53 protein-coding genes, 1 tRNA gene and 2 pseudogenes (1 of these 56 only partly in view) are annotated in these 56,265 nt (G+C 70.9%); 29 read left to right on the top strand and 27 right to left on the bottom strand.

From position 1 onward, the window contains the following. Positions 1-181: 181 nt before the first annotated feature. From ACFW6B_RS00980 to ACFW6B_RS00955, 6 genes are all read left to right on the top strand, one after another. Positions 182-2,869, top strand: coding sequence for an alpha/beta fold hydrolase (locus ACFW6B_RS00980; protein ID WP_386591138.1), 2,688 nt, complete (start codon positions 182-184; stop codon positions 2,867-2,869). Then, positions 2,866-3,729: an ABC transporter permease gene (locus ACFW6B_RS00975; RefSeq protein WP_386591137.1), complete on the top strand. Its 864-nt coding sequence runs from the start codon at positions 2,866-2,868 to the stop codon at positions 3,727-3,729. The genes ACFW6B_RS00980 and ACFW6B_RS00975 overlap by 4 nt, the downstream gene beginning before the upstream one ends. A gap of 206 nt (positions 3,730-3,935) precedes the next feature. Then, a complete protein-coding gene (locus tag ACFW6B_RS00970) occupies positions 3,936-5,573 on the top strand; it encodes a von Willebrand factor type A domain-containing protein (RefSeq protein ID WP_386591136.1) in 1,638 nt (545 codons plus the stop codon). Positions 5,574-6,179: 606 nt separating this feature from the next. Then, positions 6,180-6,437 (top strand): chaplin, encoded by a 258-nt coding sequence (locus ACFW6B_RS00965; RefSeq protein WP_386591135.1) that lies wholly within the window; start codon positions 6,180-6,182, stop codon positions 6,435-6,437. A gap of 106 nt (positions 6,438-6,543) precedes the next feature. Next, positions 6,544-7,560, top strand: a complete 1,017-nt coding sequence (locus ACFW6B_RS00960) for a chaplin (RefSeq protein WP_386591134.1) — start codon at positions 6,544-6,546, stop codon at positions 7,558-7,560. 339 nt (positions 7,561-7,899) lie between these two features. Then, positions 7,900-9,597, top strand: a complete 1,698-nt coding sequence (locus ACFW6B_RS00955; RefSeq protein ID WP_386591133.1) for a glycoside hydrolase family 26 protein — start codon at positions 7,900-7,902, stop codon at positions 9,595-9,597. 23 nt (positions 9,598-9,620) lie between these two features. Here the strand turns inward: ACFW6B_RS00955 and ACFW6B_RS00950 are convergent, their stop codons facing one another. From ACFW6B_RS00950 to ACFW6B_RS00910, 9 genes are read right to left on the bottom strand one after another with little or no spacing between them, the layout of a single operon-like run. Then, a complete protein-coding gene (locus ACFW6B_RS00950; RefSeq protein ID WP_386591132.1) occupies positions 9,621-10,745 on the bottom strand; it encodes a GNAT family N-acetyltransferase in 1,125 nt (374 codons plus the stop codon). Then, positions 10,742-11,398, bottom strand: a complete 657-nt coding sequence (locus ACFW6B_RS00945) for a lipopolysaccharide biosynthesis protein (RefSeq protein ID WP_386591131.1) — start codon at positions 11,396-11,398, stop codon at positions 10,742-10,744. Before ACFW6B_RS00945 ends, ACFW6B_RS00950 begins: the two co-directional genes overlap by 4 nt. Before the next feature lie 16 nt (positions 11,399-11,414). Further along, the gene (locus tag ACFW6B_RS00940) at positions 11,415-12,527 is read right to left on the bottom strand and encodes a glycosyltransferase (protein WP_386591130.1); all 1,113 of its coding nucleotides are present in this window, start codon (positions 12,525-12,527) and stop codon (positions 11,415-11,417) included. Then, positions 12,524-13,219, bottom strand: a complete 696-nt coding sequence (locus ACFW6B_RS00935; protein ID WP_386591374.1) for a polysaccharide deacetylase family protein — start codon at positions 13,217-13,219, stop codon at positions 12,524-12,526. Before ACFW6B_RS00935 ends, ACFW6B_RS00940 begins: the two co-directional genes overlap by 4 nt. A 52-nt stretch (positions 13,220-13,271) precedes the next feature. Then, positions 13,272-15,137 carry a murein biosynthesis integral membrane protein MurJ gene (gene murJ, locus ACFW6B_RS00930; RefSeq protein WP_386591129.1) on the bottom strand — a complete coding sequence of 622 codons (1,866 nt, stop codon included), beginning with the start codon at positions 15,135-15,137 and terminating at the stop codon, positions 13,272-13,274. Continuing rightward, the gene (locus ACFW6B_RS00925) at positions 15,134-16,564 is read right to left on the bottom strand and encodes an O-antigen ligase family protein (RefSeq protein ID WP_386591128.1); all 1,431 of its coding nucleotides are present in this window, start codon (positions 16,562-16,564) and stop codon (positions 15,134-15,136) included. The genes murJ and ACFW6B_RS00925 overlap by 4 nt, the downstream gene beginning before the upstream one ends. Positions 16,565-16,568: 4 nt before the next feature. Continuing rightward, on the bottom strand, positions 16,569-18,005 hold the full coding sequence (locus ACFW6B_RS00920; protein ID WP_386591127.1) for an exopolysaccharide biosynthesis polyprenyl glycosylphosphotransferase: 1,437 nt from the start codon (positions 18,003-18,005) through the stop codon (positions 16,569-16,571). Continuing rightward, a complete protein-coding gene (locus ACFW6B_RS00915) occupies positions 18,002-19,201 on the bottom strand; it encodes a glycosyltransferase family 4 protein (RefSeq protein ID WP_386591126.1) in 1,200 nt (399 codons plus the stop codon). The genes ACFW6B_RS00920 and ACFW6B_RS00915 overlap by 4 nt, the downstream gene beginning before the upstream one ends. 40 nt (positions 19,202-19,241) lie before the next feature. Continuing rightward, on the bottom strand, positions 19,242-19,478 hold the full coding sequence (locus tag ACFW6B_RS00910) for a hypothetical protein (protein WP_386591125.1): 237 nt from the start codon (positions 19,476-19,478) through the stop codon (positions 19,242-19,244). Positions 19,479-19,810: 332 nt separating this feature from the next. On the opposite strand from ACFW6B_RS00910, the gene chpG reads away from it, so the two are divergent. The 7 genes from chpG (at position 19,811) to ACFW6B_RS00875 (ending at position 23,533) form a co-directional block, all read left to right on the top strand. After that, positions 19,811-20,050: a chaplin ChpG gene (gene chpG, locus ACFW6B_RS00905; protein WP_386591124.1), complete on the top strand. Its 240-nt coding sequence runs from the start codon at positions 19,811-19,813 to the stop codon at positions 20,048-20,050. 195 nt (positions 20,051-20,245) lie between these two features. Continuing rightward, a complete protein-coding gene (locus ACFW6B_RS00900) occupies positions 20,246-20,548 on the top strand; it encodes a hypothetical protein (RefSeq protein WP_386591123.1) in 303 nt (100 codons plus the stop codon). A 31-nt stretch (positions 20,549-20,579) separates the two neighbouring features. Then, positions 20,580-20,891, top strand: coding sequence for a chaplin (locus ACFW6B_RS00895; RefSeq protein ID WP_386591122.1), 312 nt, complete (start codon positions 20,580-20,582; stop codon positions 20,889-20,891). Next, positions 20,888-21,385 carry a DUF5949 family protein gene (locus ACFW6B_RS00890; protein WP_386591121.1) on the top strand — a complete coding sequence of 166 codons (498 nt, stop codon included), beginning with the start codon at positions 20,888-20,890 and terminating at the stop codon, positions 21,383-21,385. Before ACFW6B_RS00895 ends, ACFW6B_RS00890 begins: the two co-directional genes overlap by 4 nt. Next, positions 21,385-22,014: a vitamin K epoxide reductase family protein gene (locus tag ACFW6B_RS00885; protein ID WP_386591120.1), complete on the top strand. Its 630-nt coding sequence runs from the start codon at positions 21,385-21,387 to the stop codon at positions 22,012-22,014. The genes ACFW6B_RS00890 and ACFW6B_RS00885 overlap by 1 nt, the downstream gene beginning before the upstream one ends. 117 nt (positions 22,015-22,131) lie before the next feature. After that, a complete protein-coding gene (locus ACFW6B_RS00880; protein WP_386591119.1) occupies positions 22,132-22,683 on the top strand; it encodes a tyrosinase family oxidase copper chaperone in 552 nt (183 codons plus the stop codon). Further along, positions 22,667-23,533, top strand: coding sequence for a tyrosinase family protein (locus ACFW6B_RS00875; RefSeq protein WP_386591118.1), 867 nt, complete (start codon positions 22,667-22,669; stop codon positions 23,531-23,533). Before ACFW6B_RS00880 ends, ACFW6B_RS00875 begins: the two co-directional genes overlap by 17 nt. A gap of 80 nt (positions 23,534-23,613) precedes the next feature. Here ACFW6B_RS00875 and ACFW6B_RS00870 read toward each other — a convergent pair whose 3' ends face one another. Continuing rightward, a complete protein-coding gene (locus tag ACFW6B_RS00870) occupies positions 23,614-23,943 on the bottom strand; it encodes a chaplin (RefSeq protein ID WP_386591117.1) in 330 nt (109 codons plus the stop codon). Positions 23,944-24,116: 173 nt separating this feature from the next. Continuing rightward, a pseudogene (locus ACFW6B_RS00865) lies at positions 24,117-24,227 on the bottom strand (D-2-hydroxyacid dehydrogenase family protein); the annotation flags it as partial. A gap of 258 nt (positions 24,228-24,485) precedes the next feature. On the opposite strand from ACFW6B_RS00865, the gene ACFW6B_RS00860 reads away from it, so the two are divergent. Together ACFW6B_RS00860 and ACFW6B_RS00855 are read left to right on the top strand one after the other, a co-directional pair. Then, positions 24,486-25,088, top strand: a complete 603-nt coding sequence (locus tag ACFW6B_RS00860; protein WP_386591116.1) for a hypothetical protein — start codon at positions 24,486-24,488, stop codon at positions 25,086-25,088. Positions 25,089-25,119: 31 nt separating this feature from the next. Next, the gene (locus ACFW6B_RS00855) at positions 25,120-25,878 is read left to right on the top strand and encodes a YcnI family protein (protein WP_386591115.1); all 759 of its coding nucleotides are present in this window, start codon (positions 25,120-25,122) and stop codon (positions 25,876-25,878) included. Positions 25,879-25,998: 120 nt separating this feature from the next. Here ACFW6B_RS00855 and ACFW6B_RS00850 read toward each other — a convergent pair whose 3' ends face one another. From ACFW6B_RS00850 to ACFW6B_RS00835, 4 genes are all read right to left on the bottom strand, one after another. Beyond that, complete coding sequence (locus ACFW6B_RS00850) at positions 25,999-27,405, bottom strand: TQXA domain-containing protein (RefSeq protein ID WP_386591114.1); 1,407 nt, start codon at positions 27,403-27,405, stop codon at positions 25,999-26,001. Between the two features lie 258 nt (positions 27,406-27,663). Beyond that, the gene (locus tag ACFW6B_RS00845) at positions 27,664-28,131 is read right to left on the bottom strand and encodes a single-stranded DNA-binding protein (protein ID WP_386591113.1); all 468 of its coding nucleotides are present in this window, start codon (positions 28,129-28,131) and stop codon (positions 27,664-27,666) included. Between the two features lie 207 nt (positions 28,132-28,338). After that, positions 28,339-30,483, bottom strand: a complete 2,145-nt coding sequence (locus tag ACFW6B_RS00840) for a YfjP family GTPase (protein WP_386591112.1) — start codon at positions 30,481-30,483, stop codon at positions 28,339-28,341. Between the two features lie 5 nt (positions 30,484-30,488). Continuing rightward, on the bottom strand, positions 30,489-32,096 hold the full coding sequence (locus ACFW6B_RS00835) for a dynamin family protein (protein ID WP_386591111.1): 1,608 nt from the start codon (positions 32,094-32,096) through the stop codon (positions 30,489-30,491). A gap of 310 nt (positions 32,097-32,406) precedes the next feature. Between ACFW6B_RS00835 and ACFW6B_RS00830 the strand changes: the two genes are divergently transcribed. Then, positions 32,407-32,482: transfer RNA gene (locus ACFW6B_RS00830), tRNA-Arg, on the top strand. A 387-nt stretch (positions 32,483-32,869) separates the two neighbouring features. Then, positions 32,870-33,130: a cold-shock protein gene (locus ACFW6B_RS00825; RefSeq protein WP_386591110.1), complete on the top strand. Its 261-nt coding sequence runs from the start codon at positions 32,870-32,872 to the stop codon at positions 33,128-33,130. A gap of 291 nt (positions 33,131-33,421) precedes the next feature. On the opposite strand, the gene ACFW6B_RS00820 is transcribed toward ACFW6B_RS00825, so the two are convergent. Together ACFW6B_RS00820 and ACFW6B_RS00815 are read right to left on the bottom strand one after the other, a co-directional pair. Further along, complete coding sequence (locus tag ACFW6B_RS00820) at positions 33,422-35,476, bottom strand: TerD family protein (protein ID WP_386591109.1); 2,055 nt, start codon at positions 35,474-35,476, stop codon at positions 33,422-33,424. Between the two features lie 272 nt (positions 35,477-35,748). Next, positions 35,749-36,042, bottom strand: a complete 294-nt coding sequence (locus ACFW6B_RS00815; protein ID WP_386591108.1) for a DUF1876 domain-containing protein — start codon at positions 36,040-36,042, stop codon at positions 35,749-35,751. 346 nt (positions 36,043-36,388) lie between these two features. Between ACFW6B_RS00815 and ACFW6B_RS00810 the strand changes: the two genes are divergently transcribed. After that, on the top strand, positions 36,389-36,751 hold the full coding sequence (locus ACFW6B_RS00810) for a hypothetical protein (RefSeq protein WP_386591107.1): 363 nt from the start codon (positions 36,389-36,391) through the stop codon (positions 36,749-36,751). Between the two features lie 264 nt (positions 36,752-37,015). Here ACFW6B_RS00810 and ACFW6B_RS00805 read toward each other — a convergent pair whose 3' ends face one another. The 4 genes and pseudogenes from ACFW6B_RS00805 to ACFW6B_RS00790 form a co-directional block, all read right to left on the bottom strand. Further along, on the bottom strand, positions 37,016-37,642 hold the full coding sequence (locus ACFW6B_RS00805) for a hypothetical protein (protein ID WP_386591106.1): 627 nt from the start codon (positions 37,640-37,642) through the stop codon (positions 37,016-37,018). A gap of 343 nt (positions 37,643-37,985) precedes the next feature. Further along, complete coding sequence (locus ACFW6B_RS00800; protein WP_386591105.1) at positions 37,986-38,522, bottom strand: tyrosine-type recombinase/integrase; 537 nt, start codon at positions 38,520-38,522, stop codon at positions 37,986-37,988. Next, positions 38,523-38,690, bottom strand: coding sequence for a hypothetical protein (locus ACFW6B_RS00795; protein WP_386591104.1), 168 nt, complete (start codon positions 38,688-38,690; stop codon positions 38,523-38,525). A gap of 113 nt (positions 38,691-38,803) precedes the next feature. Then, a pseudogene (locus ACFW6B_RS00790) lies at positions 38,804-39,541 on the bottom strand (FtsK/SpoIIIE domain-containing protein); the annotation flags it as partial. Positions 39,542-39,650: 109 nt separating this feature from the next. Between ACFW6B_RS00790 and ACFW6B_RS00785 the strand changes: the two are divergent. Then, positions 39,651-40,103: a DUF5959 family protein gene (locus tag ACFW6B_RS00785; protein ID WP_386591103.1), complete on the top strand. Its 453-nt coding sequence runs from the start codon at positions 39,651-39,653 to the stop codon at positions 40,101-40,103. On the opposite strand, the gene ACFW6B_RS00780 is transcribed toward ACFW6B_RS00785, so the two are convergent. Continuing rightward, a protein-coding gene (locus ACFW6B_RS00780) for an IS5 family transposase (RefSeq protein WP_386591373.1) occupies positions 40,085-40,845 on the bottom strand; the annotation gives its coding sequence in 2 pieces (ribosomal slippage) (positions 40,085-40,566 and positions 40,566-40,845; 762 coding nt in all). The two genes, ACFW6B_RS00785 and ACFW6B_RS00780, sit on opposite strands and share 19 nt — an antisense overlap. A 173-nt stretch (positions 40,846-41,018) precedes the next feature. Between ACFW6B_RS00780 and ACFW6B_RS00775 the strand changes: the two genes are divergently transcribed. Together ACFW6B_RS00775 and ACFW6B_RS00770 are read left to right on the top strand one after the other, a co-directional pair. Beyond that, a complete protein-coding gene (locus tag ACFW6B_RS00775; RefSeq protein ID WP_386591102.1) occupies positions 41,019-41,714 on the top strand; it encodes an alpha/beta fold hydrolase in 696 nt (231 codons plus the stop codon). Positions 41,715-41,874: 160 nt separating this feature from the next. Continuing rightward, entirely contained in the window at positions 41,875-42,438 is a 564-nt protein-coding gene (locus tag ACFW6B_RS00770; protein WP_386591101.1) for a DinB family protein, read from the top strand. Positions 42,439-42,758: 320 nt separating this feature from the next. Here the strand turns inward: ACFW6B_RS00770 and ACFW6B_RS00765 are convergent, their stop codons facing one another. Next, the gene (locus ACFW6B_RS00765; protein ID WP_386591100.1) at positions 42,759-43,196 is read right to left on the bottom strand and encodes a DUF6228 family protein; all 438 of its coding nucleotides are present in this window, start codon (positions 43,194-43,196) and stop codon (positions 42,759-42,761) included. A 373-nt stretch (positions 43,197-43,569) separates the two neighbouring features. Here ACFW6B_RS00765 and ACFW6B_RS00760 point away from each other — a divergent pair, with 373 nt between their 5' ends. Then, positions 43,570-43,818: a hypothetical protein gene (locus ACFW6B_RS00760; RefSeq protein ID WP_386591099.1), complete on the top strand. Its 249-nt coding sequence runs from the start codon at positions 43,570-43,572 to the stop codon at positions 43,816-43,818. A 249-nt stretch (positions 43,819-44,067) separates the two neighbouring features. Here ACFW6B_RS00760 and ACFW6B_RS00755 read toward each other — a convergent pair whose 3' ends face one another. Further along, entirely contained in the window at positions 44,068-46,758 is a 2,691-nt protein-coding gene (locus ACFW6B_RS00755) for an ATP/GTP-binding protein (protein ID WP_386591098.1), read from the bottom strand. A gap of 443 nt (positions 46,759-47,201) precedes the next feature. On the opposite strand from ACFW6B_RS00755, the gene ACFW6B_RS00750 reads away from it, so the two are divergent. After that, complete coding sequence (locus ACFW6B_RS00750) at positions 47,202-47,486, top strand: hypothetical protein (RefSeq protein ID WP_386591097.1); 285 nt, start codon at positions 47,202-47,204, stop codon at positions 47,484-47,486. Positions 47,487-47,853: 367 nt separating this feature from the next. Continuing rightward, complete coding sequence (locus tag ACFW6B_RS00745) at positions 47,854-48,243, top strand: hypothetical protein (protein WP_386591096.1); 390 nt, start codon at positions 47,854-47,856, stop codon at positions 48,241-48,243. Positions 48,244-48,489: 246 nt separating this feature from the next. Here the strand turns inward: ACFW6B_RS00745 and ACFW6B_RS00740 are convergent, their stop codons facing one another. Next, entirely contained in the window at positions 48,490-50,193 is a 1,704-nt protein-coding gene (locus tag ACFW6B_RS00740; RefSeq protein ID WP_386591095.1) for a serine/threonine-protein kinase, read from the bottom strand. A 670-nt stretch (positions 50,194-50,863) separates the two neighbouring features. Here ACFW6B_RS00740 and ACFW6B_RS00735 point away from each other — a divergent pair. Continuing rightward, positions 50,864-51,154, top strand: coding sequence for a hypothetical protein (locus ACFW6B_RS00735; protein ID WP_386591094.1), 291 nt, complete (start codon positions 50,864-50,866; stop codon positions 51,152-51,154). A gap of 174 nt (positions 51,155-51,328) precedes the next feature. Here ACFW6B_RS00735 and ACFW6B_RS00730 read toward each other — a convergent pair whose 3' ends face one another. After that, positions 51,329-52,087, bottom strand: a complete 759-nt coding sequence (locus ACFW6B_RS00730; protein WP_386591093.1) for a DUF6928 family protein — start codon at positions 52,085-52,087, stop codon at positions 51,329-51,331. Positions 52,088-52,395: 308 nt separating this feature from the next. Between ACFW6B_RS00730 and ettA the strand changes: the two genes are divergently transcribed. The 3 genes from ettA to ACFW6B_RS00715 are packed head-to-tail and all read left to right on the top strand — an operon-like array spanning position 52,396 to position 55,187. Beyond that, entirely contained in the window at positions 52,396-54,060 is a 1,665-nt protein-coding gene (ettA, locus tag ACFW6B_RS00725; protein ID WP_386591092.1) for an energy-dependent translational throttle protein EttA, read from the top strand. Positions 54,061-54,066: 6 nt separating this feature from the next. Beyond that, positions 54,067-54,477 (top strand): acyl-CoA thioesterase, encoded by a 411-nt coding sequence (locus ACFW6B_RS00720; protein ID WP_386591091.1) that lies wholly within the window; start codon positions 54,067-54,069, stop codon positions 54,475-54,477. Continuing rightward, on the top strand, positions 54,474-55,187 hold the full coding sequence (locus tag ACFW6B_RS00715; protein ID WP_386591090.1) for a hypothetical protein: 714 nt from the start codon (positions 54,474-54,476) through the stop codon (positions 55,185-55,187). The genes ACFW6B_RS00720 and ACFW6B_RS00715 overlap by 4 nt, the downstream gene beginning before the upstream one ends. A 112-nt stretch (positions 55,188-55,299) precedes the next feature. Here ACFW6B_RS00715 and ACFW6B_RS00710 read toward each other — a convergent pair whose 3' ends face one another. Beyond that, complete coding sequence (locus tag ACFW6B_RS00710; protein ID WP_386591089.1) at positions 55,300-55,704, bottom strand: globin; 405 nt, start codon at positions 55,702-55,704, stop codon at positions 55,300-55,302. A 128-nt stretch (positions 55,705-55,832) separates the two neighbouring features. On the opposite strand from ACFW6B_RS00710, the gene ACFW6B_RS00705 reads away from it, so the two are divergent. After that, positions 55,833-56,265: the beginning of a methyltransferase domain-containing protein gene (locus tag ACFW6B_RS00705; protein ID WP_386591088.1), read on the top strand. It continues 563 nt past the right edge of the window; 433 of the gene's 996 nt are visible here — the first part of the coding sequence; its start codon is at positions 55,833-55,835; its stop codon lies off the right edge, out of view.

Here is a 56,265-nt window from a genome sequence, read left to right as displayed (position 1 = left end):
CCCGCCTGCTCCGCCGCCGCAGGGGAACGGTCCCGCGACCGCTCCCCGACGGCGGCGGAGCCGTTCCACGGGGCGTACCGCGGACGCGGTACGCACGACCCCCGCCGTACTCCCGTGGGAGGGGTGCCGGTTCAGCCCGGCGGCTGCTCCCGTCGTCGGCGGGCACCCGTACCGTTGAGCCATGGATCTTCGACTGCCCCGGCCGCGCGGGCCGCGCCGGGGGCCTCTCGCCGCTCGCACGACGGCGCGGGCCCGCGGGAGACTGGCGGCCGCCGCCGCGGCCCTCGTGGTACTCGCCGGCGCGGGCACCTGGACGGCCGTCGCCGACGACGACGCGCCCGCCGTCCACCGCAGCGACCGCGTCATGGCCATGAGTGGTGGAGTGCGCCTCGACACCTCGTACTTCACCGAGGGCCCCTCCTCGCACCGCCGCCCCGCCGTCCTCCTCGCGCACGGCTTCGGCGGCAGCAAGGCGGACGTCCGCGACGAGGCGGAGGAACTCGCCCGCGACGGATACGCGGTCCTGACCTGGTCGGCGCGCGGCTTCGGCAGGTCCACCGGACGGATCGGACTGAACGCCCCCGAGGGCGAGGTCGCCGACGTCTCCCGGCTCCTCGACTGGCTCGCCCGGCGCCCCGAGGTCCGGCTCGACAAGGGCGGCGACCCGCGCGTCGGTGTGGCGGGCGCCTCGTACGGCGGGGCGATCTCCCTGCTCGCCGCCGCGAACGACCCGCGCGTCGACGCCGTCGCCCCCTCGATCACGTACTGGAACCTCGCGGACGCCCTGTTCCCGAACGGCGTCTTCAAGAAGCTCTGGGCGGGGATCTTCATCAACTCCGGCGGCGGCTGCGCCCGCTTCGAGCCCGAGCTGTGCGCCATGTACAACCGGGTCGCGGAGTCCGGGAAGCCCGACGCGGCGGCGACGGAACTCCTCCGGGAACGCAGCCCCTCCGCCGTCGGCGACCGCATCAAGGTCCCCACCCTCATCACCCAGGGCCAGTCCGACTCCCTCTTCCCGCTCGGCCAGGCCGACGCGACGGCCCGGGCGATCAAGGCGAACGGCGCTCCCGTCGACGTCGACTGGATCGCCGGCGGACACGACGGCGGCGACATGGAGACGGAGCGCGTCACCTCCCGCGTCGTCTCCTGGTTCGACCGCTACCTGAAGGACGACAAGAGCGCCGACACCGGCCCCGCCTTCCGCGTCACCCGCACCGGAGGCGTCGACTCCACCGACGGCGCCGCCACGCTGCGCGGCGCGAGCTCGGACACCTACCCCGGACTGGACAGCGGCCGCCGCACCATCGCCCTGACCGGCCGCGAGCAGCGCTTCCAGAACCCGGCCGGCTCCAGCCCGCCCGCCATCTCGGCCCTGCCCGGACTCGGCGGCTCCGGCGGCCTCGCCCAGCTCTCGAGCCTCGGCGTCGGCGTCTCCCTCGACTTCCCCGGCCAGTACGCCCGCTTCGAGTCCGCGCCCTTCCGGGACGACCTGCGGATCACCGGCTCGCCGACCGTCACCGTGCACGTCGAGTCCAGCACCGACGAAGCGGTCCTCTTCGGCAAGGTGTACGACGTCGGCCCCGGCGGCACCCGGCAGGTCCTGCCCTCCCAGCTCGTCACCCCCGTCCGCGTCGAGGGCGCGAAGAACGGCAAGGACGTGTCCCTGGCCCTTCCCGCCATCGACCACGCCGTCCAGAAGGGCCACCGGCTGCGCCTGGTCCTCGCCTCGACCGACCTCGGCTACGCCTCCCCGGCGGCCCCGGCCACGTACACCGTGTCGCTCACGAGCGGCGGCCTCCAGGTGCCCACGGCCCCCGCGGTGAAGACCGCCGCCGCGCCGCTGCCCTCCTGGGTGTGGTGGCTGCCGCTCGCCGCCGTCCTCGCCGCCGTCGCACTGCTGGTGACCGGCCGCCGCCGCACGAGCACCCCGGCACCCGACCCCGCACTCGCCGACGTCCCGCTCCAGATCACCGGCCTGAGCAAGCGCTACGCCGGGTCCACCGACCGGTACGCGGTACGGGAGCTCTCGTTCCGCGTGGAGAAGGGCCAGGTCCTCGGCCTGCTCGGGCCGAACGGCGCCGGCAAGACCACCACCCTGCGCATGCTCATGGGCCTCATCAAGCCCGACGACGGCGAGATCCACGTCTTCGGGCACGCGGTCCGCCCCGGCGCGCCCGTCCTCTCCCGCGTCGGAGCCTTCGTCGAGGGCGCGGGCTTCCTCCCGCACCTGTCCGGCCGCGAGAACCTGGAGCTGTACTGGCGGGCCACTGGCCGTCCTCCCGAGGACGCCCACATGGAGGAGGCCCTGGAGATCGCCGGCCTGGGCGAAGCGCTCGCCCGCGCGGTGCGCACCTACTCCCAGGGCATGCGCCAGCGCCTCGCCATCGCCCAGGCCATGCTCGGCCTCCCGGACCTGCTGATCCTCGACGAACCCACCAACGGCCTCGACCCGCCCCAGATCCGCGAGATGCGCCAGGTGATGATCCGCTACGCCGCCGCGGGCCGCACGGTCATCGTCTCCAGCCATCTCCTCGCCGAGGTCGAGCAGTCCTGCACCCACCTCGTCGTCATGGACCGCGGCAGACTCGTCCAGGCCGGCCCGGTCTCCGAGATCGTCGGCTCCGGCGACACCCTGCTCGTCGGCACCGCGACACCCGTCGACGCGCCGGTCGTGGAGAAGGTGGGCGCACTGCCCGGCGTCCTGTCGGCCGTCGCGGCCGAGGGCGGACTCCTGGTCCGCCTCGACACCGGCGGCAGCGCACAACGCCTGGTCGTGGAACTCGTACGCCTCGAAGTACCGGTGGCGTCGGTGGGCCCCCACCGCCGCCTGGAAGACGCGTTCCTCACCCTGATCGGAGGATCCGCATGAGCACGCTCCTGGAGCGGACCGAGGCGGCCGACGGGTACCGGGCGCGCCGCACCCTGCCGTTGCGCGTCGAACTCGCCCGCCAGTTCAAGCGCCGCCGCACCCTGGTGATGGGGGCGGTCCTCGCGGCCCTGCCCTTCGTCCTGCTCGTCGCCTTCGCGATCGGCGGACAGCCCGGCGGACGCAACGACCGGATCACCCTGATGGACACGGCCACCGCGTCCGGCGCCAACTTCGCCGCGGTGAACCTGTTCGTGTCGGCGGGCTTCCTCCTGGTGATCCCGGTCGCGCTGTTCTGCGGCGACACCGTCGCCTCCGAGGCGAGCTGGTCCTCCCTGCGCTACCTGCTGGCGGCACCCGTGCCCAGAGCCCGGCTGCTGTGGTCCAAGCTCACCGTCGCGCTCGGCCTCAGCCTCGCGGCGATGGTCCTGCTGCCGGTCGTCGCGCTCGCCGTGGGCACCGCCGCCTACGGCTGGGGGCCCCTGGAGATCCCCACCGGCGGCGCGCTCTCCGCGTCCACCGCCGCCCAGCGGCTGCTCGCGGTGATCGCGTACGTCTTCGTGTCCCAACTGGTCACCGCCGGGCTCGCGTTCTGGCTGTCGACGAAGACGGACGCCCCGCTCGGCGCGGTCGGTGGCGCGGTCGGCCTGACCATCGTGGGCAACGTCCTGGACGCGGTCACCGCGCTCGGCCACTGGCGCGACTTCCTGCCCGCCCACTGGCAGTTCGCCTGGGCCGACGCCATCCAGCCGACACCGGAATGGGGAGGAATGATCCAGGGCGCGGCGATCTCCGTGACCTACGCGCTCGTCCTGTTCGCCCTGGCCTTCCGGGGTTTCCGGCGCAAGGACATCGTGTCCTAGGGCCGGGCGGAGTCCTAGGGCCGGGCGGACAGGAATTGTCAGACAGGCCTTGGATATCCGGAAGATCACCGACCGGTCTCGACGACCCCTCACCGTGGCCGCTTCGCAATCCTTCCGCAACCGGTCCGAGCGCACGTCACGGCCCCCTCGGCCGTCACAGTCACACAAGTCGGCCCGCACGGGGGCCGTACGCCGAGGGGGCACAGATGGGGATGAAGCACACAGGGACGGCGGTCGACGCGGGCCGCCCACGCGGCGGTGCGCGGAGGCGGAGGGGGATCCGGCGAGGGCCGGTCGGCGCGCTGCTCGCCCTGCCGCTGGCGGGCGCGCTGCTGCTCACCGGATGCGGCGCGAGCGGCGGCGGCAACTCCTCGGACGGCGCGGACAAGTCCGGCGGCCGCAACAACCTCCCGCTCCCGGCGCCCGACCGGCCGAGCGGCGGCGCCGCCGAGCGCGACGAGCAGGGCGAGCAGTCGGACGCCCCGGAGGTCGCGCCGTCGCCCGACTACCTCTCCACCTTCGCCCTCGACGTCGACACCGCTTCGTACGGCTACGCCCGCCGCACCCTCGCGGGCGGCCGGGCCCCCGACCCCTCGACGGTCCGCCCCGAGGAGTTCGTCAACAGCTTCCGCCAGGACTACGAACGCCCCGACGGCAACGGCTTCTCGCTGTCCGTCGACGGCGCCCGGACGAACGACGGACGCTGGTCCCTCGTCCGGGTCGGACTCGCCACCCGGCCCGCCGAGAGCGAGCGGGAACGCCCGCCCGCCGCCCTCACCTTCGTCATCGACATCTCGGGTTCCATGGCGGAACCGGGCCGCCTCGACCTGGCCCGGGAGTCCCTCGACGTGATGACGGACCGGCTGCGCGACGACGACTCGGTCGCCCTGGTGACCTTCAGCGACGAGGCCGAGACCGTGCTGCCGATGACCCGGCTCGGCGACCACCGCGCCCGCGTCCACCGGGCGATCGCCGGCCTGGAGCCGACCGACTCGACCGACCTCGGCGCGGGCGTGCGGACCGGGTACGCGACCGCCGTCGACGGGCTGCGCGAGGGGGCCACCAACCGGGTCGTCCTGATCTCCGACGCCCTCGCCAACACCGGCGACACGGACGCGGACGACATCCTCGAACGGATCTCCTCCGCCCGCCGCGACCACGGCATCACCCTCTTCGGCGTGGGCGTCGGCAGCGACTACGGCGACGCCCTCATGGAACGCCTCGCCGACAAGGGCGACGGCCACACGACGTACGTCTCCGACCGGGACGACGCCTTCACCGTCTTCTGCGACGAGCTTCCGCGGAACATCGACCTCACGGCACGCGACGCCAAGGCGCAGGTCGCCTTCGACCCCGGGACGGTCGAACAGTTCCGGCTGATCGGCTACGACGACCGGAAGGTCGCCGACGAGGACTTCCGCGACGACCGGGTGGACGGCGGGGAGGTGGGCCCCGGCCACACGGTCACCGCCCTCTACGCCGTCCGCACCCGCCCCGGTGCCTCCGGTCATCTGGCCACCGCGACCGTCCGCTGGCTCGACCCCGACTCCCGCGCCCCGCACGAGGAGTCCGGCGGCCTGGAGACCGGCGACCTGCGCGACGGCGTCTGGACCTCGCCGTACTCGTTCCAGGTCACCGCCGTGGCCGCCTACTTCGCCGACGACCTGCGCGCGGGCGACGCCCGCCGGAGCTCCCTGCCCGGCGTCCCGCCCCTCGGCGAACTCGCCTCGCGGGCCCGCTCCCTGGCGAACGTGACCGAGGACGAGGACGTCGCGGAGCTCGCCACCGCGATCGGCCAGGCCGACGAACTCGACGTCTGCGCCGGCGACTGCGCGATCCGCTGACGCGGCCCCTCGGCGACACGGACGGCGGGCCGCGCGGCTGCTGCGGTTCACCCCGACGGCCCATGCGAACGCGTGACGGTCGAATTCCCGGGCCAGGGGTTCCGTCGATTCGGAGCGGAAAGGGAACGCGGAGAAACGTCCAGGAAGGCAATGGCCGTGGCGGCGGTCGCGGCTTCCGCCGTCGGAGTCTCGGCGGCGGAAGCCCGCAGGCGCCGGCCATCGGCAATGACGACGGCGTCACCACGGTGAACGGGAACGGTGCCGGGCAGACGTACGGCAACGCCCTGACCAAGGGCGACGAACCGCTCCCGCACACGTCCCGGACGACATCCCGGTCCGGTCGGGCCCCGACGCGCGTTCTCGTCGTACATATGAATTCCTTTTCTGTCGCGCCGGCATTCCCGCTCCGGACGAAACGCTTCTCCTTCGGCGGTGTTTCACCTGTCGTGAAGCTTCCGTGTCGATTTCCGGCGGGGCGATTCGAGTGAATTACCCGTGGGCGTACGTTCCGCAGTTTCTTCGGCGCTCCGTCCCTCGTTCACAGCCTGCGGGTCATGGTGCGAGCCGCCCAAGTCGCGCTCGCTCGGTCTCGGCCGACAAAGGGGCATGACCGCAGAGAAGGGAAAGCACGTGAAGCTCAGGAAGAGCACTTCCGTGGCCATCGGCGCGATCATGGCCCTGGGCATGGCCGCCCCGGCCTTCGCGGACTCGGGTGCCGAGGGCGTCGCCGCCCACTCCCCCGGTGTCCTCTCGGGCAACGTGGTCCAGATCCCGATCCACATCCCCGTCAACGTGTGCGGCAACTCGGTCAACGTGATCGCCCTGCTGAACCCGACGGCCGGCAACGTCTGCGCCAACCTCTGACGTTTCGGCACTTCAGCCGCCCTGGCTGTGCCACGGCCGACCTTGGACCACCTCGCGGACCCCGGGGCCGGCTCCCTCACTTCTCCCAGCAGGAAGACAGACAAGAGTGCGACAGAACCTGAGTAGGGGAGTGGTCCTGGCCGCGGCTGCGACAGGCATCATGTCCCTGTACGCCAGTCCGGCCCTCGCGGACTCCAACGCGACCGCGACCGCTTCGAACTCCCCCGGCGTGGGGTCGGGAAACAACGTCCAGGTTCCGGTGAACGTGCCGCTGAACATCTGCGGCAACACGGTCGACATCGTCGCCGCCCTCAACCCGGCGTTCGGCAACTCCTGTGCCAACGGCCCGGTTTCGCAGGGCAGGCACGCGGCGCCGCACCACCCCGCCCAGCACGACGCGGGCCCCGCGCAGCACCTGGGACGCGGCGCCGACCACGGCGGCCGGCCGGACGGTGACACCGCGGGCCGCGGTGCCGAGCGCGGTGGTCACGGCGGTCCCTCCGGCGAGCACGCCGGTCAGGGCGGCCACGGCGGTGAGCACCGTGGTCAGGGTGGCTACGGTGATGAGCACCGTGGGCAGGGCGGCTACGGTGATGAGCGGGGTGGCTACGGGGACTCCGGCTACGGGGACTCGGGTTACGGCCACTCCGGTCGTACGAGCCCGGGGAACGGTCACCCGGGTGCCCGCCACGCCGACGACCGGAGCGGTTCCTCGTCGTACGGCGGGACGCACGGATCGCCCGGTGTCCTGTCGGGTGACCTGGTCGCGGTGCCGGTGGACGTCCCGGTCGAGCTCTGCGGCAACACCCTGGACGTGATCGGCCTGCTGAACCCCGTGTTCGGCAACTCGTGCGGTCACCACCACACGCCGCAGGCACACCAGCGGACCCCGGACGACTGCCCTCCGCCCGCGGCCCCTCCGCGGACGCCGGCGCGCCACACGCCGCCCGTGAAGGTCCACGAGCAGCCCCCCGCCCCGCCCACGGTGCCCCGGCAGTACACCCCGCCCACGCTGGCGGAGACCGGCAGCGAAGGGGTGCTCATCAACGCCGGCATCAGCGCCGCCCTGCTGGTCGGCGGCACCCTGCTGTACCGGCGCAGCCGGGCCCAGTCCCGCCCGTGACGCCCGGCTCCGGGTGCCGCTCGCGTTCGCGCGCCCGGCACCCGGAGCCCCCCGGCCGACTCCTCGCCCGGACCGCCCGCCGCGAGGGTGACGGCGTCATCCGACGGGACCAGTACGGCGGTCCGGGAAACCCGGGCGGCCACCTGGCGCAACACCGCGGTGGCGCCGGCGAGGGACGAGCGGGGTGGAGGCGCGGACACGGTGACCGGATGGGTCACCCCTGAGAGTGATCGTCAGAACGTGAGACCGGAACCCCGGTTGGCTGAACAGACATACGTGTGACTGGGTGTCACTAGTCGGAAAGGAAAAAACCGAGGATCAAGAGGGAGAGGAGCAGGCATGGCTCCAGAGCGGCGGCGTCCCCGCAGCGGAAGACTGGCGTTCATCGCGGTCGGCGTCGTCACGTCGGTCGCCCTCGCGTCCGGTCCGGTGTACGCCGTGGGCGCCGGGGCGGTGCGGGTGGGCGATCCCCCGGCTCCGACACCCGCGGCGGCGAATCCGCCCGTGACCTCCTCGGCCGACGGCGGTGCTCCGGCCGCGGACGGGAGCCCGGCCGCGGTGCCGGCGCCGACGTCCACCGGGCCGCCGACAGCGGCCGCCGCACTCCCCGCGAAGTCCGGTGCGGCCGCCGCGAACCCGGCGGGGCCCGTCCGCCACGGCGCCCCCGCGCCGCCGACCTTCGGCGCCTACCTCCACTACGGTCCCGAGGGCGTCGCCCGTATCGAGCAGCTCAGCCGGTGGCTCGGCGGTACCGAACTGCGGGTCGGGCACACGTATCTGCCCGGCGACCTCTGGAGCAACATCGAGGGCGCGCACGGGTTCCTGGACGCCTGGGCGGACTGGCGCCGCCGCCAGGACGACCGGCTGCTCGTCCTGAACGTCCCGATGATGGAGCGCAACGAGGAGGGCCTCTCCGACGGCCAGGTCCGCCGGCTGCTGGGTGAGGCCCGGACCGGTGCCTTCGACCACCACTTCCGCGTGCTCGCGGAGCGGCTCGTCCGGCTGGGGGTGCCCGACACCGTCATCGTGCTCGGCTGGGAGATGAACGGCACCACGTACACCCATCGCTGCGGTCCCGACCCGGAGGCGTGGAAGCAGTACTGGAACCGGATCGTCACCGCCATGCGGTCGGTGCCGGGCCAGAGGTTCCGGTTCGACTTCGCCCCGAACCGCGGCCGGGACGCCGTTCCCTGGACCGAGTGCTATCCCGGTGACGACACGGTCGACATCATCGGAATGGACTCGTACGACCAGCCGTCGGGCCTCTCGTTCGGCGAACAGGTCACGGAGCCGTACGGGCTCCAGGCGCAGGTGGACTTCGCCAGGGCCCACGGCAAGGCCGTCTCGTACCCCGAATGGGGCCTCTACCGCAACGGCGACAACGCGGCGTACATGAAGGACATGCTCGCGTGGATCGCCGAGCACAAGCCGCTGTACAACACGCTCACCGACTACTGCCCGCACGGCGTGTGGCAGTGCGAGGACAACCCGCTGGCGGCCGAGGCCTACCGGGCCGCGCTGTCCCACGTCACCGATCCGGCGTCCACCGCGACGACCCCGGCCCCGCCGCCCGGACCGGCGCCGACCCCCGCGGCCTCCACCCCGTCCCCTGCTCCGACGCCGACCTCACCGGCCTCCACACCCGCACCGGCTCCGACGCCCGAGCCCGCCTCGACGCCGACGCCGCCCCGGACCGAGGTCCCGGCCGCGGAGCCCGTCCCGGTCAAGACCCCGGCCGCGGAGCCGGTTTCCACGCCGGCCCCGACAGCCGCGCCGACGCCGGCTCTGACGGCCGCCCCGACACCCACGCCCACGCCCACACCGACCCCGGCACGCGAGTCAGTCCCGGAGGCCGCACCGGACCCGGCCGCCTGTCTGTCACCGGACCTCGGTGACTGGGTGGAGTACTGGCTCGGCGGGAAACTGTGCGTGCGTCTCGACCGGCCGTCGGACGACCAGCCGTCGGAGGACCGGCCGTCCGACGACTGGTCGGCGGACGGGTGGTGGCCGGGCTACTGGTCGTCCGACGGCTGGTGAACCCCGGGTGGCGGCGCGGCCGGTCAGGCCCCGCCGCGTTCCCGCCAGCTCCGCAGCAGTTCCTTGCCCCGCCGACGCGCGGCGACGTCGTAGACGACCGCCGACATCAGCGGCGCCGTACGCCGGCGGGCGAGGAGGAGCCGCTGGTTGACGACCCGGTCCGGGCGCCAGTGGTGCTTGTACGGTTCGTCGCCGCGCAGCAGGCTCAGCGTCCCTCGCTCACCGCCGCCGGTGTGCCGGGAGCAGGCGTCGAGCAGCATCACCGCCACGTCCGCCTTGCGTTCGCGCAGCCCCGGATGGGCCCCGTACAGATAGCCGCCCGCCAGGCGCCGGGACAGCAGGGTGAGGTCCACGGCCATCACCGTGCCGTCGAGCCGGAACTCGGTGACCACCGCGTCCCCGGAGCGCACCATCGGGCCCACCGAGCGGACCAGGTGCTCCGAGAACCGTTCATGGAGGTGCTCGGACGTCACCTTCCGGCCCTCCCACTGCAGCCGGTGCAGTTCGAGCAGCCGCCCGAGGGCCGCGTCCACCTCCTCGTGGCCCACCACCCGCCGCTCGACCCCGAGCGCGGTGAGCTTGCGCAGCTTGGCCCGGACGCGCTGGGCCTTGGCCGAGGGGAGACGGCCGACCAGCTCGTCCATCGAGGCGGCCGGAAGCTCCAGGCACAGGGAGTCCCCGACCCGGCGGCGCGGCCCGCGCCAGTGCTCGTAGACCCGTTCCGCCGCGCCCCCGGGGCGGACCTCGCGGAAGTCGATCAGCGCGGTGCGGGCCGCGGCCGACAGCCCCTCGGCGAGCAGGGCCGCCACGCGGTCGGTGTGCTCGTCGTCGAGGAGCACGTCCGCGTAGTCGGAGATGGGACCGCCGAGCGGCACGAGCGTCGGCAGCGGACGGCGGGCCCGCATCAAGGGCGCGACCGCGAGCAGTTCACCGCCCTCGCGCACGACCACCAGACGCAGTCGCCCCGGCGTCCCGTACGACAGCCACCAGGAGTGCAGCCAGGCGTGGCTCTGGAAGGCGGTGGCGGCGCCGCACCGGCGGTACAGGCGGTCCCAGGCCGTCGCCAGCTCGGCGAACTCCCGCTCCCCGGTGACGAGTTCGGTTCTCGTGGTGCTGCGCGCACCGGCCTGGAGCGTCGTCGCGCTCACAGCTGGCCGTGCACATCGGCGGCCGTGGCCGGGCTCGGCACCGAGGCCGGGCGGACCGTGCCGGCCGGCCGCCGGGGGCGGACCAGCAGCACGAGTGCGCCGAGCAGTCCGCCCGCGCTCGCGCCGACCAGGCCCGTGACCGTCGGGGACGGCGAGGACGGCGACGCCGGTTTCACCGCGCGGGAGAACGACAGGAGCTGGACGTGCGTGCTCTTCTGGCTCGCGTTGGCGTGCCGGGTCAGCGAGCGGGTGACCGCGTTGGCCATGTCGGCGGCGCGGTCGGGCCGTGAGGAGGTGGCGGAGACGGCGACCATCGGGGCGTCCGGGGAGGTCGCCGTCCGCACGCTAGCCTCCAGCGTCTTCACCGGCACACCGGCCCACACCTGCGCGTCCCCGAGCACCGCGAGCTGGGTGGCGACCCGGCCGTAGGCCTGGGCGAAGCCGAGCGCGGCCGTGGGGTCGCCCTTGTCCGTCGGCACGGCGATGACGTAGCCGGTGGCCGTGTAGGACGGGGGCTTCACCACGCCGTACGCGCCGCCGAGCACGCCGCCGAGCACGGCCGTGGCCGCGAGCAGCGACCACGCCGGCAGGGTCCTCGCCCGGGAGAGGGCCGGACCCGCGGGGCGGTGGCCCCTGGTGAGGTTTTCGGACATGTGGGACTCACTCCAGTCAGGTGCGCGAGACCGCGGCCGCGTACACGTCCATGAGCCGTGCGGCGCTGCGGGTGATGCAGTAGTGGTGGGCCGCCTCCGGGGCCGAGCGGGGGGCGGGGCCCGCGGCCCGTACGGCGGTCAGCGCGCGGACGAAGGAGTCCGCGCCGCCCTCGACCCGGGTGGCGCCGCCCGCCGCTCCGTCCGGCAGGTCCTCGACGGCCGGGCAGGAGACGTACAGCACCGGCAGTCCGGCCGCCAGCGCCTCCACGACGGCCAGCCCGAACGCCTCCTCGGGGCTGGGCGAGGCGAGGACGTCCATGGCCCCCGTCAGCGACGGCAGGTCGGCGCCGGGCGCGCCGCCGGAGGGGCGCTCGCCGGCGAACAGGACCCGGTCCGCGACCCCGGCGTCGTGCGCGGCGCGCCGCAGCGCGCTCTCCTGCCGGCCGCCGCCGACCAGCAACAGCCGGCAGTCGCCGGGCAGTTCGGCCAGCGCGCGGATCAGGACGTCGAACCGTTTGCCGGGCGCGAGCCGGCCGACCCCGCCGATGACGTACGCGTCCTCGGGGAGCCCGAGCCGGCGGCGGGTGTGCTCGCGCAGATCAGGGTCGAAGCGGAAGCGGGCGACGTCGACACCGTTCGGCACGATCTCGATGCGCGGCGCGGGCACGCCCCAGCGGCGCAGCCGTCCGGCGACCGTGGGCGAGACGGCGACCGTGGTGCGGCCGAGCCGCTCCGTGGCCAGGTACAGGGCGCGTACGCCGGGCCCGAGTCGGCGGCCCTCCATCTGCGAGTCGCCGAGCGAGTGCTCGGTGGCCACGACCGCGCGCACCCCGGCCAGCCGGGCGGCGAGCCTGCCGTACACGCAGGCCCGGTAGAGATGGGTGTGCACGAGGTCGTAGCGGCCCGCGCGGATCACCTTCACCAGGCGGGGGAGCGCGGCGAGGTCGCGGTTGCCGGACATGCCGAGGTGCACCACGCGCACACCGTCGGCGGCGAGTCCCTCGGCGACGGGGCCCGGGTCGGTGAGCGTCACGACGTCGCAGGTGGCGGGCAGGTGCCGCAGCAGCAGCCGCAGCTGCTGCTCGGCGCCGCCGATCCCGAGGCCGGTGATGATGTGCAGCGCCCTCACCGGCCCGCCCCGACCGGGCGCCGCCGCAGCCGGTGCAGCCGGTGCTTGAGGAACAGGCGCGCGGAGGTGTCGTTCTCGCCGATGTGCACACGCGGGAGGGCGTACGGGCCGGTCAGCCGGCCGGGGTCGATCGCGCAGCCGTAGCCGTACCCGGCGTCGCGGACGGCGTCGACGACCCGGCGGTCGACGGTCCCGTACGGATAGCAGAAGCCGTCGACGTGAGCACCGATCAGTTCCGAGAGCACCGCTCTGCTCTCGGCGACCTCGGCGCGCAGCACGGCGTCGTCGGCCTTCGTCAGGTCGACGTGGGTGAGTCCGTGCGAGCCGACCTCCACGCCCTCGGACGCGGCGGCCAGCCGGATGCCCTGCTTGCCCAGCAGCGGCTTGCGGGGGCCCAGCGGGTCCCAGGCGTTGTCGCCGTCGAGCCGGCCCGGCAGCACGAAGAGGGTGGCGCCGAACCCGTGGCGCCGCAGGAGGGGGAGGGCGGTCTCGACGAAGTCGGCGTACCCGTCGTCGAAGGTCAGGCCCACCAGGTCCTGTCCCCGGCCGCGGGCGCGGGCCGCGAGCAGGTCCGCGACGCTCACCCCGCGCAGACCGTGCCGGACCAGCCAGCGGAGCTGCCGGTCGAGACGGCCGGGGGAGACCGTGACGTGGTACGGGTCGTCGGAACAGTCCCCGACGGAGTGGTACATCGCCACCCAGGGCGGCGCGCCGGGGGAGCGCGTACCGGTGCGTCTGCTGCTGTCAGCGGAAACGGGCACGGGAAACCCTTCGTGTGACGGAACGGAGTGCGGAGGCGAACCCCTCGACCCGGAAGGCCCAGGCCAGCAGGGCGAAGACGGTGACCACGACCGTGCAGCCGACGACGAGTCCGAGCAGCGGGGAATCCACCCCGCTCGCGCACAGGGCACCGGTCACGGCCGCGGTCAGGGCGGCCCGCAGCGGTTTGCCGATCTCGGCCACCACCTCGCGGGTGCGGATCGGCACGCTGCGCGGGCCCGTGCCGTACAGCAGGAGCACGGCGGTGAGGGTGATGCCGGCCGCGTTGGCCGCGGCGATCCCGCGGATCCCCCAGGGGCCGACGGCCAGGACCCCGGCCCAGCAGGTCGCCACGATCCCGGCGGTCATCGCGAACAGCGGGTACCAGGTCGGCCGCCCCGAGCAGAAGTACGAGCGCACGAGCGCGCCGACCAGGGTGTGGCCGAGCAGTCCGAGGGCGTACACCCGCATGACCGCCGCCGTCGCCGCCGTGTCCCGGGCGGTGAACGCGCCGCGCTGGAAGAGCAGTTCGATGATCTGCGGGGCGCACGCCACGACCGCGGCCGTGCCGAGGAGCACCGTGCAGGCGACGAGCGTCAGATCGCGTTCCACCCGGGCGCGGGCCCGCTCGGTGTCGCCCTCGGCGATGGCCTGCGCGACCACCGGGAAGGTGACCGTGCAGAGCATCAGCGAGAGCACCATCGGCATCTGGGCCACTTTCTGGGCGTAGTTCAGATGCGAGATGGCCCCGGCGGGCAGCGAGGACGCCAGGAAGCGTTCGACGAGGACCTGGGACTGCCGGCACAGCGCGAAGAGCAGGACGGTGCCGACGAGGGCCAGGCCCATCGGGCGGGCCGGCTCGGCGTCCGGGGCCCCGGACGCCGGTTCCCCGCGCCGGAGCCGCCGCCACAGCGACGGTGCCTGCACCGCCACCATGAGCACGCCGCCGACCGCGACACCGAGTGCGGCCGACCGTACGCCGTAGCGCGTGCCGAGGACGAACATCACCGCGATGATCCCGGCGTTGTACGCCGTGTAGATCGCCGCCGGCGCGACGAACCGGTGGTGCGCCCGCAGGGCCGCGCTGCAGTACCCGGCGAGCCCGAAGGAGAACACGCAGGTCGCGGTGAGCCGGGTGCAGTCCACCGCGAGCCGGGGATCGGGCAGGCCGGGCGCGAGCGCCTCGACCAGGTACGGCGCGCCCGCGATCAGCAGGGCGCCGACGGTCGCGAAGGCGAGCGCCAGCCGGGGCAGGGTGGCGGCGACCAGCGCGCGCACGGGATCGCCCGGGGCTCCCCGGGCGCGCCGGGTCATGGCCACGCCGAACGCCGGGATCAGCACGAAGGCCAGCCCGTCCTCGATCAGCAGCGTCGCCGCGAACTCCGGCACCGTCCAGGCGACGAGGAACGCGTCCGTGTCCGACCCGGCCCCGAACAGGTGCGCCAGCGCCTGGTCCCGGCCGAGGCCCAGCAGGGCTCCGGCGATCGAGAGGGTGATGGTGACGAGAGCGGCCTTGGCTAGGAACCGGTCGGAGGCGGCCCCGCCCCGGCCCGCCCCCTCCCGGGCCCCGGGCACCCACCCGGCACGCACCCCACCACCCGCACCCGCACCCGAGCCCGTTCCCGGGCCGGCACCCGCATGTGAGCCCGGATCCGAGCCGGCACCCGCATGTGAGCCCGCATCCGCATCCGAGCCCGTTCCTGAGCCCGCACCCGAGCCTGAGCTCACGCCCGAACCCGAGTCCGAGCCCGCACCCGCGCCGGTCCCCGAGCCCGTCCTCGTGCCCGTCCCGAAGTCCGGGCCGGTGCCCGGACCGTCCCCCTCCTCCGTTCTGGGCGGTGTCACCGTCATCGCGTCGCCGCCTCCTCCCGTACGGCGGGGGACGGCGCCGACGCCCCGGCGCCGGGCGTCGCCGACGGATCCATCAGGGCCCACCAGCCGACGACGCCGAGGACGACGGCCGTCAGGACCGTGGAGGGGCCGCCGATGTCGGCGTACAGGAAGTCGACCAGCTGCCAGACGAGCAGCCCGCACGCGACGAGCGCGCAGTCCGTGCCGCGCGGGACGCGGCCCGTCACGGAGCCGGGTCCCTCGGCGAGACCGGCTCCGCCCGCGTCCCGCGCGGCACGGCGTACGCGGACGAGTCCGCGCAGCGCGCCCACCAGCAGCACGAGCCAGCCGCCCGCCAGGGCGAGCAGCCCGACGAGGCCCTGTTCGCTCAGCACGAGGAGGTACATGTTGTGCGGAGAGAGCAGCGCCTGCTTGTGATAGGCGGAACCCGCGCCCGCGATGTCGCTGCCCGAGGACAGCGCGAGCGAGGCGTGACCGTCCCGGTACTCGGGGAAGCCCTTCAGCCCGACGCCCGTCAGCGGGTGCTCGCGCCACATGTCGGTGGCCGCCGCCCACATCGTGTACCGGTCGGTCACCGACTGGTCCGGCGCGTCGGTGACCTGCGTGATGCTGGTGACGCGCTCCTGGAGCATCGCGCTGCCGACGCCCAGCCCGCCCACCAGGACCACTCCGGCCGCGGCCAGCACCGCGACCGTCCGCGCCGCGCGCCGCAGCCCCGCCAGCACGAGCTGCGCGCCGCAGGCCAAGGCCGTCGCGATCCACGCCCCCCGGCTGAACGAGAGGGCGAGCGGCGGCAGCAGGGCCAGCGCGCACACCACGGCGGCCGACCGCCGCCGTGCCTCACCCGCTCCCAGGGCCAGCCCCACCGCGCACACCACCCCGAACGCGACCACCGTCGCCATGCCCATCACGTCGCCCGCCCCGAAGGTGCCGACCGCCCGGACGTCCTCGCCCTGGTACGAGGCGCCCGTCCCGGTGACGTACTGCCGCACCCCGATCGCCCCCTGCCACAGCGCCAGCGCGACGAACGACCAGGCCAGCAGCCTGAGGTCGCGCCGGTCACGGACGAGCAGCAGGACCGCGGCCGGCACCAGCACGAAGATCTGCAGATAGCGGGCGAGCCCGGTGAACCCCGCCCCCGGGTCCGCCGCCCCGGCCGCCGAGAGCGAGATGCCGACCACGGGCAGCCCGAGGACCAGGGCGGCGGTCACCGGCAGGGGGCGTCGGCGGGCCCGTACGAGACGGACCGCGCAGCAGAGCACCACGAGGCCGGACATGGCGTCCGCGGCGTTCGCGCCGCCCTCGCCGCCCGGCGCGACCGGCAGTCCGAGCAGCGCGATCACGGCGACGACGGGCAGCACCGGCAGGGCGCCCCGCAGGGCCGCGGCCGCGGTGTCCAGGGGGGTGACGGGCAGGGCCTGGCTCACCGGATCAGCTCCCCGTCGGGCGCACCAGCGCCGCGGCCGTGCGCAGCAGGATGCAGATGTCCTGCCACATCGACCAGTTGTCGATGTACGTGTTGTCGAAGCGGCAGCGGTCCTCGATCGAGGTGTCGCCGCGCAGCCCGTGCACCTGGGCGAGTCCGGTGATGCCGGTCCGCATCCGGTGACGGGCCGCGTAGCCGGGGTAGGTCTGGCTGAACTTGGCCACGAAGTAGGGCCGTTCGGGACGCGGGCCGACCATGCTCATGTCGCCCCACAGGACGTTCAGGAGCTGGAGCAGCTCATCGAGCGAGGTGCGCCGCAGGAAGCGGCAGAAACGGCTCATCTCCTGCTCGCCCGCCACGCTCCAGCGGGTCGCGGCCTCGTGCGCGTCGACCGGACGGTGGGTGCGGAACTTCAGCAGCGTGAACGGCAGTCCGTCCTTGCCGATGCGCTCCTGCCGGAACACCACACCGGGTCCGTCGGTGACCCGCAGGACGGCCGCGCACACCAGCAGCAGCGGGCTGACGAGCAGCAGCAGCGCTCCGGAGACGGCGACGTCGAGGAACCGCTTCGCGAAGCCGGCGTGCGGTCCGCCGATCGGCAGGGGGCGGCAGGCGAAACCCGCCAGCGTGTGCCGGCCGGCACGGTCGTACGACGGGGAGTCCGGGTCGACCTCCCACAGCTCGCAGCCCGCGAGGGCCAGCGCCCGCAGCATCGGCCCGCGCCGGCTCGGCGGTTCCACCACCAGAACGGCCCGCACGCCGTTCTGGACGATCGCCCGCTGCACCTCCTCGCCGGTGGTGAGCACCGGCAGTCCGCCGGGGCCGGCCTGCCGGTCGGAGACGACACCGACCGGGCGCACACCGCAGGCCGGGTGGCGCAGGAAGGCCGCGGCCACCCGCTGCGCCGTGCCCGCGGGGCCGATCACCAGGGCGGCGCCGGGGTGCCGGGCGAGGACCCGGCGGCGCCGCCAGTGCACCGTGCCGCGGCCGGCGCAGCTGATCACCGACTGCGCCGCGCATCCCAGGGCCAGCGTCCGGGCCGAGAGCGCCTGGCCCGGGGCGAAGGCGGCGAGGACGGCGGCCAGGGCGCACCAGGCGACCGCGATCCGCGCGCAGACGGCGGGCAGTTCGTCGAGCAGGGCGGGCAGCGGCGCCGGCCGGTACAGGGAGGCCCAGGTGTTCAGCAGCGCCACGCCGAGCAGCAGGGCGACGACGGCGAGCAGGTGCCGCTGGACCTCCGTGAGCGTCTGTCCGGCCGTCAGCGCCGCGACGGCGTCCACGGCGGCCAGCGGCAGCCAGGAGGCGCGCCGGGCCGTTCTCCGCTGTCCGGCCGGGAACCTGAAACCGTCGGCGGTCCCGCGCGAGGACAAGACCGAGACGGCTGAGAATCCGTACTCCCGGGGCTGTCCGCCGGGGGAGGGAACGGTGCTTTCCGCAGTCACGAGTGGATGGACTCCCTGCATTCGGTGTGGTCCGCGCACGTGAAGCTCCTGGCGTGCTGCGGCTGTCGCCCGGTCAGCAGTTCGTGGTACACCTCGGCGACCGCGTCGGTCGTGAGGCGTACGTCGTGCGTGGTCAGTACGTGGTGGCGCCCCTGGAGGCCGAGGGAAGCGCGCAGCGGGGGATCGGCCAGCAGCGTGCCGATCGCCTCCGCCAGCGGCGCCGGTTCCGGCGAGGCCACGAGACAGCGGGGGTCGTGCCCCGGCGGCAGGCTCTCGCGGGCTCCGTCCACGTCCGTCATGACGACCGGACGCCCACAGGCCATGGCCTCCAGCGGGGCCAGTGCCATGCCTTCCCAGCGGGACGGCAGCACCACCAGGTCGGCGGCCTGGTACCAGGGCACCGCGTCGTCGGCGGCCCCGGCGAACAGCACGTCACGCGGCGCCCCGGCGCGCAGCCGTGCCGCGTCCGGCCCGTCCCCGACGAGCACGAGCCGCGCCGTGGGCACCCGCCGCAGCACCGAGGGCCACGCGTCGAGGAGGATGTCCTGCCCCTTCTGCCGGCACAGCCGCCCCACGCACACCACCAGCGGAGCCGTCGGTCCGACCTCCGCGAGCAGCGGCATCCCGGCCCGTACGGTGTCCGCGGCCGCGGGGCGGAAACGCTCGGGGTCGACGCCGTTGGGGATCACCCGCCAGGGGGCGCGCACTCCGGCTCGTACGCCGGTCGCGCGCTCCGCCTCGCTGACGCACACCACCCGGGAGGCCCAGCGGGCACCCCACCGCTCCCAGCGCAGCGCGAGCGCCGCGGCGGCGCCGTCGACGGCCTCGAACGACCAGGCGTGCGGCTGGAACACCGTCGGCACCCGGCCGCGCAGCGCGAGCCTGGCCGCGAGTCCCGCCTTCGCGCTGTGCGCGTGCACCACGTCGGGCCGCACCCGTGCCAGCACCCGGCCGAGCCGCCGTACCTCCTGGGCGAGCTGCGGACCGGGCGCCCGCGTCGCGTGCCACGGCCGTACGTCCGCGCCGAGCGCCCGCACCTGCCGGGCGAAGCGGTTGCCGTCCGGGCAGGCGACGGTCACCCGTGTTCCGGCGGCGAGCTGGGCGCCGACGAGGTCGGTGACCACGCGGGCGACGCCGCCGTCGACCGGCTGCGTGACATGGAGGACCCGCGGCGGAGGGTCTGTTGGCAGATGCATGCGCGGTTCCTCGTTCACGGGCGGCGCGCCGGGGCGCGCGTCACTGCTTCGCGTCGACGGCGGCGAACAGTGATCCGGTCCTGGCCGCGTCCCGCTGCGAAACGATCTGGAAGGCCAACTGGTCACCCCCGTCACGGATTTCTCCGCCGGGTCCGAGGGCGTCCGGGTTCCGGCCGGGCGCATCGGCGGACGCGGAACCGGCGGGCGCACTGAAGGCGGCGGGAACGGGGCGGCCCGTGACCGCACGGCGCGGCGGCAGGCCCGGGGAAGTACGCATGACCGACGGTTCCCTTTCGGGGAAAGGTTCTTGACCAGCGGACGGGCAAAGATCCGAGGATCGGATCGATCTGATGAATCGGACGCGTGCGCTTCGGCTCCCCGCGAGCTCCCGGCGCTCCTCGGCGCCCGCTTCGGGACGTCCTCGGAGAGCCCGACTCTAGCTGGTATCACCGCTTATCGGTGAAAGCGGCCATGTGTGTCGGATTTGTGAAGCCCGACCGTCCGGGACATCACCCTTTCGGGTGCACAACCCGCGTGTGCTCCGCGCGTTGAATCCAGAGCCGGGCAGCCCGCCCGGATGTTGTGTCGATTTCCAAGGAGCACTTCTCCATGTCGCGTATCGCTAAGGGCCTGGCCCTGACCTCCGTTGCCGCCGCCGCCGTGGCCGGTACCGCCGGTATCGCCGCCGCCGACAGCGGCGCGCACGGTGCGGCCGCCAACTCCCCGGGCGTTCTGTCGGGCAACGTCGTGCAGGCTCCCGTTCACGTCCCGGTCAACGTCTGCGGCAACACCGTCAACGTCATCGGTCTGCTGAACCCCGCCTTCGGGAACGTCTGCGTCAACGACTGACGCCGTCGCGGACCCTTCCGGCCGGCCGCCCTCCCGAGACGGAGGGCGGCCGGTCCGCTTCGTGGCCCATGGCGGCGGGAGTCCGCGCGGTGCGGGAATTTTCTGCACGTGGGGTTTCCGTCGCGTCCGGGGCTCGTTAGGCAACGCGCAAAGGAATTCCCTCCGGTGACGTCCGTCGCCGAAGAAAGGAACACGATGAAGTCCCTCAAGGCCGCCGCTGTAGTCGCCGGGTCCCTGGTCGTCGCCGGTGCCGCCGCGCCCGCGTTCGCCGCCGGAGCCACCGACCTCGCGCCCTCCGGTCTCAACGGCGCCCTGGAGACCGTCACCAGCCAGCGTTCGATCAACGCGCGGGACGCCCTTCCCCTGCAGCACCAGTCGAACGCGCTCGACACCGAGAACAAGGACTCCGCGCTGAGCGACGTGAACGACACGACGAAGAAGCTCAACAGCGCGGCCACCCCCGCGCGGCTCCTCGGCGGACTTCCCCTGCAGGGTTAGCCGTTCCCTCTGCGCGCGTGTCCTTTCCGCAATGCCCGCGGGCATTCCACCAGGCGTCCTGCCGGGCGACGTACTGAAGATTCCCGTACCCGTCCCCATCGACGTTCGCGGCAACACCATCGACATCGTCGGTCTGTTGAACCCGGATTTCGGCAACACCCGTCCCAACGGCCGACACCGTACGGTCGATGCGGCCGGAAGGGCTGATTTCCCGGGCGGGGAATCGGCCCTTCACGCTGTTCGAGCCGCATACCTCGTTCGTGTGGTCGCGTTCCCGGACATCCCCCGGCCGGGTGATATCGAGACAGAACCCGAACGGCGCATCGATAAGGTTCCGCGGTGACTTCAACCTCAAGCGGAACGAGCCCTCTTCGGGTCGCCGATCTCGGCACGCTCGCCGTCATGGCATTCAGCGGAGAAGCCCCCGACGGCGACATGCCCTATCTCCTCGCCTACTCGCTGGGAGACGGCGCCGGGGGCCCCGAGGGATCGGCGGCCGCCGTCCGGCAGCTCCTGGTCGACAACGGACTGCCCGTGGGCGACACGCTCATCGACGGATCCCGGCAGCCGGGCCTGCCTCTCACCCTGCTCGTCGAGGCCGGCCAGGCCGTCGTCAGCATGCCGTACCTCAACGCCCGGTGCGTCGCGCCGCGGGAGTGGCTCGCGGCGGTCGCCGAGCGCGGCTACGCCTACTTCCTGTTCGCCACCCGCGCCTGGCCCGTGGCCCGGCCCGGCAAGCCCGTCGCGCCCGAGGACCTGACGGCCTTCGCGGGCGACGAGGAGACCCTGCTCAGCGCGTCCCACGTGCTGCTGCCCGCGCGTACCCCGCGCGCCTGATGGCGGCCGCCGCGGGGCGAGGGGCGGGCGACGGCAGCGCCACGCGCGGGTGCACCGCGGGCAGCGGCCGGGCCCTGGCCCTGTTGCTGGTGATCACCGGCGCGGCCGGTCTCCTCGCCGCGTGGGTCATCACGATCGACAAGTTCAAGCTGCTGGAGAACCCCGGCTTCGTCCCGGGGTGCAGTCTGAACCCGGTCGTCTCCTGCGGCAGCGTCATGAAGAGCCCGCAGGCGTCGGTCTTCGGGTTCCCCAACCCGATGCTCGGCCTGGTGGCGTACAGCGTGGTGATCTGTGTCGGTGTCAGTCTGCTGACCGGGGCGGGATTCCCGCGCTGGTACTGGCTGACCCTCGACGCGGGCATGCTGTTCGGCGTCGGATTCGTCGGCTGGCTCCAGTTCCAGTCGCTGTACCGGATCAACGCGCTGTGCCTGTGGTGCTGTCTGGCCTGGGTCGCCACGGTCGTCATGTTCTGGTACGTCACCTCCTTCAACGTCCGCAACGCGTTCCTGCCCGCCCCGGAATGGGTGAGGACGTTCCTGGCGGAGTTCACCTGGGTTCTCCCGGTGCTGCACATCGGCGTCATCGGAATGCTGATCCTCACCCGCTGGTGGGATTTCTGGACGAGCTGAATCTCCCTATCGGACGACTAATGATTCCGTCGGGGGAATCTTGAGATGATGACGCTCCCGGAATCGTTACCCGGTACGGAGGCCGAGCACCAGCATGAATTCCTCGAGGGGAGAAGCATGTTCGCCAGTTGGATTCCGGGCAGGGTACCGAGGCGCGGGCGGAGCGGCCGGGGTCAGGCCGCCCCGGCGCGCGGCCGCGGCACGGAGCGGGTGGCGGGTGGACTGGCGCTCACCCGGCGCGGTGCGATGCGAGGACTGCTCGTGTCGGCCGTAGGCCTGGCGCTGGCCCCCGTCGTCGCGGCCTCACGGCCATCGCGCCGCCGCCCCCAGGACCTCTCCTTCGACGAGGTGTACCGCGGCCGGCACATCCTCGGCACACAAGGCGGATCGGACGGCCGGGCCGCCTTCGCGGGCGGAGACTGGTGGGTCACGGTGGACGGTCGGCCGCTGCATCTGATGCGCCGCGCGGACGGCAGCTATCTCAGCATGGTCGACCACTACGGGTCGTATCCGACACCGCTGGCGGCGGTACGCGCGGCCGTCGACGAACTCGGCCCGGCCGAGCAGCTCAGGGGCATGGATCACGGCGCGGGCCCGGCAGAGCGGGGAACCGGCACACCGAAGAGCGGTACAGAGGGGAGCGGCCACCACCATGGTGTACACGCGTAAGAACGTCAGCGCCCTCACGGGCGCCGAGCGGCGCCGTTTCGTCACCGCGATGCTGGAGGTCAAACGCCGCGGGGAATACGACGAGTTCGTCCGCAGGCACATCGACCACTACGTCTCCGACGGCGAGGGCGGACTGCGCACGGCCCACATGGCGCCGTCGTTCCTGCCCTGGCACCGGTGCTTCCTGCTGGACCTGGAACAGGCGCTGCAGCGCGTGGACCCCGGTGTCAGCGTGCCGTACTGGGACTGGACGCGCGACCGCGCGCCGGCCTCCGCGCCGTGGACCAAGGACCTCCTCGGCGGCAACGGGAGGAGTTCGGACCGCCAGGTCATGACCGGCCCCTTCGCCTACGCGGCGGGCAAGTGGACGATCAAGGAAGCGGTGACCGACGGCGAGTTCCTCATGCGGGAGTTCGGCCGCCCGCGCAGGCCGATCCAACTGCCCACGAGGGAAGAGCTGAACGCGGCCCTGGCCGACCCCCTCTACGACAAGGCGCCCTTCGACTCGACGACCAGGAGCGGCTTCCGCAACCGGCTGGAAGGGTGGGGACACGGCACGGGGAACGCCACCTGGGAGAACCACAACCGTGTCCACCGCTGGGTCGGCGGCCACATGCTGGGCGGTGCCTCCGTCAACGACCCCGTCTTCTGGCTGCACCACGCCTTCGTCGACCTCCAGTGGTCCCGCTGGCAGAAGAAGCACCGGGGCGCCCGCTATCTGCCCGAGCGGCCCCCGGGGCCGAGCGACCCCCAGCACCGGCGTGTCGTCGCCCGGCACGAGAAGATGCCCCCCTGGGGCGTGACACCGGCCTCGATGGAGGACCACAGCCGCATCTACCGGTACGTGTAGCGGCGGTTCCCGGAGTGCGCAGGGGACGGCGAAGCCCCCGGCGGTGACGTACCGCCGGGGGCCCCGTGCGCGTGCCGGGCTCAGCTGCCGTAGCCGCTGCGCTCCTTGGTGGTGTGGTGCTTCTTGGTGTCGTGGTGCTTCTTGGCGGCCTTGTGCTTCTTGACGTGGCCGTCGCCGTTCACGCAGGTGTTGCCGAAGGCCGGGTTCAGCAGACCGACGATGTCGACCGTGTTGCCGCACACGTTGACCGGCACGTGGATCGGGACCTGGACGACGTTGCCCGACAGAACACCGGGGGAGCCGACGGCCCCGCCCTGGGCGCCGGCGTCAGCCATGGCCATGCCGGCTCCGCTGAGGGCCACGGCACCCGTGCCCACGACGACTGCGGCGGCCTTCGCGATGCGAGACATCACGTTCTCCTTAAGACTCGACGAGTGCGATGGCTCGGACGCGACCGCACTTCCCCTTCAACGCGTCGGTCCACACCTGGTCACGGGCGTTCCGCCAGGGGATCACCCTTCGAACGGGGGTCGTGCGGGCGGCCGTTCGGGAGTTCGGCCGGGTGGCCGAACGGGCGCGGCCGGCCGGGGTGGCGCAGGGGCTCGCCGGCCAGGAACGCCCGGATGTTCTCGACGGCCGCCCCGTAGTACGTCTCGTGGCCGGAGCGCGACACATGGCCGAGGTGCGGGGTGGCCGGTGCGTCCTCGTCGCCGAAGTGCCGGTCGAAGCAGGTGACTTCCACGGTGTCGGCGACGGGCGACCGGCCGGCGACCCGGGTCGCGACGCTCTGGTCGGTCGTCCGGCACGGCACAGCGAGGACGCATGACGGGTCCCTCCCAGGTTCAGCCGGACCCTCCCCGAGCGGTGACCGGAAGAGCCGCGCGGACCATGACGGAGCACCGCGGGGGACGCCGTGACGGCCCGTTCCGCCCCATGGCAGTATCTGGGAACCATGAACGCGTCGCCGGCGGTACGGAGTCTGCGCGCCGCGGTGTTCGCCGTGCTGTGCGTGCTGCTGGCCGCCGGGGGGCACGCGCTCGCCACCGGGCAGGCACCGCCGCTGTGGGCCGAGGGCGCGGGAGTCCTCGCCGTCTTCGCCGCCGGCTCCGCGCTGGGCGGCCGCGAACGGTCCCTCGCCGGGATAGGCGGCGCCGTGCTGGCCGCGCAGGCCGGACTCCACCTCGGCTTCGGCGCGGCCCGGCCGCACACGGCGATGAACACGCACGGGGCGCACCTGGCCCACCCGTCCGCACACGTCCTGGCATCCCACGCCCTGACCTCCCACGCCACGGCCGCGCACGTCGCCGCCGCCGTGCTGGCCACGTGGTGGCTGCGGCGCGGCGAGGCCGCCCTGTGGTCCCTGCTGCGCCGGGCCGTGACGTTCGTGCCGGGCCTCGCCGCCTGGTGGAGGACGAGGACGGGACCGCCCGCGCCAAGGCCGTACGCGGGTGTTCCGGGCAGGACCCCCGCCGAACCGTGGCCGCTCGGCCGGGCGCTGCTGCGTCACGCCGTCTCGCGCCGGGGACCGCCGGCAGGGCTCGCTCCCACGCCCTGACCACGCCTCCCCTCAGTACGGAGTTCCCCAGATGTCCCCGATCAGCACCGCCCTGCGCCGCACCGGCACCGTCGCCGCCCTCGCCGCCGCGGGCCTCCTGACCACCGCGGGCGCGGCCTTCGCGCACGTGACGGTCCACCCCGAGAGCTACGCCAAGGGAGCCACGGACGGTCTCCTGAGCTTCCGCGTCCCCAACGAGGAGGACACCGCCAGCACCACCAAGGTGCAGATCTTCCTGCCCGCCGACCACCCGGTCGTGGGCGTCCTGGTCACCCCGCAGCCGGGCTGGACCGCGAGGACGACGACCGTCAAGCTGAAGAAGCCCGTCAAGACGGACGACGGCACGATCACCGACGCGGTCTCCGAGATCACCTGGACCGGAGGCCGGATCCGCCACGGCGAGTTCCAGGACTTCCAGGTCGCCTTCGGCTGGCTCCCGGACGACGTCGACCAGTTGGCCTTCAAGACGCTCCAGACCTACTCGGACGGCAAGGTGGCCCGCTGGATCGAGCAGCCGCAGAAGGGCGGGGAGGAACAGGAGAGCCCGGCTCCGGTGCTCACCCTCACCGCCGGGGGCGCGGGGGAGGAGCCCGCCTCGGACGGGGCCTCCGGCTCCGACACGTCCTCCTCCTCGGAGTCGTCCTCGTCCGCCGAGGAGTCGACCGCGAGCGCCGGGAACAGTGACTCCACGGCCCGTGCCCTGGGCACCGCGGGCCTGATCGTCGGTGTTCTCGGTCTGCTCACGGCCGCCTTCGCCGTCGTGCGCGTCCGGAACGCCCCCCGCTCCTGACGCGGCTCCCGCTGCGGCCGCCTCGTCGACCCCCGTCGGCGGGGCGGCCGGTCCCCGGTCACCCCCGGCGTCGCGCGGATCGCCCCGTGAGACGCCGGACCGGATCCGGGCGCCGGTCCGTCAGACCTGCGGCGGCGTCTGCTTCCTGCCGACGAGGACCACCACGGCGCCGCCGACCAGGACCAGGGCGATGGCCGCGCCCGCGATGACCGGGGTCAGTCCGGAGCCGCCGGTCTCGGCGAGGTCGGTGCCCCCGTCGGAGCCTCCCACCGACGCCGGGCTCGGCTCGCTGAGCGTCTGGGCCGCGATGCCGCTCGCGCCGCCCTGGGTCTTGCAGTCCAGCACGCCCTTGAACCGCTTCCCGCCGCCGTCCGCGCCGCCGATCGTGAAGTCGTAGACCTGGTCCTCCTGCAGCGGGATGGTGAGGGTCTCGGACACCCCTGCCGCGACGGTGTGCTCGTCGCCCATCAGCTCGAACGTGAACGCCGCGTCGCCCTTGTTCGCGGCCGTGATGTCCACACCGCCCTTGGCGCAGTTCTTCTGGGCGGCCAGGGCCGTTATCGCGCCCTTCGCCGCCCAGTTCGCGCTCGCCGCGGCGGAGACGGTGGACTCGCTGGAGCCGGCGAGGATCTGTGTCTGGCTGTGGGTCTCGGAGGTGAAGGCACGGCCGACCGGCACGGTCGTCGAGGCCTGCACGGTCAGGGAGGTGGAACCGTCCGCCCCCTCCGCCGGCACGTCGAAGAAGAGCCGGCTGCCGTTCGTCGCGGAGGTGACCGCCCTGCCGTCCTGGTCGACGACCCTCACTCCGCCGGCGGCGATGTCCGTGGGCGGGGTCACCGTCACGCTGCCCGCGTTGGTGTGCACCGTGACCGGGCCGAGCCGCTCACCGGGGCGACCGGACACCGCGGCCGGGGCGAGCGTCAGCGAGACCTCGGGCTCCGCCAGGTCCCGCGCGTTCTTCTCCAGATAGTCCGCGAGCTTCTGTGCCTGCGGGGCCGCGGCGTCCACGTCGGCGCCGTCCGAGTACCGCCAGATCGCCACCTGGGTGCCGGCCGCCGCGTCCTGCTCGGTGAGACCGGTGACACCGGCCTTCCCGGCCAGCGCCGCCAGGTCGTTCACCTGCGGGTAGGAGTTCTCGAGGATCCAGCGGATCCGGCCCGCCTTCGCGTTGCCGCTCAGCGACGTGCCGTTCCAGGAGGTCTCCTGATAGCGGGCGTCCCGCTGGGTCGGGCTGTGGAGATCGACACCGTAGGTCTGCAGCATGCCGCCGTTCTCGACGGACATCTCGAACAGACCGGCCGAGACCCAGGAGTCCTCGCCGTTCTCGTGGATGACCGCCGAGCCGTACGTCTTCAGGTCTCCTATGGTGGCGGTCGCTCCGCCCTGGTTCTGCGGGATCTCGTCGGCGGTGGCCGTACCGGCCGCGGCGATGGTCCCCGCGGTGGCGAGCCCCCACACCAAGGCCGCGGCGGCGAGACGGGCGGCCCCTCGCCCGCGCCCGGACGACAGAGAGAACGCAGAAGACACAGAATTCCCCTTCGCGCAGGACCCTTTGACATGGGGGACGGTCCCGCCGGCAGAATCAGAAGCCCCGATAGCTGTGTTCGGCATCCTAAAGAAGCGCCGCATCGCTCCCCCCGGTCATGTCGTCCGACAACCGATCTGACTCGGAATCGTTATCGCGATCACTTCCGTGAGCTGCGCCTATCGACAAATCCATAAGGGTGTTTCGTCATGTATTTGTCGATAAGCCGCAGTCCGGTCAGATCGTGACGCCCGCTGACATCACGTCACCCCGGCCGGTTCCGGGCGAGGTTGGGGCATGCCCTCCGGCGGGGTGTCCGGGGCCGATTCCCAACTCGGCTCGGGGCGCTGCGTCCCGGCGGGCTCGCCCTCCTTGGACGGGCGCCGGAACGCCGACGTACCGCGGGAGAGGTCGTGGCCGATCGCCACCGCGTCGATGTCCGCCGACGTCCAGCTCTGCCCGTCGCGCGTCTCGGTGCGCACCTTGAGCCTGCCCTGCACGATGACGGGATCACCCACCGACACCGAGGCCCCCACGTTCGTGGCGAGCGCGCGATTGGCCCACACCGTGAAGAAGTTGGTGTGCCCGTCGGTCCACCCGTTCTTCTCCCGGTCCCAGTACCGCGAGGTCACCGCCAGCCGGAACCGCGCCGACGCGCCGTTCGCCAGGTCCCGGTACACGGGCCGTGTCGCCACGTTGCCCACCGCGCACACCATCGTCTCGTTCATCGTGAATCCCTCCCGTACGGATGCGTCTGCCGCGGCGAGCGCATGCGCTGCGATCGCCGCGGGATCAGACTGCCTCCGCAGGGCCGGGCCCGCTGGGCGCTGTGGACCGACGGACGGTTGTGGAGAACCGCGTCACCCGGCCGGGGAACCCGCCCCCGCCGTCACGGCCCCTCCCGCCACCACCTTCTCGCCGTCGCCTTCTCGCCGTCACCTTCCTGCCGTCACCGTCCCCATGACCCGCCCGTACTGCTCCCGCACCTCGCGGTACCGCAGCAGCTCCGCGGCCACGGGATCCAGCACCCGGGCTCTTCCACAGGCGGCGGCCGCGTCGCGCAACCGTCTCTCCGCCTCCATGCCGTAGCGCCTGGCCGGCCCGCGGGCCGCCATTCTGCTGGCCCACTCGACGGCCGGGCCGCCCACGATGCCCGACACCATCAGCAGCACCGGAACCCCGAGGTTCGGAGACATGACCCCGATGATCTGACCCACCAGCCAGAGCCCGCCGACGACCTGGACGATCGTCATCGCGGCCTGCGCCAGCACCGCGACGGGCCACCAGCCCGGCCTCGGCGGCCGTCCCGCCGGTGCCGCCGCGCGCGCCGCCATGTCGTCCAGCGCCTCGGGCAGCCCCTGCGCGCCCCGTACGGCCGCCTCGCGCACCGCCTGCGCCCAGGCGGTGGGAAGCCCGTAGGCGGCCCGGTCGGCGACGGTCCGCACCGCCTGCTCGACGCGCTGGCGGGCGGTGGCCTCCTCGTCCGCGGGAGCGCGTACGGGCAGACGCCCGGTCGGGGGTTCGCGCCGCTCCAGATACCAGCGCCACAGCCGCAGCCAGGGAGTTCCGCAGGCGCGGTTGGCGTTGCGGAGCCAGGCCCGTTCGGCGCCCTCGCCGGTCGCCACGGCGCCGACCGCGTCCGCGAGCCGGTCCGCGAACTCGTCCCGCGCCTCCTCGCTGAGCCCGACCCGCCGTCCCGTCGCGTAGACGGGCCGCAGCCGTGCGGCGGCCGCGTCGAGATCGGCCGAGATCCGCCGCGCGGCGGCACCGCGTTCCGCCACGAACTGGCCGAGACACTCGCGCAGTTCGGGGACCCCGGCTCCGGTGAGGGCGGACAGCGACAGGACGGTCGCACCCGGTTCGCCGTACTCGCCGAGCGCGATGCCGTCCTCGTCGAGCAGCCGCCGCAGGTCGTCGAGCACCTGGTCGGCGGCTTCGCCGGGGAGCCGGTCCACCTGGTTGAGGACCACGAAGGTGACCTCCGCGTGCCCGGCGAGCGGCCGCAGATAGCGTTCGTGGAGGACGGCGTCCGCGTACTTCTCCGGATCCACCACCCAGATGACCGCGTCGACCAGCCCGAGGACCCGGTCCACCTGCGCGCGGTGCTGGACGGCCGCCGAGTCGTGGTCGGGCAGGTCGACCAGGACCAGGCCGCGGAGCTGGGCCTCCGCCTCCGGGCTCTGCAGCGGGCGCCGGCGCAGCCGCCCGGGGATGCCGAGCCGGTCGATGAGGGTCGCCGCGCCGTCGCTCCAGGTGCAGGCGATGGGTGCCGAGGTGGTCGGCCTGCGTACGCCGGTCTCCGAGATCGCCACGCCCGCGAGCGCGTTGAAGAGCTGCGACTTGCCGCTGCCGGTGGCTCCGGCGATGGCGACGACGGTGTGCTCCCCGGAGAGCCTGCGGCGGGCCGCCGCCTCGTCCAGGACCCGGCCCGCCTCGGCGAGCGTTCCGCTGTCGAGACGGGCGCGGGAGAGACCCACCAGCTCGCGGAGCGCGTCCAGGCGCGAGTGCAGCTGTCCGTCGTAGGAGAGGGGGGCGGGCATCGCCGGGACGACGGTCCTGGCCTCCGGCGACGGTGCCTGGTACCGGGCCGGGGCCGCCTCGGCCACGCGCCGCGCGATGAGGCCGTCGTCCCAGACGGGGCCGTCCTCCGCGTGTGCGGGGTCGTCGTCCCCACGCGCGCGGGACTCCGCTCCGGAGGCGTCACGCGAGGCGCCCTGTCCGGCCGGGCCGTCCTCGGGGCGGCTGTTCCCGGTGCTTCCGGCGGCCACGGCGCCCCCGTCACGGTTGTCGCGGTCGGCACGCCTGTTGCCGGAGGCGACAGAAGTGCCAGAAGTGCCAGAGACGCCAGAGGTGCCAGAGGTACTGCTGGTACTGCCGGTGCTCAGGGTGCCTGTGGTGCTTGAGGTGGCCGAGGCGCCCGGGGTGCCCACTTGGGACGGGTCGTTCTCGTGGCCGCCGTCCCTGGAGGGGGCCTCCGCGGGACGGCCGTTCTCCGGACGGCCGTTCCCGGGGCGTCCGTTTCCGGAGCGTCCGTCTCCGGGACGGTCGGCTTGATCCGCGTGGTCAGTGACGGCAGTCACCGCGGTCACCTCTCCTTCTGCAGTACGGACAGCGCGGCGATGAGTTCGGCCTGGGGTTCCGGATGGACGTCGAGCGCTTCGAGGGGTGCGAGCCGGCGTTCACGCTCGGCCTGCAGGGCCTTGTCGACGAGTTCCGTGAGCAGCCGCCCGCTCTTGTCGCGCAGCCGCAACGCGCCGTGGGCCCCGATCCGCTCGGCCAGTTTCTCGCCCGCGCTGCGCGCCCTGCGGCCGCCCAGGAGCGCGGTGGCGACCAGCGCGGCCACCACCGCGGGGTCCGGCGCGACGCTCTTGTCGAGGTCGCGCACCTCGTCCTCGGCGTACTCCTCCAGGACGCGCCGCCAGCGTCGTACGGCCAGGCCGATCCGGTGCTCCGCGCTCTCCAGCGCCGGATCACGGTCCGTCAGTCCCGGCGCGCCGGAAGCCGGTTCACGGCGCCAGGCGTCGTCCACGCGTTCGTCGGCGGCCGTGACGGAGCACAGCAGCAGGGCGGAAAGGCTTTCCACGAGCGCGTCCAGCAGTTCTTCGGCGGTGCAGTCGAGGGGATAGGCGCGCCAGCGCTTGAGGGCGTCCCCGGCGAGCACGGCCCCGGCCTGCAGGCGCCCCTTCGCGCGCGCGTGCTCGCTGTCGTAGGCGCCGTCGACGGCCGCGGTGAGCCGTGTCGCCGCGGCGTACTGCGCGGCGGTGGCACTGGCCAGTTCCGGCATCCGCGCCTTCAGGGAGTCGAGGACGCCGTGGGCCGTACGGGCCATGGCCCCGTGGCGGGATCCCGGGTCCTGGGCCTGGTGCGTGAGCCACGTGCGCAGCGGTGCGACGGCCGTGGCGGGCAGCAGACCGCCGCCCCAGGCGGACTCGGGCAGCTCCGGCACGGTGAAGCGGGGCGCCTCGCCGAGTCCCGCCTTGGCGAGCAGGGCGCCGTACTGCCGCGAGACCTCGGACACCACCTGGTGCGGCACCCGGTCCAGGACCGTCACCAGGGTCGCCTTCTGCTCCTTGGCGGTACGCAGCAGGTGCCAGGGCACGGCGTCGGCGTACCGCGCGGCCGTCGTGACCGTCACCCAGATGTCGGCCGCGCAGATCAGCTCGGCGGCCAGCACCCGGTTCTCGGCCACCAGGGAGTCGATGTCGGGCGCGTCGAGGAGGGCGAGGCCTCGGGGGAGCGTCTCGGCGGTCTCGATCCGCAGCACCCGCTCCCCGCGTTCGGTGAGAGCGGGAAGGTCGTCACCGGATTCGCGGTGGGGCATCCACACGCGCGTGAGCCGGGGCAGCACGCGCATGCCGCTGAACCAGTGATGGTCCTCCGGATGGCACACCAGCACCGGGGTGCGGGTCGTCGGGCGCAGTACGCCCGCCTCGCTGACCTTGCGCCCCACGAGGGAGTTGACGAGGGTCGACTTGCCGGCACCGGTGGACCCTCCGACGACGGCGAGAAGAGGCGCTTCGGGTTCTCTCAACCGGGGCACCAAATAGTCGTCGAGCTGTGCGAGCAGTTCGTCGCGGTTGGCACGCGCGCGTGGAGCCCCCGCCAGGGGCAGCGGAAAGCGTGCGGCGGCGACACGGTCGCGCAGGGCGGAAAGTGTGTCGAGCAGCTGGGGCCGTACGTCCAAGGTCACCACATGCGAAGAATGCCCAATTTTAGAGTCTTTCTGAAGCATATGGGTGCGCCTGCGCGCCGACAGGACACACGGGGCGGAAGGGATGACTGGGGCGCAGGCATAACGAGTGCACAACACCCGATGCGCGAGACGCCAAAAGCGGTGCGCGATTCGTACCCGCCTGCGATTATCAGGACCGCTTCACTGAACCTCCACATCGAGCCACGGAGGCGCAGTATGAGGGGCGGGGACGCGGGAGCCCTATCCTTGTCCCCGGCAAGGTCACGGATCCGCCCACACCCGGGCACCAGGACACAGGCCGGTACACCCGGCCCCCGTAGCTCAGTGGATAGAGCAGGCGCCTTCTAAGCGCTTGGCCGCAGGTTCGAGTCCTGCCGGGGGCGCCAGTCTCCGCCCTCCCCTTCGGGAGGGCTTTTTGCTGGTCGGAGCATGTCTCAGTCGATACGGCGAGGCCCCGAACGCTTCCCGACGATCAAGGGAAGGGTCCGGGGCCGTCCGGTCGTCACCGGGTTTTCGCGGGTGGTCCTGTCGAATGCGTGTCGAAGTTCGGGCGGGGAGCCTCAGCCCGCGCCGGGTGGCTCGGGAAGGTCTCCCGCGGCTTCGAGGCGCCTTTTCAAGTCAGGGAGCTGTCCCTCGACGCGTAGGTCTGTGCCGTCGCTGGTACATCTTTCGAGCGGCCCGGCCGACCGGGCCGCAGCGCTTCTCACGGAGGACCGTGCCGGCCTGAGCGGACAAACCTGTTGGATCTTGTGGGTTGGACGAGGGGGAGACGAATGAGCAGCCGCAGAGGGACCCGCAAGGCCACCGCAGTCGTGACTGCGACTGTGCGTGAGTGGAGGGACGAGGAGGGCTGGGGCGTCCTCGACTCGCCCGAGACCCCCGGAGGGTGCTTCGGCCACTACTCCGACATCCAGGCGCCCGGCTTTCGCACGCTGTCACCAGGGCAACAGGTCGATCTCACCTGGGAAGCGCCCGGCTTCAAGCAGGACGGGTACGACTACCGCGCGGTGAGCATCGTTCCCCGCCCCGTCTGACATCCACGGCTGACATCAACGAGCCCGGACGGTGGCATACGCCGGCGCCCGCGCGACCACTGGACCAGTCGACAGCGGCGCCAGGGGAGGGTGTCGACCCCGAGGTCTACCGGCGGCCGCAGCGAACCCCGGGCCCTGTCGAACGCGTGTCGAGGGACGGCCGATGAGGAGTCGGGGCGGCTCGGGGGACCTCCGGTGGCTTCGAGGCACCTTTTCGAGTCAGGGAGCCACCCCGACAGCCACCGTGCCGGCTCCGGCGGCTGTCGGACCCGGCACGGTGGCCGCTGGGTCTCAGCCCGCCGTCGCCCCGCTCCTGGAGGGGGTCCCGCGAGGTGTCGTACCGTCCAGGTGGACCACCACGCCGGTGTAGAAGCGGTGCACCGCGTCGTCGACGCTGCGGATGAAGCCGGACTCCGCGTTCCCGCGCGTGCTTCCCATGCTCTTGAGGAGGGACAGCCGGAAGCCGGTGATCTGGGTGGTGGACTCCTTGGGCAGCATGTCGCCCGGCTCGGGGCGGAGGCGTTCGAGCGTTCCCCGGGGGCCGGCCGCGTCTCCCTCGACGAGGGTCTCGACATGAAGGTCCGCCGGTGCCTCGGCCAGGCGCCGGACCAGCCGTTTCGCCCACGACAAGGGGTAGCCCTGCTCGGGTGCCGGGATCTCGATCGACGTCCGGAGCTTGCCCGTACGCAGATCCGCGCTGATCGCCAGGACACCGGGCGTGCCCTCGATGCGCAGCTCCGACCGGAGTCGTCCGTCGAGGCAGAACTGATCCGCGAGGCGACCGCGGAGAGCCTGCGGGTCGGTCCCGCGTCTGGTGCGCTGGACCGGCAGCACCTTCTGGCCCAGTTCGCCGCCCAGCCGCAGGCATACCTGGCGGACGAGGCGCTCCCAGCTCTCGACGACCTCCAGTGCGCGCGGGTCTCCCTGGCACAGGGTCTCGTCGTCGATTCCGTTGCGCACGGGCACCCAGGCCGGTCCCATGTTCTGGAAGCCGTGGCATCCGGAGTTCTCGTGCCGCAGGTAGTGCAGCAGTTCCTGGAGGAGCCAGGCATGCGCCGCGTTGCCGACGCCCTCGTGCCTGATCAACAGCTGTGCCTGATGGGCGACTTCCGCCCACGACAGGTGCCACAGGGCCACCTTGTGCTTGCGCCTCTTGTCGATCTTGACCTCGACGAGGGGGCTGCCCTCCAGCGCGACGTCGTTCGACAGCGTGATCACGGCCTCGTAGCCACGGCGCGCGGCGATGTCCATGTACGCCTGGACCTGCTCCGCCTTGAGCGCGCTGCCGTTGGTCTTCGTCTCGACGAGTGCCGTCCACAGCTTTCCGGCCCGTTCGACCCGGATCACTCCGTCGGGGCGACGCGGGGTGTCGCCGTGCGGCAGGGTGACCTCGGTGAAGGTCTCCATGTGACCGGCCGGCGCTCCGAAGGCGGCGGTGAGTCTCCTGCCGAATTCAGGGACCTGGGCCATCACGGAGAGCAGGACCGAGGTCGCACGCGTCTCACGCTCCCGGTCGCTCTTGAGCGCCGACGCGGGGAAGAGCCGCGCGTCCTTCCACGACTCGTTCTCGGCCAGCGTCTTCTTGGCCGCCTTGGGCAGGGTGACCTTCTTCTTGGCCGTACGGGGCCGGGCCGCCGCCTTCCTCGGCCGGCCCTCGTCCTCGGGCCGACGCGGGGAGGGGACCGCCGCCAGGGCCTCTTGCTGCCGGGGTTCACCGGCCGGCGCCGTCGCCGTGGCCGACACCGTCATGTCCGTCCGGTCGTCGCCCTCGGCCTCGTCCGGTGCCTCCTCGGCCGCCGCGTCGTCGTCGATGTCGACCCCGAAGTCCGTGGCCAGGCCGGCGAGACCCGCCTCGTAACCCTGGCCGACGGCGCGGAACTTCCATTCCTCGGCCCGCCTGTACAGCTCGCCGAAGATGATCGCGCTCACCGCGTCGGCGTCGTCGATGGCGAAGCGGAGGAGTTCCTCGCCCCCGCCGTCCGCCAACGCCAGCTGCACGCAGTCCAGTTCCCCGAAGCGGGCGCCCTCGTAACGGCTGGCGGCCAGGACGATGCGATCGACCTCGGAGGACACCGCGGTCAGGTCGAAGCTGATCCGGTCCTCGTTGCCGTCCGCCGTCGGCGTCTTGCCCAGGAGCTGCACGCTTCCGTCCGCGGCGACCGGGTTGTTGTAGAAGTAGAAGTCGGCGTCGCTGCGGACCTTGCCGTTCAGGTCCAGCAGGAGGACGGACACGTCGGCGTCCCCTTCGCCGGTCGAACTCCCCCAGCCCAGGCTGACGATCACCGAATCGATGTTCTCGCTCAGAGCCGCGAGAGAGATGTTCGACCCTTTGACCATTTCACGCATGAAGCCCCCAGAACGATGCAACCCGGTGTGCCGACACCTCCACCCCGTTGCCTGATGCCCGGCGTCGTGCGGTGATCGGTGCGCGGGCGACTGTAGTGCTCATGAGCAATATTTGCAGGAGTCGCGCAGAAACTGTGGGGGAAACGTGGAAGGGCCCTTAAAGTGTGCGCCGTGGTCGGGCCCCGTGCGGGCGAAGGCCCCCGGACGGGGCCAGGGGCCTGTGGTCGGACAGGTCGTGGACGGCCTCGGTCACCCTCGGCAGGCCGCTTCCGTCACCTCAGTGCGTGCGACGTCCTGCCCGAGGCCGCGTCGATCTCGTCGTGGGCCTTGGTCAGCAGCTGCATGGCGAGCTCGTTCAGGGCCCTCGCACCCGCGACCTCCTCGCCGACCCTGGGCTGGTTCGCGTCCGAGGGGTGGCGGCTGGCGTATCCGTGGGCGCGTACCTCGCTGCCGTCGGGGAGCCGCAGCAGGGCGGCCGCACGGGTGCGGTGGTCGTCCTCCTGGAATTCGATCTCGACGTGCCAGCCGACCGTGGTCCGTGCCTGCATCACTGTCGTCTCTGTCATCACGATCACCTCCGAAGCCGCTGCCCCCCGCTGTGGTCCTGAGGAGACTGGTCGAGCCTCCGGAACAAGTGTCCTCCTCGGGCGAGCCGGGCACGAGGCGAGGCGAGCGGGGTGCGAGGCGAGACGGGCGGGCGCGAGGTGGCCCGACCGGTACCGGCGACCGGCATCGACACCTGGCCCCGGCAGACGCGAACCGGGCCGGTCGTTTCCGGATCCGGGCGCACGGTCAAGGGCCGGGGAGGACGGTGTACCCGGCCGGCCATGATCCGCTGGAGCAGTGACGTCGTGTCACACTCGTGCGCACCTCGGTAGGTGCAGGTCGAGAGGGGGGACATTGACGGAGGGCGTGAAGGCTGGGCCGGCCTGGAAGTCGGGCCTGGTGTTCGTGGTGGTGGAGGCGGTCTGCATCGCCGTCACCCTGGCGTATCCGGGCTTGATCGTCATGGCGTTCAGCACCGGCTGCATCGCTCCCGGCGAATTGCCGGAAACCTCCCAGGAAGTGTTCGACCCTTTCAGGGTGATCGCCGGCATGGCCCTGGCCCTCATCGGCATGGTTTCGGTCGTGCTCGCCTGCCGGATATCCATGCTGCGGTCAGCGGCGAAGCAGCGGGCGGTCGCGGCCCTGAAAGGGCAGTTGGGGTTGGCTCTCGTGATCATCATGACGTCCATCGCCCTCCACGATCCGCACCGCATGTACCAATGCGGGTGACCTCGACGCACGAAGCTGCCGGCCCTGACGCGACGTGCGGCAAGCGCACCGGAGCGATGCGTCTCTCCCGGTGGGGCTCCGGCGTCGAGGTGCTTCATCCGCCATCGCGTTGAGCGTCCCCGGGCCGTCCGAGGGCGTTCAACGACGATCAACGCTGACAACCGCCGACGGTCGAGTCGCAGGTCACGGCGTTGATCGGTTGTAGGGGCGCAGGTCGGAGACCCGGCCCCGCACTTCTTCGGCCGATGAGATCACGCAGAAGGCTCAGACGTGCATCTGTTCGTCGGCGGCCCGGCGACGGCCGCCGTACGAGGTGACCAATGCGTCAGCGACGGCCGCCGCGTCCGCGTCGGCCACGTCCGCCGGGTACTCCGGCAGAAGGTCGTCCCAGACGGGCACCCATGACCCGTACAGCTGGGCCTGCCCCTCGGGCCGAGCGAAGAACCAGATGTGCAGGTGCGCAGCTCCGTCTCCGATCCGGTAGACGTGGGCTCGGGAGACATGCGGCAGTGCCTGCACGTGGCGGACGATGTGAGTGGTGAGCACCCCGAGTTCGGCGGCCGTCTCGTCGGGCAGGTCCGCCATGTCGTAATGGTCCCGGGGGAACAGCATCAGCACCAAAGGAACGCCCACGCCCGTGATCCGGGCCAGTCGCCAGCGTTCGTTGAACCAGATGCCTTCGTCCCGGGCGCGGCACGGGTCGCAGTTCGTCGGATCCTCGCCGTGCCGTTCCGGCTCGGGCAGAGCGGGCGGGCGCAGCGGCGCGACGCGAAGTCCTTCAGGTTCGAACGGGCTTATCTCCCAGCCGGTCATCCGTCCCAACGGAAGCCGAAGCTCACCGTCCGCGGCCGCGCGTGCGTGGTCGTAGAACTCTTCAGGTCGTAAGGCCATGATCGGAGACTAACGTGGCCCACGGGCGACCCGGCCGTGCCAGGCGTGTGCCGGATTCGTGCGGGGAGCCGCGGATCTCGGCTTCGCAGACGGAACGCGTCTGATCCGCCGCAGCGCAGGTCAGCCCCACCGTTACCGATGGATCACCTGAGCTTCCCGAGCCGACGGCGACCGACAGTGACAGGTTGTCCACAGAGATCGGTGGCGGAACCCCAGGTCAGAGCCCCCAGGCCGAACGGGTTTCCCCCGAGGGCTGGCCGTCAGGCAAGATGGGGTGTTACTTGCCTAACGAGGGCATGGAGCAGCCCCTCACCAGCGGTTTTCCCGTCGATGAGGGGCCGTGTCAGGCGGCTTGGGCCGCCTCTGGGCCGTCGTGGGCGTGACCGGCGGCCCGGTACATCGCGCTGATGGCTTTCCGGGTCCTGGTCTCACTGCTCGGCATCAGGTGCGTGTACACGCGGAGCGTGAAGCCCGGGTCACTGTGGCCGAGGTAGAGGCTCAGTGCCTTGATGTTCTCCCCTGCGTCCAGGAGTACCGAGGCGTAGAAGTGCCTCAGGGCGTGCATCCCGTGCTCGCGAGCCGCCGCGTATAGCTGGCCCTTCTCGGGGGCCGGGATGAGGCCGGCCGAGGCAAGCGCGGGCTTCCACAGCTCATCATTGAAACCGTTGCTCCAGAGGGCCGTGCCGATACCGCTCGTGAAGAGGAGCCTGTGCGTCACCTTGGGCCCGGTCGGCGTCACCCACGGCAAGGTCACCTCGACCGGCGGGAAGCGCCTCATGTGCTCGGTCAGCGCCGCGGACACCTCGGGATCGAGCGGAACGTTTTGGAGCTTGCCCCGCTTCGGGGGAGCGAAGACGAGGGAGCCGCGGACCTTCTTCACCTACTGCCGCACGTACAGCCAGCCAAGGTCTCCGATGCTGTCGACCGAGAGCCCGAAGATTTCGCCCTGGCGAAGGCCGCACCCTGCGCCGACGTCCGTCACGGCCTGGTAGCGCTCGGGCAGTCCCGCACGTACGGCGAAGACCTGCGAGGCCGACCAGGGACGCACGCGTGACGGCGCGGGACGAGGTGCCTTGACCGATCGAGCTCGGCAAGGATTCGAGGCCAGCAGGCGGTCATCCACGGCCGCGGTGAGCACGGAGGAGACCGCATCGAAGATCAGACGCCGATCAGCCGGAACCGTTCCTCCATCTCCTCCAGGAGGACGTCCAGGAGTTCGTTCGCACGGTCCGAGGTATCGGCGAGCGCGGACAACCGGGGCGCGAACGGCGCCAGTTCGACACCCCACTTGCAGTCGATGCCGACGAGGACGACCCGTTGCCGGGCCAGGCCGCACAGCAGGTTGCGCAGGTAGACGGACTTGCCGGACTGGGTGGCGCCGAGGATCAGTTCGTGCGGCACGGTGCGGAAGTCCCGTACGTGCCAGCTCCCGTCGTCCCGCAGGGCGAGAGGCAGGGTCAGCGGTCCGCCGGAGAGCCGGCGCCGGGCGGGACGCACGTCGGCGAGTACGTCCCATCCGATGAGCCGCAGTTCGAGGCGTCCCGGCTTGGTCGGCCGGATGTGGACGGCTTGCGCCGCCCAGGCGTGGCGCAACCGGTCGGCGGAGGCGGCGAAGTCCTCCGGAGCCTGCCCGGTCGCCATGCGCAGTCGCATCACGAGTCCCGAGCCGGTGGGCAGGGGAAGCGACCGGCGCGGCGGTACGGGGGACGCCTCCCGCCCCATCATCCGGGCCGTCGCTCGCCGCACGGCCGAGGCCGGGACGGTCAGGCCGCACGCGTCCATGGTGGCGTGATAGGTGGTCAGCACGCGCAGCGCGACGACCGGATAGCCGATGAGCCACCAGAAGACGACCGGTAACCGGTGCCGCAGCACCTGCAAGATCACGGCCAAGGCCACCAGCCCTAAGAACTCCTAACGGAATGAAGCTGGAACAATCCGTTTGTGGACGAAGCTCTGGTTCAGCAGCATGAGCCCTGGCCGGTGGAGGAAGACGGAACAGGGGTGCGCGGTGGAACTGATCAGCCTCTCGGATGGCGACAACGGCTTCCGGGTACGTGTGCTGGGACGTCGGTCGCCGGGTGTGTTGCATCTTCACGACCAGCTCGACGCAGAGGTCCTGATCACGAGCAGCTTCGTCAGCGGTTGTCTGGCCATGTCCCTGTTTCCTTCCGACCTGGAGGACTGGTCCCGTGCACTGGATCTCCTTGCCGCAGGTCAGGACGTCTGCTGGAAGGACGACGACCACAGCCCTGGGATCAGGATCCAGCCGCACAACGAAGAACATGAGACTCCCGCTGTCCATGTGGAGGATCTGGGCAGTTCGTGTGTCTCCGTGCTTCTTCCCGTCAACCTTGAAGATGGTTGGATCGACGAGCAGCGGAGGCTGCTGGGGCAGGTGTTGAAGGAGTGGCCGAGCGAGGTCCTGCAGTCCTCACCAGGCGTCTATGAGTGGTGGCGCTGAACTGAAGCCAGGCGTCGCCAGCAGATGAGTGTGCATCCGAGAGTGAGGAATGCTTCGTGGATGTCGTCGCGTATCTCCCAGCGGATCCGCAGGCGGCGGAACCAGTGCAGGTGGGCGAATGCGCGTTCCACGACCCAGCGTTGGGTGCCCAGGCCGGAGCCGTGCTCGGTGCCGCGGCGGGCGATCAGCGGTTTCACGCCCAGGTCCCTGACCAGTCGGCGGTACTTGTCGTGGTCGTAGCCGCGGTCGCCCAGCACCACGTCCGGGCGGCGCCGGGGCCGGCCGCGTTTGCCCCGTACAGGCGGCACGGCCTGGAGGAGTGGGATCAGCTGGGTGACGTCGTTGCGGTTGCCGCCGGTCAGGGTGACGGCGAGCGGGATGCCGGTGGCATCGGTGATCAGGTGGTGCTTGCTGCCCGTCCTGCCCCGGTCGACGGGGCTTCGTCCGGTCTTGGCTCCCCCTTTAACGCGCGGATGTGGGAGCCGTCGACCGCCGCCCGGGAGAAGTCCAGGGCGTTTGCGCCACGCAGCTTGGCGAGGAGGACTTCGTGCAGCCGGGGCCACACGCCGGCCTCGGTCCACTCGGCCAGACGGCGCCAGCAGGTCATGCCCGACCCGAAGCCGAGTTCTTGCGGCAGGTGTTCCCAGGCGATCCCGGTGTGCAGCACGAACAGGATGCCCTGGAACACCAGCCGGTCCGGATGCCGCTTGCGTCCTGGATGCTTGGTCCGACGCTCGACCATGGGCAGCAGCGGCTCGATCACCGCCCACAACTCGTCGTCGACTTCCCACGGCTTCGGCCGAGCCACCTCGCACCCCCGGATCAACGGTCCCGGAGTGTTCCAACCACCCCAAAGATCATTTCGTTAGGAGTTCTAAGGACACTTGCGGCAGGAGGAGGGGAGGTGTCAGTTTCATGATCGGCCCTACCGCCCCACGCGAACGGCGCATCACTCGCCCCGATGTGATCCTGCGCGGGGAGGAGGTCGGTGCCGGGCCGACTTTCCTGCTCCTTCACGCCGGTGGCGAACGCCGTCAGGTGTGGAGACCGGTCAGCGAGGTCCTCGTTGATGCCGGGTACCGATGTTTGGCCTTCGACCAGCGAGGCCACGGCAACAGCGAGGGCAGCGCTCGGACACTGTCCGCGTGCGCGGACGACGTCGCCGCGATGGTGCACACCGAGCCACCGGCAAGCGTGGTCGTCGGTGCCTCACTCGGCGGGCTCGCCGCCATCGCCGCTCTCGCGGATCCGGCAGTGCGAGCCAGGGTGGCGGGGCTGGTGCTGGTCGACGTCGTACCCTGCCTTGAGCCCTCCAGGGTTCGCCGCTTCCTCGCTTCTGTCGGCCCGCTCGGCGCCCACACCGTGCTCGTCGAGGACATCCTCGCCCAGGTCCCACGGCTACGGCAGGTCACCGCGGAACTCGACCTGCCCCTCCTGCTCGTCCATGGCGACAACGGCTCGGCGCTCACCGGCGAGGACATCGACCAGTTGCTGCACCTGGCTCCTCACACCACAGTCCGGCCCATCCGCGGCGCCGGGCACCTCATTGCCCGCAACCAACCCGTGGCCTTGGCCCAAGCCGTCATCGCCACCACCACTGCCTGGCGGTAAGCGCGCCGCTGGTTTCCGGTACTCCGCGGAGGAAGGGCGACGTCGTCGCAGCCGAGGCCACGGGTCTGGTTGAGTCCGTCGACGACATGTGCCCGACCAACGCTCAACTCGCCAAGTGAACTGCTCAGTCACAGGTCTCCGTTGTATGTAGCGTGCGGAAATGACAAGAGGCGAGCGGCTCGGGGAGCAGCTGGACTGGCACTGGCGCACGAACCTGCGGCCACGGCTGGACGGTCTTACCGATGAGGAGTACTTCTGGGAGCCGGTGCGCGGCTGCTGGAGCGTCCGCCCGCGTGGCACGTCGGCCGCACCGATGTCGGAAGGTTCGGGGGCGTGGACGGTGGACTTCGCGTCCCCTGGTCCAGTGTCGGCGCCGGTGACCACGATTGCCTGGCGGCTGGCACACATCATCGTCTCGTGCCTGGGCTATCGGGTCGGATGGTACTTCGGCGGCCAGGACGTCGACTCCCAGACATTCGCCTACGCGGGGACAGCTGACGAGGCGCTGAAACAGCTCGATGAGATGTACGGGAGATGGAACGAGGGGGTCCGCGCGCTCTCGGACGCCGACCTGGAGAATCCGCCCACAGTGGGTCCCGAGCGGTTTCCCATGGAGAACAGGGTCCTGCACGTCAATAGGGAACTGATCCATCACGGCGCTGAGATTTCCCTGCTGCGCGACCTCTACCGCTGGCAGGACGGAGCCATACCGCACCGAATGTGACTTTTCGATAACCGGCGATCGAGCTTCGGAATCCTACGTGGACTCCGTGACGCTCCGTGGCTTCGAGCTTCATTGGTCTTGGTCAGAGCGTCAAGCGGCGACTGATGTCTGACATCAATGGCTGACACCAACAGCGGCGAACGACTGCGGATCAGTGCGGACCTGAACGGCCGATCTAAGGGCACGGAGCGACTTCAATGCAGGCCCGGGAGCCCCAAAGGATCGACCTGATAAGGATGAGGCCACAGGTTCAAGCCCGTGGCCGTTGCGGGGCTGGCCGCTCTTCATGGATGGTACGCACCAACCTGGGACTCTTTCTGTTACTTGGCGATGCTCGCAATGAACGTATGGATGTCGGCGGCGAGGTTGCGCATGTCCTCGCCAGCCGCGTGCGCCGTGATGGTTTCGAAGTGCCATTCCTCAGAGGGCGCCCGATCGTGGATGCCCCAGGTCAGTTGGACGTGGCTACCACGGTGCTCGGCTGAGAGGGTCAGGTCATGGCAGAGGGAGTGCCAGATACGTGCACCTTCCCAGCCCCGGAAGTCTTCGGCAAGCGAGGCGAAGAAGGTGTCGAGGCCGTCGCCATCCCAGGTCTCCACCGAAGTCTCAACACTTCCCCAGGGCCCGCAGGCTCTGATGAGGAAGTCGAGCGTTGGTTCATCCTCGAACGGGCGTGCTGGCTCCGACAACAGCAGGCGGACGGGACCGGGGTCCCCCACCTGAACGGTTGGGCGTCCGGAATCGTCGTAGTCGATCACGCGAACAGGTTAGAAGACCGGGCTGGCGGGCAGCCACCACACTTGGACGAGCACCGGCTGTACAGCAGCGAAGTACAGCAACCGCAACGACCAGTCTCGTGCTTTGGCCGCTGCACTGGACCGCTGCACGTCCGATACGACCGTCCGTGACCGATCCACATAGAGCTACGGATCAGAAGGTCGTGTGCCACAGCCGTGCCACATCGTGCGGTCAACCACGGTCAACTACGGTTCGCCACAGTCGAGTTGCGCCGTACACCTGGGTAGCGGCTACAACCGAAGCGACCTGGGGAAGTGCGTCGCCGACCACGTCCGCCCTTACAAGACGGTGCTCACCAGGTCTCAGGGTTGGTGCACAAGTAGGGTCCCAGGGATGACGAGTTCTCTTGAGCATGTTGACAGCAGAGAGGCCCTGGCCGCCTTCGTTCGCTCGTTGCAGCGCAGCCACGCCGAGGACGGAAGCTCATGGGAGAACGCGGATCTCCCGAGCTTCTTGGAAGCCTTGGCGGCATGGATCGATGACGCCGACGGCTGGTACAGCAACGCCGGCCGCGAGCTGCCAGCCAGTGGCGACTGGACGTTCTTCGCACGAGCTCTGCAGGCCGCGACCATCTATGAGTAATCCGCGCTGTGTCGAATGCCTGTCAAAGTCGCGTGGTAAACCGTTGTTGATGCTGGTGACCGCTCAGGCCAGGAAGCTGTCGCGGGTGCACGGGCCAGGCGCCTTCTAAGCACTCGCCCGCTGCGGCATCCTTCCCACCCGCCCCACAGGGCAAGTCAAGATGTCACCCGATCGTGCAGCAGACTCCAGAACTACTGTTTCGTGCACTCCAATTGAGGCGTCCAGCAGCTTTCGAGCCGCACCGACTGGTTACGGCGTTCCGGTGGCCGACCGTGACGCGAGGAGAGCGCGTCGGTCGATGACCATGCTGCGCCAGCGTTGGCGTACTGTCCGCTGCTCGTCGAGCCACCGTGCGCGGGAGGGGCTGTCGAGCGGGAGGTCGGCCATGAAGTGGGCGATGTCGACGTAGTAGGCGTAGTAGCCCTCACGGGTCAGCTCACGGAGTCGGCTGATGCTGGAGGCGACGCCCGCCTGGCCGTCGCGGATGGCGTGATGGAAGGCGCGTGCCAACTCGAGCTTGGCCTGGACGAAGAGCAGCCCCGACGTACTGATCTCGGCGGCCAGTACCTGCGCCCGGTCCTCGACTCCCATATCCGTGCCGGCGTCGCGCAGGAGCGCTGCGATCCGTACGTCCAGGGTCGCAGCGCGCAGGTCGACCCGGGACAGGAGATGTTCACCGAGGTCGATCTCATCATCGGTGGTGGGGTCGGTCGTGAAGGAGAGGGTGAAGGCCCGCATGGCCTGTGACATGGCCGCCTCCCCGTTCTTGCCGTGCTCCTCGCCTTCTACGCGGGCTGCCCCGAAAGCCTCTGCAGCCGAGGCCATGTCGCCCTGTACCCACCGCACGTCGCCCACGACGCGGTGGTGCCGGCCTGCCCAGCCCAAGTGTTCGGCGGCTTCAAGAGCGGTGGGGAAATCACCAGCGAGCCGGGAGAGATGAGCGAGCCCACGGCGGGCATTCGCCGCGAGACGTCCCCCACCTGCGGCGACCACCTGCATCCCTTGGCGGGATCCCTCGGTGTGCCCGAGGTCGCGCTGCGCCTTGGCCCGGTAGTAGATGGCGACCTCGTGCAGTTCCGCAGGCAGCAGCCCGGTGTCAGCAACTGCGACCAGGCGCTCCACTGTGCGGGCGCGGTTCTCGTGCTGCCTGCGGGCGAGCGCACTGAGCAACTCCACCAGCACGTCGGCGGCTGTGGCTGTGACGCCCTCCGCTTCGGAGCTGGCGGCCAAGTCGAGTGGCTCCCATACGGAGTCGCCGATGTACGTCCAGGCGGCCTCGATGAGCCAGCCAAGGTCGAGACGGTAGTCGCGGGCGATGGCCAGTCCCTGGCGCAAGCAGCCCACGAGCAGTAGGCGATCGCGGTCCGAGCCCCTGCTCCACTGCTCTCCGAGGGCGGCGAGGGCCCGGACGGCAGCCTGCTGCCAGTCGGCCGGAGACCACCGGTCGTCGGTCTGGTCGTCGGCGCCCCGGATCGTCGCGCGGATGAGGGCATGGAGGTGGAAGGGCCACAGGCCGAACGGCGTCTCTCGCACGAAGGGACGCTCGACAAGCCGCAGCGCCGGCGCTTCTTGGGGCAGACCTGCGGCCCGGGTCGCCAGGGCGACGTCGAAGGAGGAGAAGAGGCTGGCGGAGCGCAGGACCTGACGCTCGGGGGCGGTGAGGTCGGAGAGAGTTCGGGCGATCAGCGCGGGAAAGTCGTGGTCAAAGTCGGTCGGCTGTGGGGTGTGCCCGCTGCGTCGGAGCTCCAGAAACCTCATCACGGAGAGGTCCAGGTACAACGGCAGGCCGTGCGAGCGCTGCCCGATCACCCTGCGAATGGCATCGCCGATCAGGGGGTGGCCGTTTACGGAGAGACGGCGGGCGAGGTAGTCGTCGCAGTCCTCGAAGGAGAAGTCGCCGATCAGCATCTGCCGTTCACGGCCGGGGGCGGGGAACTCCGTACGGGTCTGGGGGATGTCGTGAGCGACCAGGCCGGACCAGGCGGCGGGGCCGGTGAAGTCGAGCTGGCCCTGAAGGGCTTCGTCGGCCCACTGCAAGCGGGAGCGGCCGGTGATGACGAAGAAGGCATTCGGCATCAGCCACACCAGGCGCTGCAGGAGGCGTTCAAAGTCCCGGTGGGTGCGGTCCCCGATCTCCTCGAAGGCATCCAGCAAGATCACCGGAGTGACCTTCTTCGCGGTGGGTAGCCGGGCAAGCTCCCAGGCGAGCAGGTGTGGGTAGTAGGACAGGGAGTCCAGATCCGGTTCGCTCTCCAGGAGATCAGCCAGGCGTACGCAGCCAGCGAGCGCCCGCACGGTCTGCCGACGCTCGCGCAGCGCTCCGACGAGCGCCCCGGTCACCTGCCCGATCGCAGAGCCCACCGTGCCCGGCAGCAGTAGGGCCTGGGCGACGTCGGCGAGCGCGGACTGCATCTGCTGCGGCAACGCCTTGCCGAACCGGGCGGTCAGGCCGCCGCGGTTGAGGAAGTCCTCCAGCGGATCCCCTGGATGCTGATGCTCCCAGTAACGGCGTAACGCCACGTCGAAAGCAGGCAGAGGCCGGCCGATCGCGGCCAGCGCGAGGCGCACGCTGAGCACGACCTTCTCGAAGTCGGGATTCGCGGAGCGCGCGAGATCGATCCGTACGGGCAGGATCCGCACTCCGCCCCATGCGGGGGCACTCCACTGGGCGGGGCGCTGCCCCGGATCAGAGAGGGACGCCTCGAACTTCCGCGACAGCGTGGACTTCCCGATGCCACCGATCCCATGGAAAACCACCACGTTGTCTCGGGCGGCTTCCAGGTCATCCGGAGCGAAGGCAGGACTGTTGACATGCCGCAGATGCTCGGCGAGCGCGGCTACCACGAACCCCCACTGCGCCTGCCGGTTCGTGAACGCCTCCGCAGCCCCAAGCGTGCGGTCGTTCGTACTGAACAGCGCGCGCAGATCCCGATCTGCCATACCAGCCCCCACCAATGATCACCTGGCCGCCAACCTATGACCGCCCCAGTCCTGTTGGGGCAGCATTCCCGAAGACGGCTGCGCCCGCACCAGTGCGTACTGGCACCAGGCATGAGCAGGGCGGGGCCACCGGTAGACAGCCAGGCAAACTTGCTTGCGCAATGCAGCTCCCAGCTGGGGCTTCGAGGTAAACCCAGGCACAGTGCCCCTCGCTGGGAGAATTCCGGGAGATGATCTTCCTCCAGAGACCAACCGTGACCCCGCCACACCACCTCAGACCGATGCCCTGACCTGCATATTTACAAGATCCGCAGGTATCGATCTTGCTCAAACTTCATTCGGGATGAAGAGGCCATTGCCGAGAGCCGTAGTTGGAGAACGTGTTGATCTCCGGCTGCGGTTGCACCAGGGGCATGGCTGGCTGAGGCAGCTAAGTTGAGACTGTGGAAGAAGTGGACACGATCACCATCAGACTCACGCGCGATCAAGCATTCGTACTGTCTGACTGGCTCTACCAGGTGATGTTCAAGTCGGACGACCTTGCGGGGATCATCCGCGACCGAGCCGTCTGGTCACCGGTCTATGCGATCTCAGGCACGCTGGACAAGACGCTGAGCGAGCTCTTCATGCCCGACTACGGCGCACGACTCGAAGCAGCCAAAGCTCGTCTCCGCGGCGACCTGTATGGCGGGGACAGTGAGCCGACGTCGCCAGACGAGGGCGACTGAGACAGGCGACCGAAGCCCCCGCCAGCTGCCGCACCACTTGCGCACCAGATCGGGCGGGGAACCGCGGGGACTCACGGTAAAGAGAGCTCGGTCCGGGAGGGCCATGTTCTGAACGTTCGCCCAGGTCAGTAGTCGAACCGACCGCAAGTGACCGCAGCTTCCCAAGCTGAGATCTTCAGCGCCTGGGACCACTTCCTTCTTTACAGCACGCAACAGCGTGTGCTCAGTACGGTATATGGACTGGACTGCACCTCTGAGTGCCATAGCTGGCGCACTCGCTGGCATCGTCGCGACGTTCGTTGTGGACCGAGACCGCTGGAGGCGTGCCCAACGAGCAGACTCGCAGACTGTTCTGCGCGAGGCCTTCGTGACCTATCTCGCTCACTTGGCCCGCTCGACAGAGAGCATGCGCTTCGCCTCAGAAGCTGCGTATGACACCCCTGATGATCGCAGGCGTGCAATCCGTGCCGCTTTCTCAGAGTCCGGTCTGTTCGAGCAACGGTTTAGCCTGACGATGCTTGCCCCGCCTCGCGTGGTCGAGCTGGGCGTCGAGGCGTTCCGTACCGTTCGAACTCTGCGCGATCTACTCGCGGATGGCGCTTACGTTACGGATGGCACCTTTCAGACCGCACAGCACACCTATTACAAGGCCGTTCAGGCCACCGCATCCGCCATGCGCCAAGAACTAGGCATCCCTGAGTTGCCCTTCGATCCCTTGGCGCCCAGCCACGACACGCGCACTCGGCAGCACCCCTGAGCACCACTCCACGACGTGTCCCTGTGAGAGGAACACGGCTTTCGGGCAGCTCGGCACGGGCCGGGCCCAGTCTCAGTTTCCGTCTTATTCAGCGCCGTTTACGGCCGTTCAGACGAGACCCGGATCCACTGCCGCCGCGATGGCTGGCCACCTATGAACGCAGGTGAACGTGGCTGCACACCGCCCAGCACCCCAGTTGCAAAACATGCAGATTCGAAGGCCAGAATCCTTCACCCCGGACCGTATTTACTGGTAAGCGCTGACGATCGAGGTGCTGACGCTGGTACCCGCTGCTTCAGCCCGATACGAGATGGTCCAGACTGCGTCAGCCTTGTCTGGCTCTCCGTACAGGTGACCGCCCTTCTCACACGCATAGTTCATGCGTTCTTCGGCGACCACCGTGGTGGCACCCGTCATCACGCGACAGGTGTTGCCGTCAGGCAAGACGATGATGATGGGAGAGATCTGAGGTCCACCAGGGATATGGAAATTATTGCCTGGCAATGGCTCGGTCAGGGTGAGTCGAACCATCCTGGTGGGAGTGGTGCCCATGCAGAGCAGGGCCTCGTGATCAGGACTCTCGTCTGGAGCGAAGCACGGGTCAAGGACTTCGCTCTCGGCGCTGCACCGCCAGGCATCGAGACGCATCGTGGCCTCAGATGAGCTCCAGCATGAGCCGATGGTCTCGCCGGTGACAGTGATGCCATCGGCGGGGTAACCGCCAATGGCCCAAGGAGTGATCGTGTGGACTTGGGTCCTGCTGAGTGTCAGAGACGGTGGAGGCGTCGAGGACTGTGAGGAAACGGCGCGCACAGTGGGCGTCGTGCTGGTGGACGGCGTCACGCTTGAGGTGCTGCCCTGAGTGGAAGTGGCAGCGGAGCGGTTGGATGCACGACTGGCTGAGTTGTCGGTTGTCACTCCGCTCCTGTCCAGAGTTGTCGCCGCCCAGGTTCCAGTTGCCGCAACAAGCACGCCGATGGTGGCCGCTAGCCAGGCGAAGCGCCTGTGACGGCCCCGGGCCCCAGAGGTCGTCCAAGCTTGGTCATCAACGGCCGGTATGTGCCATTGCTGTGACATGACGTCGCTTACCAGGGTGGACTGGTCAGGTACACCGCCCAGAACCTGAGTCACCTGTCGGCCCAGCAGGTCCGCTGTCTCCTCAGCGAGCGTGTCGGCCGCTGGTCGCTCTCCCGGATCCTTGACCAGGCAGGCTTCGACAATGCCGCGCAGTTCCTCGGGCATCCCTTCCAGGTCCGGCTGCTCACGCATTACACGGAACGCCACCGCATCAGGAGCGCCAGAACCGAAGGGAAGCCGCCCGGTCGCCGCATAGGCGACGAGCACGCCCCACACGAATACATCACCAGGTGCTCCAACAGATCCGTCTCGATACTGTTCGGGGCTGATCCATCCAGGGGTTCCGGACATCGTCCCTGTCCGGGTAATCATCGTGCCGTCGGCAATGTGGGAGATCCCGAAGTCCAGGACACGGGGGCCTTGCGGTGCCAGGATGACGTTTGTCGGCTTGAGATCGCGATGGACGACACCCGCCGCGTGGATAACGGCCAGCGCACTGGCGGTGCCAGCCGCAAAGAGGTGCAACTGCATTCCGGTCAGCGGCCCCTCTGTGGCCAGATGCTGTTGAAGGGTAGGACCCGGAACGTAGTCGGTGGCCAGCCACGGAATGTCGGCCGCCGGGGCCGCATCCACCAGCGGCACTAGGCATGGACCGCCTATCCGGCGCAGCGCCGCAACCTCGCGATGGAAGCGTGCTCGGAATTCTGGGTCCGCGGCGTGCTGGGCATGAACCACCTTGAAGGCGACTCGACGGCCGCCGGGGTCTGTAGCCGCGTACACGGTTCCCATGCCGCCAGTCCCAAGCCGACCAAGAATGCGGTAGGAGGCAATGCGCTCGGGGTCTCCAGGCAGCAATGGAGTGATCGTGGACATGGCAGCTGATCTCCAGAGAGGCGGTCGCGCGGGGGCGCGGCTCAGAAGTACAAAACCGTAGCGCCTGACTGACTTCTCAAGAACCGTGCCCTGGGAGAAGCTGTACCTCTACGTATCGTTTCCGTGCCAGACGCATGCCGGATCCTGCAGGGAACCACGGAGAACGCCGGGCCCCCAGCACACGGCTGAACAGGCGGCGGCTCAGCTCCAGCGCAGGTCAGCAACTCAATTGAGTTCAGAGTGCACGCGCTTTCCGAACTGAGGGTTTAGTGCTGTCGGCACGGGCCGGCCGCTGCAGCTTGCTCTGGTCGACAGCACAGGCAGCGTGGCTGAGGCTGGCGGAGGTGCAGCGAGGCATACGCGCGCGTGGCCGGTCGGCGCACTCGCCGTCGTGGCTGACTGTCGTCGGCTGAGGTTCAGACGGGGCGCGTCGAAGGTGTCGGCGTCAGTCGAGTGCGCCAGGGCTGGGCCGTCCCTGGGCTGTCCGAGAGTCGCCGAGGCTGACCAATGGCGACCGACAGCGACAGGTTGTCCACAGAGATCAGCGGCGGAACCCCAGGTCAGGGGCCCCTGGCCGGACGGGTTTCCCCCGAGGGGTGGCCGTCAGGCAAGATGGGGCGCTTCTTTCCGCCGGACAACGACCCTGTCTGGCTGTCCTGGGGGAACTTCCGTGATCATCGCTGTTTCGGACGGGCACGACCCGGCCTACCAGCTCCAGACGAGCCTGCTCACGCTGGTCTTCGGCATAGCGCTCATCAGCGTCGGGCGGATGCTGCGGCGGACCGGACAGCTACCTGCGTATCTCGACTTCAGGCAGAAGACGTTGGGGTCGCTGGTCCCGCAAGAGGGCAGGAGTGCCGGCGTCGGGAAGCTAGGCGCAGCCATGATCGCCGTGGGTGGGTTCTTCCTCTTCGGTACCGCCTGCCTGATACTCGGCGCGCTGGGCGTGCTCGGTCCCTGAGGGCCGGCCGCGCGGGAGCTGCGCCAGCCGCAGGTGAGTGTCTAACTGCGTGACAACGCCGACGGACAGCGGCGGACGAGCGCGGACGCCTCCGGACTATCTCAGCAGGTGAGAGGCACCCCAGCCCAAGGTAGAGCGCTCCGGTCAGTTGCTTCGGGACGAAGGAGTCCTGAGCTAAAGACCGTCGCTCTCGATCAGCGAGCCGTCAGGGCCCATGGCGAAGAAGCGTGGTGTGCCCATGGCTTCCATGGTTCCTTGCCGTGCCGCTTCTTGCTCCACGGGATCAGGGCCGTGCGGGTCTCGCACCCGGAAGCCGTGCAGGCGGATGCTGTCCGCGTCGACGTCGTCCGGTTCGGGGCAGCCCTCGCGGACGAAGCCGCAGAGTGCCCGCAGCGCGTCTTCGCCCAGCTCCAAGGGATGGAACGGCAGCGGGTACGGGTCTTCGTCCTCGTCCGGCCAGGGGATGACGTCGGCCGGGCGGTCTCCGGCCCAGTAGGGCAGTTCGAAGGGGAGCGGTTCGCCGATGTTCTCGATGATGCCGCTGTCGGGGGACAGGCTCAGGGAGCGGACGAGCCGACCGTCCTCCCACACGGCGAACGCGAGCCAGTCCACGACGCTGTGCATGGCGTGCAGCACGAGGCATCGGCCGGCGCTCGCCGCCACCAGGTACTCCGGAAGTTCGGAGGGGGCGTCGATCATCACCCTCTGGTCACCGATGATCTCCACGCCGGGCCAGCTCGCCGCGTATGCCGTCCCCTCCGGGGGATACACACCGCTCCAGAGATTCGAGCCCTTGCTCTCCTCGATCTCCCAGCCCGGGTAGAGCCGCCGCATCATGCCGGCCGTCCGTTCGAGGTCCGCTGTGCCCACTTCTCGCAGCAGCCCCGGCACGTCGCCGTCGGCGTACACCAGAAAGCCCGTCTTGGCCCCCAAAGCCCCTCCCCAGGGTGTTGCCCTCGCTGGTGGGTGCACCGTAGCCGCGGCCACTGACATCGGCGGTGACTCAGCCTGAGTGGGCCCGGCTGGGCCGTCCCTGGGCCGTCCCTGGGCCGTCCCTGGGCCGTCCGAGGCTGGCCGAGGACCACCGACGGCGACAGACAGTGACAGGCGAGCCACAGTCGTCGGCGGTAGAACCCCAGGTCACAGGCCCTCCGCCGAACGGGTTTCCCCCGAGGGCTGGCCGTCAGGCAAGATGGGGTGTATCTGCCCACTGCCGATTTCAAGCGTCCGGACGGTTTCTCTTGGCTGAGTTCATTTACACCATGCGCAAGACGCGCAAGGCGCACGGCGACAAGGTGATCCTCGACGACGTCACCTTGAGCTTCCTGCCTGGCGCCAAGATCGGTGTGGTCGGTCCCAACGGTGCCGGTAAGTCCACCGTTCTCAAGATCATGGCGGGCCTCGAGCAGCCCTCCAACGGTGACGCGTTCCTGTCGCCCGGCTACACGGTCGGCATGCTGCTCCAGGAGCCCCCGCTCGACGAGTCCAAGACCGTTCTGCAGAACGTCCAGGACGGCGCCGCCGAGATCATGGGCAAGCTGCACCGCTTCAACGAGGTCGCCGAGCTGATGGCGACCGACTACTCCGACGCCCTCATGGACGAGATGGGCAAGCTCCAGGAGGACCTGGACCACGCCAACGCTTGGGACCTGGACACCCAGCTCGAGCAGGCCATGGACGCCCTCGGCTGCCCGCCCGGCGACTGGCCCGTCACCAACCTCTCCGGTGGTGAGCGCCGTCGCGTCGCGCTGTGCAAGCTGCTCCTGGAAGCCCCCGACCTGCTGCTCCTCGACGAGCCCACCAACCACCTGGACGCCGAGTCCGTGCAGTGGCTGGAGCAGCACCTCGCGAAGTACCCCGGCACCGTCGTCGCCGTCACCCACGACCGGTACTTCCTCGACAACGTCGCCGGCTGGATCCTCGAGCTCGACCGCGGCCGCGCCATCGGCTACGAGGGCAACTACTCCACGTACCTCGAGAGCAAGGCCTCCCGCCTGAAGGTCGAGGGCCAGAAGGACGCCAAGCGCGCCAAGCGGCTCAAGGAAGAGCTGGAGTGGGTGCGGTCCAACGCCAAGGGGCGTCAGGCCAAGTCCAAGGCCCGTCTCGCGCGCTACGAGGAGATGGCGGCCGAGGCCGACAAGATGCGGAAGCTGGACTTCGAGGAGATCCAGATCCCGCCGGGCCCGCGCCTGGGCTCCATCGTCGTCGAGGTCAACAACCTCTCCAAGGCCTTCGGCGACAAGGTCCTCATCGACGACCTCAGCTTCACCCTGCCGCGCAACGGCATCGTCGGTGTCATCGGCCCGAACGGCGCCGGCAAGACCACGCTCTTCAAGATGATCCAGGGTCTGGAGACCCCGGACTCCGGCTCGATCAAGGTCGGCGAGACCGTCAAGATCTCGTACGTCGACCAGAGCCGCGAGAACATCGACCCGAAGAAGTCGCTGTGGGCCGTCGTCTCCGACGAGCTCGACTACATCAACGTCGGCCAGGTCGAGATGCCCTCCCGCGCCTACGTCTCCGCGTTCGGCTTCAAGGGCCCCGACCAGCAGAAGCCGGCCGGTGTCCTCTCCGGTGGTGAGCGCAACCGCCTCAACCTCGCGCTGACCCTCAAGCAGGGCGGCAACCTGCTGCTCCTCGACGAGCCCACCAACGACCTCGACGTCGAGACGCTGTCCTCGCTCGAGAACGCGCTGCTGGAGTTCCCGGGCGCGGCCGTGGTCGTCTCCCACGACCGCTGGTTCCTGGACCGGGTCGCGACCCACATCCTCGCGTACGAGGGTGAGTCCAAGTGGTTCTGGTTCGAGGGCAACTTCGAGTCGTACGAGAAGAACAAGATCGAGCGGCTCGGCGCCGAGGCCGCGCGTCCGCACCGCGCCACCTACAAGAAGCTGACCCGGGGCTGATCGATCTTGCGGCACATCTACCGCTGCCCGCTGCGCTGGGCGGACATGGACGCGTACGGCCACGTCAACAACGTGGTGTTCCTCCGGTACCTGGAGGAAGCCCGTATCGACTTCCTGTTCCGCCCGGAGAAGGACTTCAAGCAGGGGTCCGTGGTGGCGCGCCACGAGATCGACTACAAGAGGCAGCTGGTCCACCGGCACGCGCCGGTGGACATCGAGCTGTGGGTGACGCAGATCCGGGCGGCGTCCTTCACCATCACCTACGAGGTCAAGGACCCCGACCAGGTCTACGTCACGGCCTCGACGGTGATCGTGCCGTTCGACTTCGAGAACCAGCGTCCCCGCCGGATCACGGCCGAGGAGCGCGACTTCCTGGAGTCGTACCGCGACGACGAGGACGAGGCCGTCGCGGCATGACGGTCCTGCACCTCGCCGACGCGGGGGAGGCGGCGGACCTCGCCGCCTTCCTCTCCCGGCTCGTCCACTACGACCGCGCGGCCGCCGTGCGCCTGAAGGCGGGCGCCACCACGCTCGCGGTCTTCGGCCGGCCGCCGTCGTTCGAGGTCCTCGCGATCCGTACGGCGCGGCTCGCCAAGCCGTACGAGAACGGGCTCGACGTCACCCTCGACGTGACCGTCTCCGCGGGCGAGATGCTGGAGTCCGTCGAGGAGCAGGCGGCCACCGTCGGTGTCCCGGCCGCCGTCACCGGCCCCCCGTGGGCCGGCGTCCTGCCGCCCCGCGGCGGCTGGCTTCCGGAGCCGGGACTGCCGGGACCGGACGCCGTACGGGCGGAGGTCGCCGCCGCCGTGGCCGAGTTCCGGTCGCGCACCGAGGAACTGGCCCCCGAACTGCGGACCCGTGCCGAACTCGACCGGGTCGGGCGGGAGATATGGTCCCGGCCGGTCGGTGACACCCGCCTTCCCGTGCGGGCCGCGCACGCCGCGCAGTCCCTGGGATTCCTGCGGCCCGTGCCGCCCGCGCCGGTCTCCGCCGAAGGACAGGTCCCCCCGGTCGGCGGTCCGCTGGCGCTGTACTCGTCCGGCGCGTGGCTGCGCCTGCGGACCCCGTTCGGGTCGGTCGCCGTCCGCAGGGCGGGACTCGGCTCACTGGGCGTCAGCGTTCACTGACCCCGGTTCACCGGCCCCGCGCCCCCGCATCCGCGCCGGGGCCGCGGGCCGGGCACGGCGTCCGCCGCCGAAAGCCGCGGCCGGGCCGTCGTGTCCTCGCCGCGGACGGCGGTCAGTCCGCCGAGTTCACCATCGACGCGGCTGCGTACGTCAGGTAGTTCCACAGCGTCTGCTCGTGCTCCTCGGAGAGGCCGAGCTCGTCGACGGCCACCCGCATGTGCTTCAGCCACGCGTCGTGCGCCGCCCGGTCGACCTTGAACGGGGCGTGCCGCATCCGCAGCCGGGGGTGGCCGCGGTCGTCGCTGTACGTCGTCGGGCCGCCCCAGTACTGGATCAGGAACAGCGCGAGGCGGTCCTCGGCCGGGCCCAGGTCCTCCTCGGGATACATGGGCTTCAGCAGCGGATCCCCGGCGACACCCTCGTAGAAACGGTGGACGAGGCGGCGGAAGGTCTCCTCGCCGCCGACCTGCTCGTAGAAGGTCTGCTCCTGAAGCGTGCCGCGCCGAATCTCTTTCACGCCCCCATGTTCTCAGACCGGGCGACCGAGGTCTCCAGCCTTAGGACCACACGTTCCGCGGCGGACGGGTGCCCGGGGGCGCCGGTCCGGCGCTCGCCTCGCGGCCCGTTCGGCAGCACAGTGGAGGTATGGGCGCACCGGCTCTCGAAGGATCCGGCCCCGGGCCCGACGACCTCGCCGACCGGGCACGGGCGGCGCTGGTGCGCGAGATCGAGCGGAGCGGGGCCTGGGAGGGCGATCCCGTGTGGCGGGAGGCCTTCGAGGCGGTCCCGCGCCACCTGTTCGTGCCGTACTACTACCTCGGCGTGGTCGGCGGCTACGAGCGCCTGTGGGGCGAGGACCCGGACCCGCGCGTCCGGGAGCGCTGGCTGCGCGGCGCGTACGCGGACACCCCGCTGGCCACCCGGGTACGGGACGGGGAACTGGTCTCCTCCAGCAGCCAGCCGTCGCTGATGGCGAAGATGCTGGCCGAGCTGGAGGTGCGGGACGGGGACGCCGTCCTGGAGATCGGTGCCGGGACCGGCTACAACGCGGCCCTGCTCGCGTACCGTCTCGGCGACG

It is taken from the genome of Streptomyces sp. NPDC058751, assembly GCF_042746485.1.
In the GTDB taxonomy this organism is placed as follows: domain Bacteria; phylum Actinomycetota; class Actinomycetes; order Streptomycetales; family Streptomycetaceae; genus Streptomyces.
This window is presented reverse-complemented; position numbering and strand designations above follow the sequence as displayed.

What these genes read in the sequence shown, in the direction of transcription:
- ACFW6B_RS00760 (WP_386591099.1), top strand. Translation starts at nt 43,570, where the DNA reads ATGACGAGTTCTCTTGAGCATGTTGACAGCAGAGAGGCCCTGGCCGCC.
- ACFW6B_RS00825 (WP_386591110.1), top strand. Translation starts at nt 32,870, where the DNA reads ATGAGCAGCCGCAGAGGGACCCGCAAGGCCACCGCAGTCGTGACTGCG.
- ACFW6B_RS00915 (WP_386591126.1), bottom strand. Translation starts at nt 19,201, where the DNA reads ATGCATCTGCCAACAGACCCTCCGCCGCGGGTCCTCCATGTCACGCAG.
- chpG (WP_386591124.1), top strand. Translation starts at nt 19,811, where the DNA reads ATGTCGCGTATCGCTAAGGGCCTGGCCCTGACCTCCGTTGCCGCCGCC.
- ACFW6B_RS00740 (WP_386591095.1), bottom strand. Translation starts at nt 50,193, where the DNA reads ATGTCCACGATCACTCCATTGCTGCCTGGAGACCCCGAGCGCATTGCC.
- ACFW6B_RS00860 (WP_386591116.1), top strand. Translation starts at nt 24,486, where the DNA reads ATGAACGCGTCGCCGGCGGTACGGAGTCTGCGCGCCGCGGTGTTCGCC.
- ACFW6B_RS00965 (WP_386591135.1), top strand. Translation starts at nt 6,180, where the DNA reads ATGACCGCAGAGAAGGGAAAGCACGTGAAGCTCAGGAAGAGCACTTCC.
- ACFW6B_RS00885 (WP_386591120.1), top strand. Translation starts at nt 21,385, where the DNA reads ATGGCGGCCGCCGCGGGGCGAGGGGCGGGCGACGGCAGCGCCACGCGC.
- ACFW6B_RS00775 (WP_386591102.1), top strand. Translation starts at nt 41,019, where the DNA reads ATGATCGGCCCTACCGCCCCACGCGAACGGCGCATCACTCGCCCCGAT.
- ACFW6B_RS00755 (WP_386591098.1), bottom strand. Translation starts at nt 46,758, where the DNA reads ATGGCAGATCGGGATCTGCGCGCGCTGTTCAGTACGAACGACCGCACG.
- ACFW6B_RS00855 (WP_386591115.1), top strand. Translation starts at nt 25,120, where the DNA reads ATGTCCCCGATCAGCACCGCCCTGCGCCGCACCGGCACCGTCGCCGCC.
- ACFW6B_RS00900 (WP_386591123.1), top strand. Translation starts at nt 20,246, where the DNA reads ATGAAGTCCCTCAAGGCCGCCGCTGTAGTCGCCGGGTCCCTGGTCGTC.
- ACFW6B_RS00945 (WP_386591131.1), bottom strand. Translation starts at nt 11,398, where the DNA reads ATGTCCGAAAACCTCACCAGGGGCCACCGCCCCGCGGGTCCGGCCCTC.
- ACFW6B_RS00880 (WP_386591119.1), top strand. Translation starts at nt 22,132, where the DNA reads ATGTTCGCCAGTTGGATTCCGGGCAGGGTACCGAGGCGCGGGCGGAGC.
- ACFW6B_RS00805 (WP_386591106.1), bottom strand. Translation starts at nt 37,642, where the DNA reads ATGGCCTTACGACCTGAAGAGTTCTACGACCACGCACGCGCGGCCGCG.
- ACFW6B_RS00935 (WP_386591374.1), bottom strand. Translation starts at nt 13,219, where the DNA reads ATGTACCACTCCGTCGGGGACTGTTCCGACGACCCGTACCACGTCACG.
- ACFW6B_RS00970 (WP_386591136.1), top strand. Translation starts at nt 3,936, where the DNA reads ATGGGGATGAAGCACACAGGGACGGCGGTCGACGCGGGCCGCCCACGC.
- murJ (WP_386591129.1), bottom strand. Translation starts at nt 15,137, where the DNA reads ATGACGGTGACACCGCCCAGAACGGAGGAGGGGGACGGTCCGGGCACC.
- ACFW6B_RS00770 (WP_386591101.1), top strand. Translation starts at nt 41,875, where the DNA reads ATGACAAGAGGCGAGCGGCTCGGGGAGCAGCTGGACTGGCACTGGCGC.
- ACFW6B_RS00955 (WP_386591133.1), top strand. Translation starts at nt 7,900, where the DNA reads ATGGCTCCAGAGCGGCGGCGTCCCCGCAGCGGAAGACTGGCGTTCATC.
- ACFW6B_RS00715 (WP_386591090.1), top strand. Translation starts at nt 54,474, where the DNA reads ATGACGGTCCTGCACCTCGCCGACGCGGGGGAGGCGGCGGACCTCGCC.
- ACFW6B_RS00980 (WP_386591138.1), top strand. Translation starts at nt 182, where the DNA reads ATGGATCTTCGACTGCCCCGGCCGCGCGGGCCGCGCCGGGGGCCTCTC.
- ACFW6B_RS00910 (WP_386591125.1), bottom strand. Translation starts at nt 19,478, where the DNA reads ATGCGTACTTCCCCGGGCCTGCCGCCGCGCCGTGCGGTCACGGGCCGC.
- ACFW6B_RS00870 (WP_386591117.1), bottom strand. Translation starts at nt 23,943, where the DNA reads ATGTCTCGCATCGCGAAGGCCGCCGCAGTCGTCGTGGGCACGGGTGCC.
- ACFW6B_RS00875 (WP_386591118.1), top strand. Translation starts at nt 22,667, where the DNA reads ATGGTGTACACGCGTAAGAACGTCAGCGCCCTCACGGGCGCCGAGCGG.
- ACFW6B_RS00975 (WP_386591137.1), top strand. Translation starts at nt 2,866, where the DNA reads ATGAGCACGCTCCTGGAGCGGACCGAGGCGGCCGACGGGTACCGGGCG.
- ACFW6B_RS00820 (WP_386591109.1), bottom strand. Translation starts at nt 35,476, where the DNA reads ATGCGTGAAATGGTCAAAGGGTCGAACATCTCTCTCGCGGCTCTGAGC.
- ACFW6B_RS00815 (WP_386591108.1), bottom strand. Translation starts at nt 36,042, where the DNA reads ATGACAGAGACGACAGTGATGCAGGCACGGACCACGGTCGGCTGGCAC.
- ACFW6B_RS00895 (WP_386591122.1), top strand. Translation starts at nt 20,580, where the DNA reads ATGCCCGCGGGCATTCCACCAGGCGTCCTGCCGGGCGACGTACTGAAG.
- ACFW6B_RS00845 (WP_386591113.1), bottom strand. Translation starts at nt 28,131, where the DNA reads ATGAACGAGACGATGGTGTGCGCGGTGGGCAACGTGGCGACACGGCCC.